Annotated in this window: 53 protein-coding genes and 3 tRNA genes (2 of these 56 only partly in view); 29 read left to right on the top strand and 27 right to left on the bottom strand. The window is 72.0% G+C overall.

The window, feature by feature from the left end; all coding sequences use genetic code 11:
- The 7 genes from ACIRB7_RS28845 to ACIRB7_RS28815 all read left to right on the top strand — a co-directional run.
- Window positions 1-1,116: the 3' portion of an acyl-CoA dehydrogenase family protein gene (locus ACIRB7_RS28845; RefSeq protein ID WP_403604100.1), read on the top strand. 51 nt of this gene lie to the left of the window's left edge; the window shows 1,116 of its 1,167 coding nt (coding positions 52-1,167); the start codon falls outside the window, past its left edge; it ends in the stop codon at window positions 1,114-1,116.
- The gene (locus ACIRB7_RS28840; protein WP_403604097.1) at window positions 1,113-2,126 is read left to right on the top strand and encodes a bifunctional MaoC family dehydratase N-terminal/OB-fold nucleic acid binding domain-containing protein; all 1,014 of its coding nucleotides are present in this window, start codon (window positions 1,113-1,115) and stop codon (window positions 2,124-2,126) included. Before ACIRB7_RS28845 ends, ACIRB7_RS28840 begins: the two co-directional genes overlap by 4 nt.
- Before the next feature lies 1 nt (window position 2,127).
- Window positions 2,128-3,171, top strand: a complete 1,044-nt coding sequence (locus ACIRB7_RS28835; RefSeq protein WP_403604094.1) for an acyl-CoA dehydrogenase family protein — start codon at window positions 2,128-2,130, stop codon at window positions 3,169-3,171.
- A gap of 34 nt (window positions 3,172-3,205) precedes the next feature.
- On the top strand, window positions 3,206-3,589 hold the full coding sequence (locus ACIRB7_RS28830; RefSeq protein ID WP_403604091.1) for a MaoC family dehydratase: 384 nt from the start codon (window positions 3,206-3,208) through the stop codon (window positions 3,587-3,589).
- Window positions 3,586-4,752, top strand: coding sequence for a lipid-transfer protein (locus ACIRB7_RS28825; protein WP_403604088.1), 1,167 nt, complete (start codon window positions 3,586-3,588; stop codon window positions 4,750-4,752). The genes ACIRB7_RS28830 and ACIRB7_RS28825 overlap by 4 nt, the downstream gene beginning before the upstream one ends.
- Window positions 4,753-4,944: 192 nt before the next feature.
- Entirely contained in the window at window positions 4,945-5,490 is a 546-nt protein-coding gene (locus ACIRB7_RS28820) for a SigE family RNA polymerase sigma factor (protein WP_403604085.1), read from the top strand.
- A 136-nt stretch (window positions 5,491-5,626) separates the two neighbouring features.
- Entirely contained in the window at window positions 5,627-7,279 is a 1,653-nt protein-coding gene (locus ACIRB7_RS28815) for a long-chain fatty acid--CoA ligase (RefSeq protein WP_403604082.1), read from the top strand.
- A 55-nt stretch (window positions 7,280-7,334) separates the two neighbouring features.
- Here ACIRB7_RS28815 and ACIRB7_RS28810 read toward each other — a convergent pair whose 3' ends face one another.
- Window positions 7,335-11,192, bottom strand: coding sequence for a PAS domain-containing protein (locus ACIRB7_RS28810; RefSeq protein ID WP_403604079.1), 3,858 nt, complete (start codon window positions 11,190-11,192; stop codon window positions 7,335-7,337).
- A gap of 196 nt (window positions 11,193-11,388) precedes the next feature.
- A complete protein-coding gene (locus ACIRB7_RS28805; protein ID WP_403604382.1) occupies window positions 11,389-11,817 on the bottom strand; it encodes an SSI family serine proteinase inhibitor in 429 nt (142 codons plus the stop codon).
- 398 nt (window positions 11,818-12,215) lie between these two features.
- On the opposite strand from ACIRB7_RS28805, the gene ACIRB7_RS28800 reads away from it, so the two are divergent.
- From ACIRB7_RS28800 to ACIRB7_RS28790, 3 genes are all read left to right on the top strand, one after another.
- Window positions 12,216-12,306: transfer RNA gene (locus tag ACIRB7_RS28800), tRNA-Ser, on the top strand.
- Between the two features lie 211 nt (window positions 12,307-12,517).
- Window positions 12,518-12,590 (top strand) — tRNA-Arg (locus tag ACIRB7_RS28795).
- Between the two features lie 98 nt (window positions 12,591-12,688).
- The gene (locus ACIRB7_RS28790) at window positions 12,689-13,333 is read left to right on the top strand and encodes a signal protein (protein WP_403604076.1); all 645 of its coding nucleotides are present in this window, start codon (window positions 12,689-12,691) and stop codon (window positions 13,331-13,333) included.
- Between the two features lie 49 nt (window positions 13,334-13,382).
- Here ACIRB7_RS28790 and ACIRB7_RS28785 read toward each other — a convergent pair whose 3' ends face one another.
- Both ACIRB7_RS28785 and ACIRB7_RS28780 read right to left on the bottom strand, forming a co-directional pair.
- Window positions 13,383-14,615: an NAD(P)/FAD-dependent oxidoreductase gene (locus ACIRB7_RS28785; protein ID WP_403604073.1), complete on the bottom strand. Its 1,233-nt coding sequence runs from the start codon at window positions 14,613-14,615 to the stop codon at window positions 13,383-13,385.
- 94 nt (window positions 14,616-14,709) lie between these two features.
- Window positions 14,710-15,654, bottom strand: a complete 945-nt coding sequence (locus ACIRB7_RS28780; protein WP_403604070.1) for an RNA polymerase sigma-70 factor — start codon at window positions 15,652-15,654, stop codon at window positions 14,710-14,712.
- Between the two features lie 106 nt (window positions 15,655-15,760).
- Between ACIRB7_RS28780 and ACIRB7_RS28775 the strand changes: the two genes are divergently transcribed.
- A complete protein-coding gene (locus tag ACIRB7_RS28775) occupies window positions 15,761-16,126 on the top strand; it encodes a PH domain-containing protein (RefSeq protein ID WP_030549674.1) in 366 nt (121 codons plus the stop codon).
- A 135-nt stretch (window positions 16,127-16,261) separates the two neighbouring features.
- Entirely contained in the window at window positions 16,262-17,095 is an 834-nt protein-coding gene (locus tag ACIRB7_RS28770; protein WP_403604066.1) for a BRO family protein, read from the top strand.
- Here ACIRB7_RS28770 and ACIRB7_RS28765 read toward each other — a convergent pair.
- Window positions 17,080-17,502 (bottom strand): hypothetical protein, encoded by a 423-nt coding sequence (locus ACIRB7_RS28765; protein WP_403604379.1) that lies wholly within the window; start codon window positions 17,500-17,502, stop codon window positions 17,080-17,082. The genes ACIRB7_RS28770 and ACIRB7_RS28765 overlap by 16 nt on opposite strands.
- Window positions 17,503-17,642: 140 nt before the next feature.
- Between ACIRB7_RS28765 and ACIRB7_RS28760 the strand changes: the two genes are divergently transcribed.
- The 9 genes from ACIRB7_RS28760 to ACIRB7_RS28720 all read left to right on the top strand — a co-directional run bounded on the left by ACIRB7_RS28760 (window position 17,643) and on the right by ACIRB7_RS28720 (window position 28,279).
- Window positions 17,643-18,530, top strand: a complete 888-nt coding sequence (locus ACIRB7_RS28760; RefSeq protein ID WP_403604063.1) for a DUF2797 domain-containing protein — start codon at window positions 17,643-17,645, stop codon at window positions 18,528-18,530.
- Between the two features lie 148 nt (window positions 18,531-18,678).
- A complete protein-coding gene (locus ACIRB7_RS28755) occupies window positions 18,679-19,014 on the top strand; it encodes an antibiotic biosynthesis monooxygenase family protein (protein ID WP_403604060.1) in 336 nt (111 codons plus the stop codon).
- Entirely contained in the window at window positions 19,001-19,924 is a 924-nt protein-coding gene (locus tag ACIRB7_RS28750) for an amidohydrolase family protein (RefSeq protein WP_403604057.1), read from the top strand. The genes ACIRB7_RS28755 and ACIRB7_RS28750 overlap by 14 nt, the downstream gene beginning before the upstream one ends.
- Window positions 19,925-20,021: 97 nt before the next feature.
- Complete coding sequence (locus ACIRB7_RS28745) at window positions 20,022-20,765, top strand: response regulator transcription factor (protein ID WP_403604054.1); 744 nt, start codon at window positions 20,022-20,024, stop codon at window positions 20,763-20,765.
- Between the two features lie 6 nt (window positions 20,766-20,771).
- On the top strand, window positions 20,772-22,394 hold the full coding sequence (locus ACIRB7_RS28740; RefSeq protein WP_403604051.1) for a sensor histidine kinase: 1,623 nt from the start codon (window positions 20,772-20,774) through the stop codon (window positions 22,392-22,394).
- A 26-nt stretch (window positions 22,395-22,420) separates the two neighbouring features.
- On the top strand, window positions 22,421-23,710 hold the full coding sequence (locus ACIRB7_RS28735) for a glycosyltransferase (protein WP_403604048.1): 1,290 nt from the start codon (window positions 22,421-22,423) through the stop codon (window positions 23,708-23,710).
- Window positions 23,707-25,833 carry an ArnT family glycosyltransferase gene (locus ACIRB7_RS28730; protein WP_403604045.1) on the top strand — a complete coding sequence of 709 codons (2,127 nt, stop codon included), beginning with the start codon at window positions 23,707-23,709 and terminating at the stop codon, window positions 25,831-25,833. The genes ACIRB7_RS28735 and ACIRB7_RS28730 overlap by 4 nt, the downstream gene beginning before the upstream one ends.
- 86 nt (window positions 25,834-25,919) lie before the next feature.
- Complete coding sequence (locus tag ACIRB7_RS28725; RefSeq protein WP_403604042.1) at window positions 25,920-27,455, top strand: MFS transporter; 1,536 nt, start codon at window positions 25,920-25,922, stop codon at window positions 27,453-27,455.
- 44 nt (window positions 27,456-27,499) lie between these two features.
- Entirely contained in the window at window positions 27,500-28,279 is a 780-nt protein-coding gene (locus tag ACIRB7_RS28720) for a TetR/AcrR family transcriptional regulator (RefSeq protein WP_403604039.1), read from the top strand.
- Between the two features lie 117 nt (window positions 28,280-28,396).
- On the opposite strand, the gene ACIRB7_RS28715 is transcribed toward ACIRB7_RS28720, so the two are convergent.
- Both ACIRB7_RS28715 and ACIRB7_RS28710 read right to left on the bottom strand, forming a co-directional pair.
- Complete coding sequence (locus tag ACIRB7_RS28715) at window positions 28,397-29,998, bottom strand: DHA2 family efflux MFS transporter permease subunit (protein WP_403604036.1); 1,602 nt, start codon at window positions 29,996-29,998, stop codon at window positions 28,397-28,399.
- A 15-nt stretch (window positions 29,999-30,013) separates the two neighbouring features.
- On the bottom strand, window positions 30,014-30,457 hold the full coding sequence (locus tag ACIRB7_RS28710) for a MarR family winged helix-turn-helix transcriptional regulator (protein ID WP_403604033.1): 444 nt from the start codon (window positions 30,455-30,457) through the stop codon (window positions 30,014-30,016).
- A gap of 206 nt (window positions 30,458-30,663) precedes the next feature.
- Between ACIRB7_RS28710 and ACIRB7_RS28705 the strand changes: the two genes are divergently transcribed.
- Complete coding sequence (locus ACIRB7_RS28705) at window positions 30,664-30,897, top strand: hypothetical protein (protein ID WP_403604030.1); 234 nt, start codon at window positions 30,664-30,666, stop codon at window positions 30,895-30,897.
- Between the two features lie 224 nt (window positions 30,898-31,121).
- Here the strand turns inward: ACIRB7_RS28705 and ACIRB7_RS28700 are convergent, their stop codons facing one another.
- A complete protein-coding gene (locus tag ACIRB7_RS28700; protein WP_403604028.1) occupies window positions 31,122-31,364 on the bottom strand; it encodes a hypothetical protein in 243 nt (80 codons plus the stop codon).
- Between the two features lie 49 nt (window positions 31,365-31,413).
- On the opposite strand from ACIRB7_RS28700, the gene ACIRB7_RS28695 reads away from it, so the two are divergent.
- On the top strand, window positions 31,414-31,674 hold the full coding sequence (locus ACIRB7_RS28695) for a hypothetical protein (protein ID WP_403604026.1): 261 nt from the start codon (window positions 31,414-31,416) through the stop codon (window positions 31,672-31,674).
- A gap of 376 nt (window positions 31,675-32,050) precedes the next feature.
- Here ACIRB7_RS28695 and ACIRB7_RS28690 read toward each other — a convergent pair whose 3' ends face one another.
- The 8 genes from ACIRB7_RS28690 to ACIRB7_RS28655 form a co-directional block, all read right to left on the bottom strand.
- The gene (locus tag ACIRB7_RS28690) at window positions 32,051-32,974 is read right to left on the bottom strand and encodes an RNA polymerase sigma factor SigF (RefSeq protein ID WP_403604023.1); all 924 of its coding nucleotides are present in this window, start codon (window positions 32,972-32,974) and stop codon (window positions 32,051-32,053) included.
- A gap of 235 nt (window positions 32,975-33,209) precedes the next feature.
- Window positions 33,210-34,055 carry an RNA polymerase sigma factor SigF gene (locus ACIRB7_RS28685; protein ID WP_403604020.1) on the bottom strand — a complete coding sequence of 282 codons (846 nt, stop codon included), beginning with the start codon at window positions 34,053-34,055 and terminating at the stop codon, window positions 33,210-33,212.
- A gap of 219 nt (window positions 34,056-34,274) precedes the next feature.
- Entirely contained in the window at window positions 34,275-34,568 is a 294-nt protein-coding gene (locus ACIRB7_RS28680; RefSeq protein WP_403604018.1) for a Dabb family protein, read from the bottom strand.
- 9 nt (window positions 34,569-34,577) lie between these two features.
- Entirely contained in the window at window positions 34,578-34,742 is a 165-nt protein-coding gene (locus ACIRB7_RS28675; RefSeq protein WP_198942227.1) for a hypothetical protein, read from the bottom strand.
- A 419-nt stretch (window positions 34,743-35,161) separates the two neighbouring features.
- Window positions 35,162-35,246: transfer RNA gene (locus ACIRB7_RS28670), tRNA-Ser, on the bottom strand.
- Between the two features lie 114 nt (window positions 35,247-35,360).
- A complete protein-coding gene (gene tadA / locus ACIRB7_RS28665) occupies window positions 35,361-35,789 on the bottom strand; it encodes a tRNA adenosine(34) deaminase TadA (RefSeq protein ID WP_403604015.1) in 429 nt (142 codons plus the stop codon).
- Window positions 35,790-35,836: 47 nt separating this feature from the next.
- Window positions 35,837-36,376, bottom strand: coding sequence for a hypothetical protein (locus ACIRB7_RS28660; protein ID WP_403604012.1), 540 nt, complete (start codon window positions 36,374-36,376; stop codon window positions 35,837-35,839).
- A 385-nt stretch (window positions 36,377-36,761) separates the two neighbouring features.
- Window positions 36,762-36,971 (bottom strand): hypothetical protein, encoded by a 210-nt coding sequence (locus ACIRB7_RS28655; protein WP_351211212.1) that lies wholly within the window; start codon window positions 36,969-36,971, stop codon window positions 36,762-36,764.
- Between the two features lie 103 nt (window positions 36,972-37,074).
- Here ACIRB7_RS28655 and upp point away from each other — a divergent pair, with 103 nt between their 5' ends.
- Window positions 37,075-37,710, top strand: a complete 636-nt coding sequence (gene upp / locus ACIRB7_RS28650) for a uracil phosphoribosyltransferase (protein WP_403604008.1) — start codon at window positions 37,075-37,077, stop codon at window positions 37,708-37,710.
- A 10-nt stretch (window positions 37,711-37,720) separates the two neighbouring features.
- Here upp and ACIRB7_RS28645 read toward each other — a convergent pair whose 3' ends face one another.
- Both ACIRB7_RS28645 and ACIRB7_RS28640 read right to left on the bottom strand, forming a co-directional pair.
- Window positions 37,721-38,350: a LytR C-terminal domain-containing protein gene (locus ACIRB7_RS28645; RefSeq protein WP_403604005.1), complete on the bottom strand. Its 630-nt coding sequence runs from the start codon at window positions 38,348-38,350 to the stop codon at window positions 37,721-37,723.
- 117 nt (window positions 38,351-38,467) lie between these two features.
- The gene (locus tag ACIRB7_RS28640; RefSeq protein WP_015034993.1) at window positions 38,468-38,764 is read right to left on the bottom strand and encodes a type II toxin-antitoxin system VapB family antitoxin; all 297 of its coding nucleotides are present in this window, start codon (window positions 38,762-38,764) and stop codon (window positions 38,468-38,470) included.
- Between the two features lie 96 nt (window positions 38,765-38,860).
- Here ACIRB7_RS28640 and ACIRB7_RS28635 point away from each other — a divergent pair, with 96 nt between their 5' ends.
- The gene (locus ACIRB7_RS28635; protein WP_403604002.1) at window positions 38,861-40,477 is read left to right on the top strand and encodes a helicase HerA-like domain-containing protein; all 1,617 of its coding nucleotides are present in this window, start codon (window positions 38,861-38,863) and stop codon (window positions 40,475-40,477) included.
- A gap of 27 nt (window positions 40,478-40,504) precedes the next feature.
- Here the strand turns inward: ACIRB7_RS28635 and ACIRB7_RS28630 are convergent, their stop codons facing one another.
- The 5 genes from ACIRB7_RS28630 to ACIRB7_RS28610 all read right to left on the bottom strand — a co-directional run bounded on the left by ACIRB7_RS28630 (window position 40,505) and on the right by ACIRB7_RS28610 (window position 46,811).
- Window positions 40,505-41,998, bottom strand: coding sequence for a M28 family metallopeptidase (locus tag ACIRB7_RS28630; RefSeq protein WP_403604376.1), 1,494 nt, complete (start codon window positions 41,996-41,998; stop codon window positions 40,505-40,507).
- Window positions 41,999-42,173: 175 nt separating this feature from the next.
- Complete coding sequence (locus tag ACIRB7_RS28625) at window positions 42,174-42,785, bottom strand: HhH-GPD-type base excision DNA repair protein (RefSeq protein WP_403603999.1); 612 nt, start codon at window positions 42,783-42,785, stop codon at window positions 42,174-42,176.
- 42 nt (window positions 42,786-42,827) lie between these two features.
- Entirely contained in the window at window positions 42,828-43,871 is a 1,044-nt protein-coding gene (locus ACIRB7_RS28620) for an alpha/beta fold hydrolase (RefSeq protein WP_403603996.1), read from the bottom strand.
- 45 nt (window positions 43,872-43,916) lie between these two features.
- Window positions 43,917-44,477 carry an RBBP9/YdeN family alpha/beta hydrolase gene (locus tag ACIRB7_RS28615; RefSeq protein WP_403603994.1) on the bottom strand — a complete coding sequence of 187 codons (561 nt, stop codon included), beginning with the start codon at window positions 44,475-44,477 and terminating at the stop codon, window positions 43,917-43,919.
- A 54-nt stretch (window positions 44,478-44,531) separates the two neighbouring features.
- A complete protein-coding gene (locus ACIRB7_RS28610; protein WP_403603991.1) occupies window positions 44,532-46,811 on the bottom strand; it encodes an ATP-binding cassette domain-containing protein in 2,280 nt (759 codons plus the stop codon).
- Between the two features lie 124 nt (window positions 46,812-46,935).
- Between ACIRB7_RS28610 and ACIRB7_RS28605 the strand changes: the two genes are divergently transcribed.
- A complete protein-coding gene (locus ACIRB7_RS28605) occupies window positions 46,936-47,721 on the top strand; it encodes a TetR/AcrR family transcriptional regulator C-terminal domain-containing protein (RefSeq protein ID WP_403604373.1) in 786 nt (261 codons plus the stop codon).
- A 122-nt stretch (window positions 47,722-47,843) separates the two neighbouring features.
- Here ACIRB7_RS28605 and ACIRB7_RS28600 read toward each other — a convergent pair whose 3' ends face one another.
- On the bottom strand, window positions 47,844-48,479 hold the full coding sequence (locus ACIRB7_RS28600) for a TetR/AcrR family transcriptional regulator (protein ID WP_403603988.1): 636 nt from the start codon (window positions 48,477-48,479) through the stop codon (window positions 47,844-47,846).
- 178 nt (window positions 48,480-48,657) lie between these two features.
- Here ACIRB7_RS28600 and wrbA point away from each other — a divergent pair, with 178 nt between their 5' ends.
- A complete protein-coding gene (wrbA, locus tag ACIRB7_RS28595; RefSeq protein WP_403603985.1) occupies window positions 48,658-49,266 on the top strand; it encodes an NAD(P)H:quinone oxidoreductase in 609 nt (202 codons plus the stop codon).
- Between the two features lie 124 nt (window positions 49,267-49,390).
- On the opposite strand, the gene ACIRB7_RS28590 is transcribed toward wrbA, so the two are convergent.
- The gene (locus tag ACIRB7_RS28590; RefSeq protein ID WP_403603982.1) at window positions 49,391-49,678 is read right to left on the bottom strand and encodes a metal-sensitive transcriptional regulator; all 288 of its coding nucleotides are present in this window, start codon (window positions 49,676-49,678) and stop codon (window positions 49,391-49,393) included.
- An 83-nt stretch (window positions 49,679-49,761) separates the two neighbouring features.
- Between ACIRB7_RS28590 and ACIRB7_RS28585 the strand changes: the two genes are divergently transcribed.
- Window positions 49,762-50,364 (top strand): rhodanese-like domain-containing protein, encoded by a 603-nt coding sequence (locus tag ACIRB7_RS28585; protein ID WP_403603980.1) that lies wholly within the window; start codon window positions 49,762-49,764, stop codon window positions 50,362-50,364.
- Here ACIRB7_RS28585 and ACIRB7_RS28580 read toward each other — a convergent pair.
- Window positions 50,346-51,071: a TetR/AcrR family transcriptional regulator gene (locus ACIRB7_RS28580; protein WP_403603977.1), complete on the bottom strand. Its 726-nt coding sequence runs from the start codon at window positions 51,069-51,071 to the stop codon at window positions 50,346-50,348. The two genes, ACIRB7_RS28585 and ACIRB7_RS28580, sit on opposite strands and share 19 nt — an antisense overlap.
- A 65-nt stretch (window positions 51,072-51,136) precedes the next feature.
- Here ACIRB7_RS28580 and ACIRB7_RS28575 point away from each other — a divergent pair, with 65 nt between their 5' ends.
- Complete coding sequence (locus ACIRB7_RS28575; protein ID WP_403603974.1) at window positions 51,137-52,633, top strand: DHA2 family efflux MFS transporter permease subunit; 1,497 nt, start codon at window positions 51,137-51,139, stop codon at window positions 52,631-52,633.
- Window position 52,634: 1 nt separating this feature from the next.
- On the opposite strand, the gene ACIRB7_RS28570 is transcribed toward ACIRB7_RS28575, so the two are convergent.
- A protein-coding gene (locus ACIRB7_RS28570; RefSeq protein WP_403603971.1) for a TerD family protein crosses the window boundary here: on the bottom strand, window positions 52,635-54,653 show its 3' portion. It continues 159 nt past the right edge of the window; the window shows 2,019 of its 2,178 coding nt (coding positions 160-2,178); its start codon lies off the right edge, out of view; it ends in the stop codon at window positions 52,635-52,637.

Here is a 54,653-nt window from a genome sequence, read left to right as displayed (position 1 = left end):
GCGTACTTCCGGGACCTGATGCCCGACGGCCCGCCGCCCGCCGCCGACACCGCCGCCCAGCGCCTGCTGCTCCGCCGGATCGGTGCCGACGGGTTTCTCGGCCTCGGGTGGCCCGAGGAGTACGGCGGGCAGGGCCGGGGCCCCGACGAGCAGTTCGTCTTCTTCGACGAGGCGTACCGCGCGGGCGCCCCCGTCTCGATGGTCACCCTCAACACCGTCGGCCCCACCCTCATGACCTACGGGACCGAGGAGCAGAAGGCCTTCTTCCTCCCCCGGATCCTGCGTGGCGAGACCGTCTTCGCCATCGGGTACAGCGAACCCGAGGCCGGCACGGACCTCGCCTCCCTCCGGACGCGGGCCGTCCGCGACGGGGACTCCTGGCTGATCGACGGCCAGAAGATCTTCACCTCCAACGCCCAGAACGCCGACTGGATCTGGCTCGCCTGCCGCACCGATCCCGACGCGCCCCCGCACCGGGGCATCTCGATCGTCCTCGTCCCCACCGACGCCCCGGGCTTCTCCTGGACCCCGATCGCGACCGTGGGCGGCCTGACGACCACGGCCACCTACTACGACGGGATACGGGTGCCCGCCGGCAACCTGGTCGGGCCCGAGCACGGCGGCTGGGGGCTCATCACCAACCAGCTCAACCACGAACGGGTCGCGCTCGCCGCGATCGGCATGCAGGCCGAGGACTTCTTCGCAGCGGTGCTCGACCGGGCCCGCATCCCCGATCCGGTGACGGGCAGGCGCCGGGTTGACGAGCCGTGGATTCGGATCCGGGCCGCCGAAGCACATGCCCGACTGGCGGCGACACGCCTGCTCAACTGGCGTTTGGTGGGTGATGTGGGGGCGGGCCGGCTGGCCCCGGGGGACGCGAGCGGCGTGAAGTTCATGGGAACCGAATCGGCGGTGGAGGTGTATCGAATATGTCAGGAGATCGCGGGCGGGGCGGGGACGGTGCGAGCGGGATCGCCGGGGGAGTTCGACGGCGGTGAGCTGGAGCGCATGAACCGGGCCGCGCAGATCAACACCTTCGGGGGAGGGGTGAGCGAGGTGCAGCGCGAGATCGTCGCGAGGATGCGGCTCGGTATGAGGGGGAGGGGTCGGCGATGACCCTGGTGGAGGGACAGAGCGGGGCCGATGCGGCTGGGGCGTCGGAGGTGCCGGAGGTGTCCGACGGGTCGTACGAGCGGCTTCGGGGGTTCGTGGGGCGGGCCGCCGCCACGGCCGGGCTGGGCAAGGATCCGGTGAACCTGCCCATGATCCGGCACTGGTGCGAGGCCATGGGGGACGCCCACCCCGCCTACCGGGGGCCGGAGGCCGTCGCACCGCCGACGATGCTCCAGGCCTGGACGATGGGCGGCCTCTCGGGGCACAGCGGCCGCTCCTCCGCCCACGAGGAACTGTTCGCCCTCCTCGACGGGGCCGGGTACACCGCCGTGGTCGCGACCGACTGCGAGCAGGAGTACCTGCGGCCACTGCGGCCCGGCGACGAGATCACCTTCGACACGGTCATCGAGTCCGTGTCGGCCCGCAAGACCACCAAGCTCGGATCGGGGCACTTCGTCACCACCCGGACGGACGTCCGCGCCTGTGGCGAGCTCGCCGGCACCCACCGCTTCCGCATCCTCAAGTACGCGCCCGCAGCCCGGCCCCCGAAGACGGAACCCGGGCCGGAGCCGGCGCCCAGGGCCGCGTCCGGGGCCGTGCCCAGGTCCGCGTCCAGGCGGCCCCGGCCCGTGGTCAACCGGGACAACGCCGGGTTCTGGGAGGGCGTGGCCGCGCACCGGCTGCTCATCCAGCGCTGCGGCGACTGCGCCGCCCTCCGCTTCCCCTGGCTGCCGGGGTGCGCCGACTGCGGCTCGCGCGAGTGGGACACGGTCGAGGCGAGCGGAGCCGGGACGGTCTTCTCGTACGTGGTGATGCACCACCCGCCCTTCCCGGCCTTCGACCCGCCGTACGCGGTCGGGCTGGTCGAACTCGCCGAGGGCGTGCGGATGGTCAGCAACGTGGTGGGGGTGCCGTACGACAAGGTGCGGATCGGGATGCCGGTGCGGCTGGAGTTCCTGCGGGTCGACGAGGAGCTGGAGCTTCCCGTCTTCCGTGCGGGAGGGGAGGACTGACATGGACTTCACCCCCACCGAGGAGCAGGGGGCCGCTCGGGAGCTGGCCGGCCGGATCTTCGCGGATCTCGCCACCCACGAGCGGCTCAGGGCGGCCGGCACCGGCACCGACGCCGAGCTCTGGAAGGCGCTCTGCGCCGCCGGTCTCCCCGGCGCCGTCGAGGAGACCGGCCTGCTCGGCCTGGTGCTCCTCCTGGAGGAACAGGGGCGTGTGACGGCCCAGGTGCCCTTCGTCGCGAGCGTGGTGTACGGGCTCCTCGGCGTCACCCGGCACGGTACGGACGAGCAGCGGGCCCGGCTCCTGCCGGGCCTCCGCGACGGTACGGCGGTGGTGACAGGAGCGTTCCCGGCGCCCGGCACCGTCACCGCGCGCGACGACGGCGGCGGCACCCGGCGGCTCGTCGGGGCCGTGGACTGGGTGCCGTGGCTGCGGGACGCCACGCATGTCCTCGTGCCGGACGCGGACCGTGCCCTGTGGCTGGTCCGCGTCGAGGACGCGGCCCGCGTCGAGCCGGTCGAGCTCACCGCACCCTGGTCCGCCGCCCGGCTCCTCCTGGACGGGGCGCCGGCGGAGCGACTCGGGGGGTTCGATGCCTACGAGGACGTGCTCGCCGCGGCTCGGATCGCGTTCGCCGGACTTCAGGCGGGGGTCTGCGCGGGTTCGCTGGCCAGAGCCGTGGAGTACACCTCCGTACGGGAGCAGTTCGGCCGCCCGCTCTGCACCCACCAGGCCGTCCAACTCCGGGCCGCCAACGCCCATATGGACACCGAGGCCATCCGGGTCACCGCGTACGAGGCCGCCTGGCGTTTCGACGCGGGCCTGGACGCCGCCGGGGCCGCTCTGACGGCTGCCTGGTGGGCCTCGGAGGCGGGGAAGCGGGTCGTGCACGCCGGGCAGCATCTGCACGGGGGCATGGGGGCGGACCTCGACCACCCCGTCCACCGGCACTTCCTCTGGGGCCGGCAGCTCGACGCCTACCTCGGCTCCGGCACCGAACTCCTCGCCGAACTCGGCGGACTGCTGGCGGAAGGGGACCTGTCATGAGTCTCGGCGGACCGATCGCGGAAGGGGGCCTGTCATGAAGGTCGGGGACGAGTTGCCGCCGCTGACCATCCCGATCACCCGCACCCTGATCGTCGCCGGGGCCGTCGCCTCCCGCGACTACCAGGACGTGCACCACGACGCCGAGCTGGCGCGGGAGAAGGGCTCCCCGGACATCTTCATGAACATCCTCACCACCAACGGCCTCGTCGGCCGGTACATCACCGACCACTTCGGCCCCCGCTCCGTCCTCCGCAAGGTCGCCATCCGGCTCGGCGCCCCCAACCACCCCGGCGACACCATGGTCCTGACCGGCACGGTGACCGAGGTGGACGGAGACACGGCACACGTCCGGGTCGTCGGTGCCAACGGGCTCGGGCACCACGTCACCGGGACGGTCACCGTGGAGGTCCCACGATGAGCCTCCGCACGCGGGACGGACTGGGCGGCCGGGCGGCCGTCGTGGGCATCGGGGCGACCGAGTTCTCCAAGGACTCGGGCCGCAGCGAGCTCTCCCTCGCCGTCGAGGCGGTGCGGGCGGCCCTCGACGACGCCGGCCTCGCCCCCGCCGACGTCGACGGCCTGGTCACCTTCACCATGGACACCAACCCGGAGATCACCGTCGCCCAGGCCTCCGGCATGGGCGAGCTGTCCTTCTTCTCCCGCGTGCACTACGGAGGCGGGGCGGCCTGCGCGACCGTGCAGCAGGCCGCGCTCGCCGTCGCCGCCGGGGTCGCCGAGGTCGTCGTCTGCTACCGGGCGTTCAACGAGCGCTCAGGCCGCCGCTTCGGCTCCGGTGTCCAGCAGCGCGAGCCCTCCGCCGAGGGAGCCGCGCTCGGCTGGCAGCTGCCCTTCGGACTGCTCACCCCGGCCTCCTGGGTCGCGATGGCCGCCCAACGGTACCTGCACACCTACGGCCTGACCCCGGACGCCTTCGGGCACGTCGCCGTCACCGACCGGCGCCACGCCGCCCGTAACCCCGCCGCGTACTTCCACGGGAAGCCGATCACCCTCGCCGACCACGCGGCCTCGCGCTGGATCGTCGAACCGCTCCGGCTCCTCGACTGCTGCCAGGAGACCGACGGCGGCCAGGCGATCGTCGTCACCTCCGTCGAGCGCGCCCGCGACCTGCCGAACCCGCCCGCGGTGATCCTGGCGGCGGCTCAGGGCGCCGGACGGAAACAGGAGGCGATGACCAGCTTCTACCGGGACGGCCTGACCGGGCTCCCGGAGATGGGCGTGGTGGCCCGGCAGCTCTGGCGGACCGCCGGGCTCACCCCGTCCGACATCGACGTGGGCATCCTCTACGACCACTTCACCCCGTTCGTACTCATGCAGCTGGAGGAGTTCGGCTTCTGCGGACCGGGGGAGGCGGCCGACTTCGTCGCGGCCGACGCGCTCCCGCTGAACACGCACGGCGGGCAGCTCGGCGAGGCCTACCTGCACGGCATGAACGGCATAGCGGAGGCGGTACGGCAGGTCCGCGGCACCTCCGTGAACCAGATACCCGGCGCGGAGCGGACCCTGGTCACGGCGGGCACGGGGGTTCCCACGTCCGGGCTGATCCTGGGCACGGACGGCTGAGGCGACGGCCGACCGAGCGGCCCTGGCGGCGGCCGGACCGTCGCCCTCTCCCCAGCCCCGACCCTGAGGTGCCCCCGGGGGGTCTCCACCCAGAGGAGGTGGAGCGGTCCCCACCCCTACAACCTGAGGCGGACTGCGGGTCGGGACCTGGGGCCGATTTCCCGGGTGCCCCTCCCCTCCTAGCGTGGAGTCATGACTCCGCCACCCTCTGGCCCCGTCTGCGCCGGTGCCTCGCAGTTCGCGTCGTACCCGACCTTCTCCTCGTACGTACGGGCGCGGGGGCCCGTGCTCCTGCGCACCGCGCGTTCCCTGACCGCCAACCCCTGCGACGCCGAGGACCTGCTGCAGACCGCGCTGGCCAAGACCTTCGTCGCCTGGGAGCGCATCGAGGACCACCGTGCCCTGGACGGTTACGTCCGCCGCGCGCTGCTGAACACCCGTACGTCCCAGTGGCGCAAGCGCAAGGTCGACGAGTTCGCCTGCGAGGAGCTGCCCGAGCCCGCGGGCCTGCCGGAGCCGGACCCGGCCGAGCGGCAGGTGCTGCACGACGCGATGTGGCGCGCGGTGATGAAGCTTCCGGAGCGGCAGCGCCAGATGGTCGTCCTCAGGTACTACGAGGACCTCAGCGAGGCCCAGACCGCCGAGGTGCTCGGGGTGTCGGTCGGCACGGTGAAGAGCGCGGTGTCCAGGGCGCTCGGCAAACTCCGCGAGGACCCGGAACTGACCCCCGTACGGTAGCGATCGGCGGCCTCCGGCGGCTCCCGCCAGCAATCACTGGCAATTTTGGTACTCCCGGGTAGTGACATACCGCGTGGTATGTGCGCAGAATCTCCACACCCTTTCTGCCACGTAGCGCCCACCGGGAGGACGCCCCGTGTACAGCACCATGCAGGACGTACAGCTGACCGTGAGCCGCATCCTCAAGCACGGGATGACGATTCACGGGAAGTCCACCATCACCACCTGGACGGGCGAGCCCGAGCCGCAGCGCCGCACGTTCGCGGAAGCCGGGGCGCGCGCGCACCAGCTGGCCAACGCCCTGCGCGACGAACTCGGGGTCACCGGCGACCAGCGGATCGCCACCCTGATGTGGAACAACTCGGAGCATGTCGAGGCATACTTCGCGATTCCCTCCATGGGTGCGGTCCTGCACACCCTGAACCTCCGTCTGCCCCCCGAGCAGCTGGTGTGGATCGTCAACCACGCCGCCGACCGGGTCGTGCTCGTCAACGGCTCCCTGCTCCCGCTCCTCGCCCCGCTGCTGCCGCACCTGCCGACGATCGAGCACATCGTGGTCGCGGGCCCCGGGGACCGTTCCGTCCTGGACGGCGCGGCCCCGCGCGTCCACGACTACGAGGAGCTGATCGCCGGCCGTCCGACCACGTACGACTGGCCCGAGCTCGACGAGCGTTCGGCCGCCGCCATGTGCTACACCTCCGGCACCACCGGTGACCCGAAGGGCGTCGTCTACTCCCACCGCTCGATCTACCTGCACTCGATGCAGGTGAACATGGCCGAGTCGATGGGCCTGACCGGCAAGGACACGACCCTCGTCGTCGTGCCGCAGTTCCACGTCAACGCCTGGGGCCTGCCGCACGCCACCTTCATGACCGGCGTCAACATGCTCATGCCGGACCGTTTCCTCCAGCCCGCCCCGCTCGCCGACATGATCGAGCGCGAGAAGCCGAGCCACGCGGCCGCCGTCCCCACCATCTGGCAGGGCCTGCTCGCCGAGGTCACCGCCAACCCCCGCGACCTCTCCTCCATGAAGCAGGTCACCATCGGCGGCGCGGCCTGTCCGCCCTCGCTCATGGAGGCGTACGACCGGCTCGGCGTCCGCCTCTGCCACGCCTGGGGCATGACCGAGACCTCCCCGCTGGGCACGATGGCCCACCCGCCGCACGGCCTGACCGCGGAGGAGGAGTGGCCGTACCGGGTCACGCAGGGCCGCTTCCCGGCCGGCGTCGAGGCGCGTCTGGTCGGCCCCGGCGGCGACCACCTGCCCTGGGACGGCGAGTCGGCAGGTGAGCTGGAGGTGCGTGGCACCTGGATCGCGGGCTCGTACTTCGGCGGCATCGACGCGGAGGCCATCCGGCCGGCCGACAAGTTCAGCGAGGACGGCTGGCTCAAGACCGGCGACGTCGGCGTGATCAGCCCCGACGGCTTCCTCACCCTCACCGACCGCGCCAAGGACGTCATCAAGTCGGGCGGCGAGTGGATCTCCAGCGTCGAGCTGGAGAACGCGCTCATGGCGCACCCGGAGGTCGCCGAGGCCGCCGTCGTCGCCGTGCCGGACGAGAAGTGGGGCGAGCGGCCGCTGGCGACCGTCGTCCTCAAGGAGGGGGCGACGGCGGACTACGAGACGCTGAAGGCCTTCCTCGGCGACGAGGGCGGCATCGCCAGGTGGCAGCTGCCGGAGCGCTGGGCGATCGTGCCGGCGGTGCCGAAGACGAGCGTGGGCAAGTTCGACAAGAAGGTCATCCGCAGGCAGTACGCGGAGGGCGAGCTGGACGTGACCGAGCTGTAGCAGCGCCCGGTGAACGGGTATGGGGAGGGCGAAAGCCCTCCCCATACCCGTTCTTCTAGTTGGTGCCGATCTTCGCGAGCAGGTCGACGATCCGGGCCTGGACCTCGGCGCTGTTCGAACGCTCGGCGAGGAAGAGGACCGTCTCGCCGGAGGACAGCTCCGGCAGCTCCTCGTCGGCGAGGTCGACCGAGGTGTAGACGACGAGCGGGGTGCGGTTGAGCTGGCCGTTCGCCCGCAGCCAGTCGATGATCCCGGCGCGGCGGCGGCGCACCTGCATCAGGTCCATCACCACCAGGTTCGGCCGTGTCTGCGTGGCCAGGGCGACCGCTTCCGTGTCCGTGGCGGCCCGCGCGACCTGCATCCCGCGCCGCTCCAGGGTGGCCGCGAGCGCCTCGGCGATGTCGTCGTGTTCCTCGATCAGCAGGACGCGGGACGGGTGTTGCTCGCTGTCGCGCGGTGCGAGCGCCTTGAGGAGTACGGCCGGATCGGCGCCGTACGCGGCCTCCCGGGTCGCCTGACCGAGACCGGCCGCGAGCAGCACCGGAACCTCGGCGGCGACGGCGGCCTGGCGCAGCGACTGGAGTGCGGTACGGGTGATGGGGCCGGTCAGCGGGTCGACGAAGAGCGCGGCGGGGAAGGCGGCGATCTGGGCGTCGACCTCCTCACGGGAGTGCACGATCACCGGCCGGTAGCCGCGGTCGCTCAGCGCCTGCTGCGTGGAGACGTCGGGCGCGGGCCAGACGAGCAGCCTGCGCGGGTTGTCGAGGGGCTCGGGCGGCAGCTCGTCGTCGACCGGACGCGGGGCGGGCCGGTTGGCGACCTCGACGGCTCCACCGGGGCCGTCGAGCGGTTCGGGGCCCTCGGCGGAACCCTCGGCGGGCGCTCCTATGGCGTACGCGCGGCCTTCGGGGGCGGCGGGGGCGAGCCCGAGCGCGGACTCGGACTGCGGGGACGGTTCCGCCTGCTGCGGGTGCGGCCTGGCCTCGCCCGTGGCGGGTGCGGGGAGCGCGGCGGCCGGGCCGGGCGGGTCGACCTCCGGCGGGGTGGCGAGCTTACGCCGCCGCCCGGAGCCGTTGGAGGGCGCGCCAGGGGCCGCGGGGGCCGCCGGGGTTGAAGGGGCTGTCGTGACCGGAGGCACGACGGGTACGGCGGGTGCTGCCGGTGCCGGGGGAGCGGGAGGTGCTGCCGCGGCGGCCGGAGGGACGAAGGGGACACCCTGCCCGAGGGTGCGGACGCTGAACGCCCGCCCCTGGGTGGAGTCCTTGGGCATGGGCAGTTCGGGCGGCAGCGGAACGGAACCGGTACCGGAACCCGTGCTGTTACGGGGCGTGGCCGGCGGCTGCGGCTGCGGCTGCGGCTGCGGATGGGGCTCCGGCTCCGGCCGCGGAGGCGCGACGGCCCGACGACGCCCGGTCGGTTCGGCCGGGGGCATGGCCGGGGGAACAGCCCCCTGCGGCTGTGCGTGCGGATGCGCATGGGGATGAGGCTGCGGAGGCGTGTGATCAGTGCCCGGGAGACCTCGTACGGCCTCGTGCTGCCCCTCGTCGGAAAGCGGCAGCGGTCCGGCGACCGGCCCGGCCACCGGCTCGGGGCGGTCGGCGTCGGCGGGCGGGAGCGCGAACGGCGTCCGGGGCCCGGCCTCGGCCGCCGCAGCACGCTCCTGAGCGGCGGCCAGCGCACGCCGACGGCGCCCGCTCGGCTGCCCCTCCGCCGCACCCTCACCCGAACCGGAACCCGAACCGGAACCGGAAGCGACAGCCGGCAGGGCACGGGCGGCCAGGGCGGGCGCCCCCGAGGGCTCGACGGGTACGCCCTGCGGCGGCACGGCGGCACCGAGCGCGGCCCGCCCCTGCGCACCTTCGGCGGCGGTCACCACGGACCCCTCGGCGGGCCGACCCCGCCGACGCCCGGTCGGCTCGACGCCGGACCCGGCGGAAGCGCCAGAAGAAGCAGCGGAAACAGAAGAAGCAGGAGGTACAGAAGAAGCAGGAGGCAGAGAGGAAGCCTGAGGTACAGAAGAAGCGGGGACGGAATCGGCGGCCGCGTTCTGCTGGGCCGGGATCAGCTCAGCGGGTCCGGCGGCGGCCTCTCCCGTACGGGCACGGCGGCGCCCGCTGGGTTCCGTACCGCGCTCGGGGACGACCGCGCTCTCCAGGAAGGCGTCGGTGGAGCCGCGCCGGGCCCGTCGCCGCCCTCCACCGGAGGTCTCCATGGAGGAGTCGGCGGCCGGGGGCGTGTAGGGAGCGCCGGCCTGGACGGGCAGCGCGAGGGCCTCACGGCCACCACCGGCCGGGGCCGCGGCCCGCGTCTCGGCCGCGGGGACGGTGCCCCGCCCGGCACCGAGCGGGACTTCGAGGACGTACGCGCCGCCGCTCGTCCCCGGCACCTCGTGGGTCTGCACGACACCGCGGTGCGCCGCCACGATTCCGCGTACGACGGGCCCGTGGACGGGGTCGCCGCCCGCGTACGGGCCGCGGACCTCGATCCGTACGACGTCACCGCGCTGTGCGGCGGCGACGACGACCGTGGAGTCGGCGGATGCGGAGCCCTGGGCGGCGGCACGGTCCTTGCCGGTCGCGTCGACGCCCGCGACGTCCGCGACGAGGTGTGCGAGCGCCGTCGCGAGCCGGGCCGCGTCGATCTCGGCCTCGATGGGCGGGGCGTGCACGGCGAACTGGGCGCGGCCGGGGCCGATCAGCTCGACGGCCCGGTCGATGCCGGTCGCCACGACCCCGTCGAGGAGCGTCACGCGCTTGTCGAGCTGCTCCGCGCCGGAGTCCAGGCGCTGGTAGCCGAGGACGTTGTCGACGAGCGCCGTCATCCGGGCGTACCCGGCGGCCAGGTGGTGCAGGACCTGGTTGGCCTCGGGCCACAGCTGCCCCGCGTCGTCGGCGGCGAGGGCACTCAGCTGGGTGCGCAGCTCCTCCAGGGGACCGCGCAGCGAGTCGGCGAGGACGGCCGTGAGCTGCTCGTGCCGGGCGGCGAGCGCGGCGTACCGCTCCTGCTGCGCCTCCCGTTCCGCCGCGTTCCGCTCGGCGCGGTCGGCGAGTTCGGCGGCGTGCCGTTCGGTGATCTCGGTGAGCTCGGCGGCGTGCTGCTCTTCGAGCTGCTCGTACGGCCTGCGGTCGGTGAAGGTCATGACGGCGCCGACGAGCTGGTCGCCGTCCCGCACCGGTGCGGTCGTCAGGTCGACGGGCACCCGCTCGCCCTTCTTCGACCACAGGGCCTGCCCGCGCACGCGGTGCTTGCGACCCGACTTGAGGGTGTCGGCGAGCGGCGACTCCTCGTACGGGAAGGGCTCGCCGTCGGCGCGCTTGGCGAGGATCAGCGGGTGCAGCTCCTGGCCGCCGAGTTCGCCGGCGCGGTAGCCGAGGATCTGCGCGGCGGCGGGGTTGACCAGGACGACCCGGCCGTCGGTGTCCGTGCCGACGACACCCTCGGCCGCGGCGCGCAGGATCATCTCGGTCTGCCGCTGCGAGCGGGCGAGTTCGGCCTCGGTGTCGAGGGTGCCGGTGAGGTCCCGTACGACCAGCATGAGCAGCTCGTCGCCGGTGTAGCCGCTGTACGAGTCGTAGGCCTCGCGCCCGTCCTCCAGGCTGGCGCTGGTCACCTCGACGGGGAACTCGCCGCCGTCCGTACGGCGGGCGATCATCCGGGTCGGCTTGGTACGGCCCCGCTCGTCGATGCCCTCGGGACGGCGCATGGACCCGGGGATGAGTCGCGAGTCGAAGTCGGGCAGGAGGTCGAGCAGGCCGCGGCCGACGAGTGCGGTGCCGGACGTCTCGAACATGCCGAGGGCGATGGTGTTGGCGTTGACGACCGTGCCGTTGCAGTTGACGAGCACGAGGCCGTCGGGGAGGGCGTCGAGTATGGCTGCGAGGCGAGCAGCGCCTCGGGATGGCCTGCTGCTCACGACGACGCTTCCTCCCTGACGCACTGCACGTGCTTGCCCAACGGCCCTACCGGCCCTGTCGGCCGGCCGGCCCCATCTTGCCCCGCGGGCCGCAGCCTGTCACGGAAGGGAGTCTAAGGGAGCCTCCGGGGGTGCCCCCTGCCTCATCCCCTCCGTATCACCCCACATCCCCCCTCATCGGCTCCTCATCCCCTCCTCATCCCCTGACGAGGGGAAGGACCGGCTCCAGGTTCTCCCAGCGGTCGATCTCGCAGCCGTTCGCCCGGGAGAAGCGGGCGTCGATCGTGCGCCCCTGCCAGGTGCCGGTGATGTGCGCGACGGCGGGCCCGCCGTACATCTGCGTGCAGAGCTGGTCCTTGGGCACCGGCAGGAACGGGTTCCCGCCCGCCTTCGCGAGCTGGTCGAGCCGCTCGCAGGCGTTCTCACGGGCCGGGTGGTTCCCCGCGGCCCGGTCGTCGCACGTCAGCTCGAAGGTGCCGTCGGCGTCCCGGTGGCCGCTCTCGGAGACCGTCACGGTCAGCGTGTCGGTGGACGGCGAGAGCAGGGGCAGTGGCGGCAGCGGGGCGAATCCGGCGGCGCCGGCGGCGGTGGTGGCGAGGGTCGCGAGGGCGAGGCGGCGCAGCATACGGATCTCCAGGAAGCGAGGGTGTACGGCGGGCACGGGCGCGCGCACATGCGTGCCCCGCCCCGTCTAACGCTCCGGGCGCCGGGGCGTTGCGCAACCGGGGTGCGCCGGGTGGGGGGCGCGGGGGGCGTGGACGGGCGCGGGGGTCTCCGTGGGATACGCCCCTCGACCCCCGGAGTGCCTCCGTAGAGGTACGCCCCTACCCCTCCGAGGTGTCTCCGTGGGGTGCGCCCCTCGCCTCCCGGGGGTCGCCGCGGGGGCGTGCTCGCCTCCCCCGGAGATCGCCGTGGGGCTTTGCCCTCGACCCCGGAGGGCTAGTACGGTGAGAATCGATTGGTGACAGCCGGTTCGCCTGTGTCATCATCTGCACGCACCACTCGCGTATGCGCGGGGTGCATGGAGGCGTCGCCTAGTCCGGTCTATGGCGCCGCACTGCTAATGCGGTTTGGGTCTTAAAGCCCATCGAGGGTTCAAATCCCTCCGCCTCCGCCCCTACCGAAGCCCCGGCCCCAGGCCGGGGCTTCGGCCGTTCCCGGCCCAGGGCCCCGACCCGGCCCGGAGCCCTGGGCGGAGCGTTTTCGCAGGTCACAAGGGGTGTGGCCAATGGATTTCACATGGCGGCGGCAGTCATGTAATGTTCTTCCTGTCGCCGCGAGCGGGTCGAAAGACCGGGGAGCGAAGACAAGAAAACAAAAAACAAGCACTCGTAGCTTAACGGATAGAGCATCTGACTACGGATCAGAAGGTTGCAGGTTCGAATCCTGCCGAGTGCACACAGACAAGAGGCCCGGACGAGAGTCCGGGCCTCTTGCGTTGCGTCGTACGGCAGCGAAACCCGACCGGGCGGAGCGTCCGGTCGGGGAGGGGCGACATGAGGTTCGGAGTGGGAAGAGCGGGGCTGGCAGCGGTGGTGCTGGCGGCCGTGGCGGGGTGTGGGGCAGGGGTGGCCCCCGGCCCCGAGGGCGCGGCAGGGCCGGTGACGGCGAGCACCGCACCGGCAGCGGTGAGGGTGGGTCTGCCTTCCGCGGAGCTGCAAGGCCGTTGGTGGTCGTGGGCGGCCTCGGAGCCGTCCGCGACCAACCCCGTCGCCGACGAGGACGGGAGCGCGTGCGGGCGCAATCAACCGCAGGACGTGTGGTTCCTGGCCGGCACCTTCGGCGGTCAGGTCGCGCGCGCGTGCGAGGTCCCCAGCGGGCGGCCCCTCCTTGCGCCCGTCGTCAACTCCTTCGGGGACCCCGAGGACTGTGCGGCTTTCATGACGAGCGCGAAGGGCACCGTGCTCCTCGACGGCAAGGCGGTCGAGCCGGAGTCCTACCCGGGCGATTCGATCGTGGTGCAAGCCCTCGAAGGCAACCCGGTCACCGGAGAGGCGGGGCGCTTCGCGGCCACCGGGTGCGGCCTGTGGGTGCAGTTGCCGCCCCTGGCTCCAGGAGCGCATTCACTGAAGATCCGCGGAAGCGCGGGCGACTTCTCGACCGGTGTGGACTACGCGTTGACTGTCGTCGCCGGGAGGTAGACGGGCCCCCGCGCTTTCGCAGGCGGGCCCGTCGGGCTCTTCGAGCGCGTCACGCCGGTACCTGGATGGTCGGGGTCGGCTGGGGCTGCTGGGGCAGGATGTGGCGGCGGCGGGTCGGGAGGCCGAGGGTCGGCTTGGTGAGACCCCAGGCCGCGCCCTTGCAGACCAGTTCCTTGTAGGTGGCGGCGAGTCGGCCCGTCAGGGCCGTGCTGACGGCGCGGTCGTCGGCGGTGACGTACTGGATGAGGCCGTCGCGGCGGCCGAGCGAGATGCACTGGTTGAAGTAGCGGGGCGAGATCGTCGGGATCTTTCCGCCGGTCAGGCGGGCCGCGATGGCGTCGGCGGCCTGCCAGGCCATGGGGCCGCCCGTGGCGCACGACATCCGCAGCGGCTTCTCGCCCGGGCCCAGCGCCATGGCGGAGTCGCCGACGGCGTACACGTCGGGGTGCGAGACCGAGCGCATCGTCCGGTCGACCACGATCTGGCCGGCGTCCGTGAGCTCCAGGGTGGTGGCCCGCGCGAGGGAGTGCGCCGCGAAGCCGGTGGTCCAGACGGTGACCGCGGCCGGGAGGGACGTGCCGTCGGCGGTCGTGACGTGGTCGGCCGCCACGGCGGTGACGGCGGTCTGCTCGTACACGGTGATGCCGAGCCCGTCGACGACCTTCCGCAGATGCCCGCGGCCCTTCGGCGAGAGCCAGTCGCCGAGGCCGCCGCGGACGACGAGGGCGACGTCGAGGTCCGGCCGGGCCTCCGCGATCTCGGTCACGGCCTCCAGGCCGGTCAGGCCGCCGCCGACCACGACGACGGGCTGTCCGGCGTCCAGCCGGGCCAGGCGCTCGCGCAGCCGCAGCGCGCCGGGGCGGCCGGCGATGTCGTGGGCGTGCTCGGCGGTGCCGGGGACGCCCTGGCTGTTCCAGCCGCTGCCGAGGGCGTACACGAGGGTGTCGTAGGGGAGTTCCTCCGTCCGGCCGGCTCCGGCGGCTTCTCCGGTGCCGTTCGCGTCCACGGCCGCCGTGACGGTGACCGTCTTGCGGTCGGCGTCCACGGCGGTGACCTTCGCGAGCTTCAGTTCGACACCCGTGCCCGCGAACAGCTCGCTGATCGGCCGGGGCCTCAGGTCCTGGCCCACCGCCAGCTGGTGCATCCGGACGCGCTCGACGAAGTCGGGCTCGGCGTTGACGAGGGTGAGGGCGATGTCCTCGCGGTGCAGCCGCTTGGCGATGCGCCCGGCAGCGGTGACTCCGGCGTATCCGGCTCCGAGGACGATGATGCGGTGCTGCATGTCCGTGCTCCTGTCTTCCGCGGGTTTCGCCCCTTGAACCGGGCAGCCCGACGATTCCTGACAGGGGTGCGGTGTGAAGCAGGTCACATCGGGGTCAGGAGAGCGTGAACAGGGGTTCCCCGTGGTCGGCGGCGGCCCACCGCCGGGTCGCACGCCGGAGCTTGTCCGGGTTGACCTGGTTGCGGAACGCGGCGATGCCCTCGGCGTCGATCTGCAGGCACATCACGCCCACCACGAGACCGTCGACGACCGCCACGAGGGCGGGGGCGCCGTTGGCCGCCGTGATGTGGATCTCGGCCGCGCCGCCGACGAGGGCCCGCTTCGCCGGACTGGGCTTGAACAGGCCCCGCATGAACTTCGCGACCGCGACAGCGCCCTCGAACGCCTTGGCGCGCGCCGGGACCTTCCCGCCGCCGTCGCCGATCGAGACGGCGTCCTTGGTGAGCATCCGTACGAGCTGATCGGTCTGCCCGCTGGTGGCGGCCGCGAGGAACTCCTCGACGATCCGCCGGGCGGTGGCCTCGTCGACCTCGGTGCGGGACCTGCCGTCCGCGATGTGCTTCTTGGCGCGGTGGAAGATCTGCTGGCTGGCGGCCTCGGTGACGTCGAGGATCTCGGCGATCTCCCGGTGCGAGTAGTCGAAGGCCTCCCGCAGCACGTACACCGCCCGCTCGTTGGGGGTGAGGCGCTCGAGGAGGGTGAGGACCGCGTACGAGAGCGATTCGCGCTGTTCGGCCGTGTCGGCGGGGCCGAGCATCGGGTCCCCGGCGAGCAGCGGCTCGGGGAGCCACTGGCCCACATACGTCTCGCGTCGCGCGCGGGCCGAGGTGAGCTGGTTGAGGCAGAGGTTGGTGAGGACCTTCGTCAGCCAGGCCTCGGGGACCTCGATGCGGTCCACGTCGGCGGCCTGCCAGCGCAGGAACGTGTCCTGGACGGCGTCCTCGGCCTCGCTCGCGGAGCCCAGGAGGCGGTAGGCGATGGCCTCCAGGCGTGGCGTGGAGGCGGTGAACCGATCCATGTCGTTCACGGTCAGGGCCATGGTCGCGATCCTAGCTTCCGCCGCCGACACGGCGATCGGGAACCTTGCCTTCGGGGGACGCGGGGTCGGATGATCGTTCTTTCACTTCGAATGTGGGGGCTGGGACATGGCACTCTTCGGGAACGCGCACGCGATCGATCCGGCGCAGGCGCAGCAGGACTACGCGCGGCTGCTCGGGCAGGGGGAGCAGGTGCACGCCGCGTACCTGCTGATCCGCGACACGATCTTCTTCACCGACCGTCGGCTCGTGCTGGTCGACAAGCAGGGCATCACCGGCAAGAAGGTCGAGTACCACTCGATCCCGTACCGGAGCATCACGCACTTCGCCGTCGAGACCGCCGGCACCTTCGACCTGGACGCCGAGCTGAAGATCTGGATCTCGGGCAGCCAGCTGCCCGTGCAGAAGACCTTCACCAAGGGCGTCGACATCTACGAGGTGCAGGCGATCCTCACGCAGTTCGTCGCCAAGTAGACGCCGAGGGGGGAGGAAGGCCCCCGGGATTCCCAAGGAAACCCGGGGGGCCTTCCCCTTTTGGGTGAACCTGTCTGATTTGCATGTCAGTTGAATATGCCTTCGGCCTAACTTGCGTGGCGGAGGTGATGTTCGATGGACGCGATCGACATCGATGACTTGGTGTACGCCGCCACCGGCGCGCCCCTGCGGCGCCTGACCGCGCCCGACGGGGCCCACTGGTTCCCGGTGGTGGACGTCGCGAAACGCCTGGGATACGCCGGGTCGCGGGAGGCGCTGCGGACCGTGGCGTTGCCCGAGGCGTGCCTGGCGCCCGCGCGGGAGCTCACCGGGAAGGACGGGTTCCCCGGCCTCCCCGGCCGGTACGGGATCAGGGCGTCTACGCGGATGGTGAGCCTCCAGGGGCTCGTCCAGCTCGTCGGGGCGTGTCGAAGACCGGAGGCCGGGCCCTTCCGGGCCTGGGTGGGCGAGGTCGTGGCGGCGGTCCAGCGGTACGGCGGCTACGGGCTCGAACCCTCCCCGGTGCACACCGGGTTCGTGCTGCCGCCGGAGCTGGTCGACGTTCTCGTACGGCTCGAGGGGCGGTTCGACGAGCAGGCCCCCGCGTATGCCGAGCACGCCGAGTACGCGGAGCTGCTCCGCGAGACCCGGCGGAGCCTCTCAAGGGTCGCCGACTCCCTTGAGAGGCTCTCCGTGCCCCGTCAGCGCTCCGGAGCCGCCGTAGCGCTCACCCCGCAGCAGCTCGTCGAGTCCTGGTCCGTCGCCGGGGACCTGCGGACGGTCGCCGTCTGCCTCGCCCCCGCCCTGGTCCGGGGCGGTGTCCGCTACCGGACCCAGGACATCACCCGGCGCACCGGTCTCTCCCGCGAGCGCGTCCGGGACTGCGTACGCACCCTCGTCGAACGCGGCTGCATACGGGAGGTCGGCGGATCCGACGGGGGCGGGGCGCGGATCTACGTCCTGCCCTGAGGCACCCGCCCGGGCTGCGGCGCCACCGCCACCACCTGGTACGCGTCCGCGTAGACGATCCTGCCCGGCCGCGCCGACTCCAGGCGTACGCAGGGCACGCCGTGGTCGCGCAGGATGCGCAGGTACGGGGTCACCCGGGCCAGCGCCTCGGTCGCCGTCGGGCGGAACCAGGCGGCGGCCCCCGGGTTCAGATGCGGGTCGTAGACCGTGGGGTCGGTCGCCGTGGGGTTCGGGAAGTGGGCGTCGTACCAGTCGTTCGACGCGCGCCAGACGGCGTACTCCTCGGGGGAGAGCCTGCCCTCCCGCGCCAGCGCGTTGGCCAGACCGAAGACGCCGGGGTGATGTCCCTTGGGGCTCCTGGTCGGGGACTGGAAGCGGGTGTGGCGGAGACTGGGGGGCCGGCGCAGGGACGGTGGCTGTGGCTGTGGCTGGGGCTGTGGCACGGGCAGGGGCAGGGGCAGCGGTTGTGGCAGGGGTGCTCGCACAGAGGCAGCTTGCACCAGGAGCGTCGGGTCGTGCCGTGGTGTGCGTGTGGAGGAGGAGCGGCGTGGAGTGGCGTTGTCGGGGGATCACCTGGACCGGCGGGGCGCCCGGGCTGAGGTGGCAGGGCGGGAAGGTCAGCCCCCTCTCGTACGGGCAACCGCTCGCCTTCCGGGCCGTGGGGGAGCGGCGCTGCCCCGGTGCCCGGGGGAACCCCTGCCCCCTGGACGCCGTCGTGCCCGGCCGTGCGACCGGTGGGCGCTGCCCGGAGTGCGCGCGGCTCGACCGCGCCCATTCCGTCGCCGCCGACACCTTCCTGGACGATCCGCGGCCGTACCGCGTGTACCTGGCCTGGTTCGGGCCCGGCATGACCAAGGTGGGGATCACCGCCGAGGCCCGGGGCGAGGCACGGCTCCTCGAACAGGGCGCCATCACCTTCAGCTGGCTCGGGCGGGGGCCGCTGATGGCCGCCCGGCGGACCGAGGAGGTACTCCGGCAGGCGCTGGGAGTCCCCGACCGGGTGGCGTACGAGCGGAAGCGCGCCGCCCGGCACGCCCTGCCGTCCGCGCCCGACCGGGCCGGGGAGGTCGAGGCGCTGCACCGGCGTGCGGCAGCGGTCGGCGGCTGGACGGAGACCCTGGAACCGCTGGAGTTCGCCCCGCGCGACCACGTCGAAGCCTTCGGTCTCGACGGGTTGCCGCCGCTCGCCGGCACGGTCTCCGAACTGGTCGACGGTGGGGTCGTCAGCGGACGGCTGCTCGCCGCCGCCGGGCCCGATGTGCACCTCCTCGACCCCGCCGGGCGCTGTCTCGCCCTCGACACCCGGCTGATGGGCGGGTGGGTGCTCCAGAGTGCCGGGAAGGGTGGGGAAGGGGAGGAGGGGGGCGAGTTCTCGGTGCCGGTTGCACCGGTGATCGCCGCCGATCCGGAGAGCGCTCAGGGCGAGCTTTTCTGACGCTCAGGGGGAGCTTTTCCGACGCTCAACGGCGAGCTTCTCTGACGCTCCGGCCGGGACGGCTCCGGGAAAGCCGCTTCGTAAAGTCTTGGATCCCTTTGCCCCGCAGCCGTGGACAGGCCCGTCCGGCCCCGGCGAGGGTGATCACATGACCCAGAAGCTGGTGGCGGGCATCGAACCGCCGTATTACACCGCCCTGTTCACCTCCGTCCGGCCCGAGGCTCCCGAGGGATACGCCGAGACCAACACCCGCATGCAGGAGATCGTCAAGGAGATCCCCGGCTTCCTCGGCTACGAGGCCGCCCGCAGCCCCGGGGGCATCGGCATCACCGTCGCCTACTTCCGCGACCTGGAGTCCCTCGACGCCTGGCGCCTCGACACCGAGCACCAGGCCGCCAAGGCGTACGGCCGCGAGCACTGGTACGAGAGCTACAGCGTCCACATCGGCAAGGTCGAGCGGAGCTACAGCTATGAGCGGGAGTGACGGCCCGGCGGACACGGCTGGCGAGGTCGGCGCGGTCGGTACTGCCGACATCCCCGCGCTGCTCGCGCGCCTCGGGATTCCCGGGCTCGTCGACGTGCACACGCACTTCATGCCGAAGAACGTCCTCGACAAGGTCTGGGCCTACTTCGACGCCGTCGGCCCCCTGACCGGCCTGGACTGGCCCATCACCTACCGCGAGGAGGAGGACCGCCGGCTCGCCCTCCTGCGCGGGTTCGGGGCCGTCGCCTTCACCGCGATGCTCTACCCGCACAAGCCCGGCATGGGCGCCTGGCTGAACTCCTGGGCCGCGGACTTCGCCGCCCGTACCCCCGACTGTCTGCACACCGCGACCTTCTTCCCCGAGCCGGGCGTCGAGCGGTACGTCCACCAGGCGCTCGACGCCGGAGCCCGCGTCTTCAAGGTGCATCTCCAGGTCGGCGGCTTCGACCCGAGCGGCAGCGAGCTGGACTCCGTGTGGGGGAACCTCGCGGACAGCGGCACTCCCGTCGTCGTCCACTGCGGCTCCGGGCCCACGCCGGGGAACTTCACCGGTCCCGGGCCCATGGGGAGGCTGCTGGCCCGACACCCCCGGCTGCGGGTGATCGTCGCCCACATGGGGATGCCCGAGTACAGCGACTTCCTCGACCTCACCCAGCGGTACGACGGCGTCCACCTCGACACCACCATGGCCTTCACCGACTTCAGTGAGCGGCTCGCGCCCTTCCCCGCGGCGGAGCTGAAGCGGCTCGTCGACCTCGGCGACCGGATCCTCCTCGGCTCCGACTTCCCGAACATCCCGTATCCGTACGCGCATCAGCTCCACGCGCTCGAACGCCTCGGGCTCGGGGACGACTGGCTCCGGCGGGTCCTGTACGAGAACGGGGCCGCGTTGTTTCACGTGAAACCGTGAAACCGTGACACGGAGCCAGAGGTTCTGAGGTCCTTTCTCAGCGAATTCACAGGAAAGGGAAAGAGGGCTCTCAGCGGCGGCCGACAGCGTGGGCCCCATGACCGTCACCACACGCCGCCCCGGCACCCGCGCCGACATGCTCCGTGCCGACGGCACCGCCGTCCGCGTCCTCGTCGTCGACGACGAGGCCTCGCTCGCCGAACTCCTCTCCATGGCCCTGCGCTACGAGGGCTGGCAGGTGCGGAGCGCCGGGGACGGCGCCGCCGCCCTGCGCGCCGTACGCGAGTTCCGGCCCGACGCCGTTCTCCTCGACATGATGCTCCCCGACGCCGACGGGCTCAGCCTTCTCGGCTCGATCCGGCGCGAGCTGCCGGACGTGCCGGTGCTGTTCCTGACGGCGAAGGACGCCGTCGAGGACCGGATCGCCGGACTCACCGCCGGTGGCGACGACTACGTCACCAAGCCGTTCAGCCTGGAGGAGGTCGTCGCCCGGCTGCGCGGTCTCATCCGCAGGTCCGGGGTGGCGGAGGCGCGCAGCGAGTCACTGCTCACGGTCGGGGACCTCACTCTCGACGAGGACAGCCACGAGGTCACCCGGGGCGGGGAGTCGATCCACCTCACCGCCACCGAGTTCGAGCTGCTGCGCTACCTCATGCGCAATCCGCGCCGGGTGCTCAGCAAGGCGCAGATCCTCGACCGGGTCTGGTCGTACGACTTCGGCGGCCAGGCCAACGTCGTCGAGCTCTACATCTCCTATCTGCGCCGGAAGATCGACGTGGGCCGCGCCCCGATGATCCACACCCGGCGGGGAGCCGGTTACCTCATCAAGCCGGGGGAGTAGCGTCCCGTGCGCGTACGACGCCGGCGGCCGTGGTCGCTGCGCACCCGGCTCGTCGTCTCTGCGGTCGCTCTGATCGCGGTCGTCGCGGCCGTCATCGGCGCGGTCACGACGATCGCTTTCCGCTCGTATCTGTACGACCAGGCCGACGAGCAGCTCCACAACGTCTCGAGACGCGCGTCGGGCCCGCCGGCCGCCATGGCCCCCGGGCCCGGTCTGCCCGACCCGGGCCGGGTGAAGGACCCGCTCTCGTTCGTGCAGGGCCCCGGCGCTCCGATCGGCACGCTCGGCGCGGTCCTGGTCGACGGCGAACTGACCTCGGCCGGCTACTCGGACGAGGAAGAGGACGAGGTCCAGAGCGAGGGCGAGGGCGTGGGCTCGGGCGAGGCCGACAACGGGGCCGCGTTCGAGGCCGAGGCCGGGGACGGCGGGAGGTACGGGCGGAACGTCCGGACCACGGAGCTCGACGCGCCCCAGCGGGCCGCGCTGGCCGCCGTTCCCCGCGACGGCGAGCCGCACACCGTCGAGCTGCCCGGCGGCCTCGGCTCGTACCGGGCCGAGTACGCCGTCGGGGTCCAGGGCGCGTTCCTCACCGGCATCCCGCTCGCCGGGGTCGAGAAGGCGCTGTCCACCCTCGTCCTCGTCGAGCTGAGCGTCACGGGCGCCGGGCTCGTCGCGGCCTCGCTCGCCGGGACCGTGCTCGTCGGGGTGGCCCTGCGGCCGCTGCGGCGGGTCGTCGCCACCGCGGGCCAGGTCGCCCAGCTGCCGCTGCACAGCGGCGAGGTGGCGCTCCATCAGCGGGTCCCGGAGACGGAGGCCGATCCTCGGACCGAGGTCGGGCAGGTCGGCGCCGCCCTCAACCGGATGCTCGACCACGTCCGCTCGGCCCTCGAAGCCCGCCAGGAGAGCGAGACCCGGGTCCGGCAGTTCGTCGCGGACGCCAGCCACGAACTGCGCACCCCGCTGGCCTCGATCCGGGGGTACGCGGAGCTGACCCGGCGCGGCCGGGAGCAGTGCGGGCCCGACACCCGGCACGCGCTCGGCCGCATCGAGTCCGAGGCGACCCGGATGACGGGCCTGGTGGAGGACCTGCTGCTGCTCGCCCGGCTCGACGCCGGGCGCCCCCTCTCGTACGAGACCACCGACCTCGTGCCCCTCGTGGTGGACGCGGTCAGCGACGCCCGGGCTGCCGGGCCCGAGCACCACTGGCGCCTCGACCTCCCCTCGGACCAGGTGGTCGTACGGGCCGACGGCGCCCGCCTTCAGCAGGTGCTCGTCAACCTCCTCGCCAACGCCCGTACCCACACCCCGCCCGGCACGAAGGTCACCGCCCGCGTCCGTACGGAGCACGGCGCGGCGCTCGTCGACATCGCGGACGACGGGCCCGGCATCCCGTCCGAGCTGCTGCCCTCCGTCTTCGAGCGGTTCGCGCGCGGCGACGCCTCCCGCTCCCGGCAGGCCGGATCCACCGGCCTCGGGCTCGCCATCGTGCGCGCGGTCGTCCTTGCCCACGGCGGCGAGGTGAGCGTCGAAACCGCCCCCGGCCGGACCGTGTTCACCGTCCTGCTGCCCGCGGACCAGGACGTCCGTCCGGACTCACAGGCGGGGCACAGGCTCATCACACGGCCGTGACAGCGGCCCCGGCGAGTGTCGGTGCCATGCGAACCCCAATGATCGCGGGGCCCACGTCCACGGCCTCCGGAAGGACCGACGCCCTCCCCGCGCGGGAACACCTGCCGGTGAACATCGCGGGGCGGCCCGTCCTGGACGTGGTCATCCCCGTCTACAACGAGGAGAAGGACCTGGAGCCGTGCGTCCGCCGGCTCCACGAGCACCTCCTCCGGACCTTCCCGTACGGCTTCCGCATCACCGTCGCCGACAACGCCTCCACCGACACCACCCCCGCCGTCGCCGCCGGCCTCGCCGCCGAGGTCCCCGAGGTGCGCTCCGTACGGCTCGAACAGAAGGGGCGCGGCCGGGCGCTGCGGACGGTCTGGTCGGGCTCGGACGCGCCCGTCCTCGCCTACATGGACGTCGACCTCTCCACCGATCTGAACGCCCTGCTGCCGCTGGTCGCGCCGCTCATCTCCGGCCACTCCGACCTGGCGATCGGCTCTCGGCTCGCCCGCTCCTCGCGGGTGGTGCGCGGGCCGAAGCGGGAGTTCATCTCCCGGGCCTACAACCTGATCCTGCGCGGCTCGCTCGCCGCCCGGTTCTCCGACGCGCAGTGCGGATTCAAGGCGATACGGCGGGATGTCGCCGAGCGGCTGCTTCCGATGGTCGAGGACACCGGCTGGTTCTTCGACACCGAGCTGCTCGTCCTCGCCGAGCGGGCCGGGCTGCGCATCCACGAGGTGCCGGTCGACTGGGTCGACGACCCCGACTCGACCGTGCACATCGTCAGGACGGCGACCGACGACCTGAAGGGCGTCTGGCGGGTGGGGAGGGCCCTCGCGACGGGTTCGCTGCCCCTCGACCGGCTGGCCAGGCCCTTCGGGGACGACCCCCGGGACCGGGAGCTCAGCGGGGTGCCCGGCGGACTCGCCCGGCAGCTGGTGGGGTTCTGCGTGGTGGGGGTCCTGTCCACGCTCTTCTACCTCGCCCTGTACTCGGCCTTCCGGCTCGGTGTGGGCCCGCAGTTCGCCAACGCCGCCGCCCTCCTCGTCTCCGCTGTCGCCAACACGGCGGCCAACCGGCGGCTCACCTTCGGGGTACGCGGCCGGGGCGGGGCCGTCCGCCACCAGGCGCAGGGCCTGGTGGTCTTCGCCATCGGCCTGGCCCTGACCAGCGGTTCGCTCGCCGCCCTCGGCGCGGCGACCGGCGATCCGGCGCACTCCACCGAGCTCGCCGTCCTGGTCGTCGCCAACCTCGCCGCGACCGTCCTGCGCTTTCTTCTCTTCCGGCTCTGGGTCTTCCCGGACCGCGTCTCCTCAAGGAACGAACGATGACCACCCCGTCCACCGCCGTCCATGCCGCGCCCCGCGCCGGCCGGCTCACCCGGCTGTGGCGCGGACGCGCCGAGGACGCCCCCTGGGTCCGGCCCGCCTTCCTCGGCCTGCTCGCCGTGACCACCGCGCTCTACCTCTGGAACCTGAGCGCCTCCGGCTACGCCAACTCCTTCTACTCCGCGGCCGTCCAGGCGGGCTCCGAGAGCTGGAAGGCCTTCCTCTTCGGCTCGCTCGACGCGGCCAACGCCATCACCGTCGACAAGCCGCCGGCCGCCCTCTGGCCGATGGCCCTCTCCGTCCGTCTCTTCGGACTCGGCTCCTGGCAGATCCTCGTGCCCGAGGTGCTCATGGGCGTGGCCACCGTCGCCGTGCTCTACGCGGCCGTACGACGCCGGTTCGGCGCGGGCGCGGGCCTGATCGCGGGCGGGGTGCTCGCGCTGACGCCCGTCGCCGCGCTGATGTTCCGCTTCAACAACCCGGACGCGCTGCTCGCGCTGCTCATGACGGTGGCCGTGTACTGCGTGCTGCGCGCCCTGGAGCAGGACGGGGGAGCGGCGCGGTGGCTCGTGTGGGCCGGGGTGGCCTTCGGGTTCGCGTTCCTCGCGAAGACCCTCCAGGCCTTCCTGATCCTGCCGCCGCTCGCCCTCGTCTACGGGGTGTGCGCTCCGGGCGCGATCGGGCGCCGGATCGGCCGCCTCGCCCTCGCCGGGCTCGCGATGCTCGCGTCGGCGGGCTGGTGGGTGGCCCTGGTCGAGCTGTGGCCGGCGTCCTCCCGCCCGTACGTCGGAGGCTCGCAGAACAACAGCTTCCTCGAACTGACCTTCGGCTACAACGGCCTCGGCCGCATCAACGGCAACGAGACCGGCAGCGTCGGCGGCGGGGGCCGTGGCGGCGGGCAGGGCGGCGGCTGGGGCGAGACCGGCATCGGCCGCATGTTCAACGACTCGGTCGGCGGCCAGATCTCCTGGCTGCTGCCGGCCGCGCTCGTCCTGCTCGTCGCGGGGCTCGTCGTCACCTGGCGGGCGCCCAGGACGGACACGGCCCGGTCCGCGTTCCTGGTGTGGGGCGGCTCGCTGCTGATCACCCTGGCCGTGTTCAGCTTCATGGCCGGCATCTTCCACGAGTACTACACGGTGGCCCTGGCACCGTACGTCGCGGCGCTCGTCGGTATGGGCGCGGCCGTGCTGTGGGAGGAACGCACCCGGTGGGTCGAGTCGGCGGCCCTCGCGGTGACGGTGTCGGTGACGGCCTGGTGGGCGTGGACGCTGCTCGGCCGTACGCCGGAGTGGCTGCCGTGGCTGCGCTGGGCGGTCCTGGTGGCGGGCGCGGTGGCCGCGCTCGGCCTGCTGTTCGCGGGCCGGCTGGACCGGCGGCTCGGGCTCGGGTTCGCGGGCCTCGGCCTGGCGGCGGGGCTCGCGGGGCCGTTCGCGTACACCCTGGCGACGGTGGACTCCGCCCACCAGGGCTCGATCGTGACGGCGGGCCCGGCGGGCCCGGCGGGCGCGGGCTTCGGCGGGATGCGCGGCGGGCCCGGCGGCGGCCGGGACGGCGGCATGCGGATGGCGTACGGCTTCCCGGGCGGCGGCGGTCAAGGCCCCGGCGGTCAAGGCCAGCCTCCCGGCGCCCAGGGACAAGGCCGGATGCAGCCCCCGGGCCAGGGCCAGGGCCAGCTGCCCGCCAACGGCAACGCCACCGGCAACACCAACACCCCCGGCCCCGAGCGCGGCGGTACGGGCGGCGGCATGGGCGGTCTGCTCAACGGCGCGAGCGTCGGTACGGAGGCGAAGGCGGCCCTGCTCAAGGACGCCGACGACTACCCCTGGGCCGCGGCCGCGGTCGGCGCCCAGAACGCGGCCAGCTACCAGCTCGCCACCGAGAAGCCGGTCATGGCGATCGGCGGCTTCAACGGCAGCGACCCGTCCCCGACGCTCGACGAGTTCAAGCGGTACGTCGCCAAGGGCAAGATCCACTACTTCATCGGTTCCGGTGGTGGAGGCGGCGGGGGCGGGGGCGGCATGGGCGGCAACGGCACCAGCGCCCAGATCACCGCATGGGTCCAGGCCACCTTCGAGCAGGTCACGGTAGGCAGTTCCACGCTCTACGACCTCACGTCCGCCACGTAACCGTGAAGTAATCGCTATACAGCGTACGAGAGCCCTTGTACGGTGTACGAGACCCAGTCCCGTACACCGTACAAGGAGCCCTGTCCATGACGGCGACGACCGCCGCGAACGAACCGCCCGCCGCCCCGGCCGCAGGCGGTCACCCCCAGCGCTGGCTGATCCTCGGCGTCATCTGCCTGGCCCAGCTCACCGTGCTGCTCGACAACACCGTCCTCGGCGTCGCCATCCCCTCGCTGACCACGGAGCTCCACGCCTCCACCAGCGACATCCAGTGGATGATCAACGCCTACTCGCTCGTCCAGTCCGGCCTGCTCCTGACCGCGGGCAACGCCGCCGACCGCTACGGCCGCAAGAAGCTGCTCGTCGCCGGTCTCGCGCTCTTCGGCCTCGGCTCGCTCGCCGCCGGCCTCGCCGACTCCACGGCCCAGCTCATCGCCGCCCGCGCGGGCATGGGTGTCGGCGGCGCGCTCCTCATGACCACGACCCTCGCCGTCGTCATGCAGATCTTCGACGACTCCGAGCGGGTCAAGGCGATCGCGCTCTGGGCCACCGTCAGCTCGCTCGGCTTCGCCGCCGGGCCGCTCATCGGCGGTGTCGTCATCGAGCACTTCTGGTGGGGAATGATCTTCCTCATCAACATCCCGGTGGCCCTCGTCGGCCTGATCGCCGTCATCAAGCTCGTACCGGAGTCGAAGAACCCCCAGGGCGACCGCCCCGACCTGCTCGGCGCGCTGCTCTCCACCATCGGCATGACCGCCGCCGTGTACGCGATCATCACGGGCCCCGAGCACGGCTGGACCTCGGCCGAGGTGCTCGTCCCGGCCGCGATCGGGGTCGTCGTCCTCGCCGCCTTCGCGCTGTGGGAGCTGCGGATCCCGTACCCGATGCTCGACATGCACTTCTTCCGCAACCAGAAGTTCGTGGGGGCCGTCGCCGGCGCGATCCTGGTCATGTTCGGCATGGGCGGCTCGCTCTTCCTCCTCACCCAGCACCTGCAGTTCGTCCTCGGCTACGAGCCGCTGGAAGCAGGTCTGCGGATGGCGCCGCTCGCGCTGACCGTCGTCGTGCTCAACCTCAGCGGCGTCGGCCCGCGGATCGTGATGAAGCTCGGCACCCCGCCCACCGTAGCCGTCGGCATGACCCTCGTCGCGGCCGGACTCGGCTCGATCGCCCTGATCGGCGGCGGCACGGACGGCACCTACTGGGGCATGCTCCTCGGCCTGGTCCTGATGGGCATCGGCCTCGCCGTCTCCAACCCGGCCATGGCCAACGCGATCATGAGCGCGATCCCGCCGGAGAAGGCCGGTGTGGGCGCGGGCATCAACGGCACCCTCGCCGAGTTCGGCAACGGCCTCGGCGTCGCCGTCCTCGGCGCCGTGCTCAACGCCCGCTTCGCCGCCCTCGTCGCCGTCACCGCGACCTCGTTGCCCGCTGCCCTCGCGGCGGCCGGGAGCGACGCCGAACGGGCGGAGATCTCCGGCGCCTTCGCCTCGGGCCTCCAGACCAGCCAGCTCGTGGGCGCCGTCGCCGTCTTCGCCGGCGGTCTCCTGGCGGCGGCCCTGCTGAAGCGGGCCGAGCGCACGGAGAACTCCCTTGCCTCCGGGCAGCCGGTCGATGCCTAGCATGGTCACCCTGGTCACGGACCACTGACAGACGGAGGAACGCGATGGTCAAGGCAGCCGATCGGGCCAAGAACCCGGCGCGTTCCAGCGTGTGGCTGGAGAACCGGGCCGCCCGCAGCGGCGGCGGCCCGGCCGGGCTCGACCGCGACCGGATCGTCGCCGCCGCGATCCGGATGCTCGACGAGGAGGGCCTGGCCGGACTGTCGATGCGCAAGCTCGCGGCCGAGCTGAACGTCACCGCGATGTCCCTCTACTGGTACGTGGACACCAAGGACGACATCATCGAGTTCGCCATGGACAGCGTGTACGGCGAGTTCGACCTGGCGGCGATCGACGCCGCCGACGGCTGGCGGGACATGATCCGGGTGCTCGCCCTCGAATACCGCCGGATGCTGGTCCGCCACCCGTGGATGTCGCCGAGCGCCGGGCAGTACCTGAACATCGGCCCGCACGCGATCGCCGTCGGCGGCAAGATCCAGGAGGCGATCGGCGGCACCGGCCTGCCGATCGACCGTCAGCCCAGCGCGACCTCGGCGGTCTTCCAGTTCGTGTACGGCTACGGGACGATCGAGTCCCAGTTCGGGCGGCGTGCGGCGGAGGCCGGGATGTCGCAGGACGACTTCTACGTGGAGTCCGTCAAGGCCTTCCGCGAGAATCCGGGCTTCGCGGATGCCATCGAACCCATGGCGGAGATCCTCGACGAGCGGGCCTCGCACGGCAGCGTCACCGAGATCTGGGACCGGGACTTCGCCTACGCCCTGGACGTCCTGGTCGCCGGCATCGAGGCGATGGTTTCACGTGAAACCGAGGCCCGTGACGCCTAGGCCCGTGCAACCGAGGCCCGTGCAACCGGAACATGACGGAGCGGCGGGCCGTCCCCTGCCCGCCGCTCCGTACGTGACCCGGCCGCGCCTCCGCTCGAAGCGCCGCCGGGAGTCTCGTCACCCCTTGTCGGCCGTCTCCGAGCCGCTCTTCAGCGCGACCTCCTTGATGAACAACGTCACCACGAAGGCGAGCAGCGCGAAGGGCGCCGAGTAGAGGAAGACATCGGCGACACCGTGTCCGTACGCGTCCTCCATGACCGTCCGGATCGGGGCCGGCAGCTTGTCCATGTCGGGGATGCCGCCGCCCGAGCCGCCCTGGCCCATGGCGCCCGCGGCCTTCGGACCGAGTTCGGTCAGGCCTTCCTTGACGTAGTTCGCGACCCGGTGGGCCATGACCGCGCCGAGCGCCGAGACACCGATCGCACCGCCCAGGGAGCGGAAGAAGGTGACGACGGAGGAGGCGGCGCCGAGGTCGGCGGGGTCCACCTGGTTCTGGGTGCAGAGGACCAGGTTCTGCATCATCATGCCGAGGCCGAGGCCGAGGAGGGCCATGAAGAGCGCGATGTGCCAGTACGCCGTGTCGTAGCGGATCGTGCCGAGCAGACCGAGACCGCCGGCGGCGAAGGCGCCACCGCTGACCAGCCACGCCTTCCACCTGCCGGTCTTGGTGATGACCAGACCGGAGACGGTGGAGGAGACGAACAGGCCCGCGATCATCGGGATGGTGAGGACGCCGGACATCGTCGGCGACTCGTTCCGCGCCAGCTGGAAGTACTGGCTGAAGAAGACCGTGCCCGCGAACATCGCGACACCCACGAAGAGCGAGGCGAGCGAGGCGAGGGTGATCGTGCGGTTCCGGAAGAGACGGAGCGGGATGATCGGCTCGCTCGCCCTCGACTCGACGAGGACGAAGATCCCGCCGAGGGCGATCGCGCCGAGCACCATGACGGCCGTCTGCCAGGACATCCAGTCGTACTTGTCGCCGGCGAAGGTGACCCAGACGAGCAGCAGGGAGACAGCGGCGCTGATGAAGAGGGCACCGGCCCAGTCGACCTTCACCTGACGCTTCACGACCGGCAGCTTGAGGGTCTTCTGCAGGACGACGAGCGCGATGAACGCGAACGGCACGCCCACGTAGAAGCACCAGCGCCAGCCGAGCCAGTCGGTGTCGGTGATGACACCGCCGAGCAGCGGGCCGCCGACGGTGGCGACGGCGAAGGTCGCGCCCAGGTAGCCGCTGTACCGGCCGCGCTCACGCGGGGCGATCATCGCGGCCAGGATGATCTGGGAGAGGGCGGTCAGACCGCCGACGCCGATGCCCTGGACGACACGGCAGGCGATGAGCATGCCGGTGCTCTGCGAGAGACCGGCGACGATCGAGCCCGCGACGTAGATGATCAGGGCTATCTGGACGAGCAGCTTCTTGGAGAAGAGGTCCGCGAGCTTGCCCCAGAGCGGGGTGGTCGCGGTCATCGAGAGCAGCGCGGCCGTGACCACCCAGGTGTAGGCGGACTGCCCGCCGCCCAGATCGGTGATGATCTGGGGCAGGGCGTTGGAGACGATCGTCGACGACAGGATCGCGACGAACATGCCGAGCAGCAGCCCGGACAGCGCCTCCATGATCTGCTTGTGCGTCATCGGGGCGCCGCCGGAGGCGAGGTCCCCCTCCTTGGCGCTCCCGCCGCGCACACCGGTCTCTGGTGTGGTCGTCGTAGCCATCAACTTCCTTCGTTCTCAAGCGTGGTGGGCCCGGCAGTCCCCGAAGGAATCGCGGAGGCGGGCGAGCAGACGGGTGAGCAGCTCGACGTCGTCGTCGGACCACTCCACGAGGGTGCGGGCGAGCATGTCGGTCAGCCGTCGGTCGAGGACGGCGAGCATGTCCTCGCCCGCGTGGGTCAGGTGCAGGATGCGGGAGCGCCGGTCGGCGGGGTCGGGCAGTCGCTCGACCCAGCCGCGGTCCACGGTGTGGGCCACGTGGCGGCTGCTGACGGACATGTCGACGGCCATCAGCTCGGACACGCGGCCCATCCGCATGTCGCCGTGGTGGTGGAGCAGGGCGAGGACGATCGCGGAGCCGCTGGGGCACTCGGCCGGCAGGGTCCGCGCGAGTCCGCGCTTCACCGCCCCGATGGCGCTCACCTGGCGGGCGAGCTTCTCGTACCGATTGGCTGTGTCCATCGGGCACTCCATGGTCCGGGCACTCCAGGCATCTTGTTGCTTAGGGCAACCATAGAGATGGATGGTTGCTCCAGGCAAACTAAAGCGGTCAAACGGCGCTAAAGAATAGGCAAAGGCAAGCCGGGGGCCGGTCGCGGCGAGATCGGGGGCGGGATGTGGGCGGTGGGCTTGGGCCCTTCACCCCGACTTCGCTAGGGTCCTGGCCCATGGCACACAACCCCCAAGCACCGTACGGCCAGGGCCAGCCTCAGGGTCAGAACCCCGAGGGTTACGACCCCGCCGGCAACACGCAGATGTTCCGCGCCTTCGTCGACGAGGCCCCGCAGCAGCGGCAGCCGCAGGTCGTGGCCTCCTCGGGCGGCCCGCGGGTCGGCATGATCGTCGGCGTGGTCGCGGTGATCGTCGTCCTGGCGGCGGTCGCCTGGCTGGCGCTGACCTGACCGCTCCCCACGCTCCACACGCCCAGGGTGGGCCGGATCCGCGTCGTGCGGCCCCGGCCCACCCTTCTTTACGGAGTCACGGAGTCACGGAGGCACGGAGTCGGGAGCGCGGTGCACTGCCGCAGCTGTACGCGGCGACCGATTAGGGCATGACGGGCGCCGGGTTCATCGGCCCCGACGGCCTGGGGGAGCTGTCGGACGGCTGGCCGACGTGCGCTTCCCTGTCACCGCCAGCTGACGGTGACCTGCTCGGTGTCGATCCGCATGCCGAGCGGGACCCGCCAGGAGTCCACGCAGACGGTGTACGTCTCCGTCCGCGCCGCCCCGGCGGCGATCGGCGCGGGCAGCGGCTGGGTGGAGGTGAGTGTCGCCCAGTCGACGCCCAGGGCGCCGATGACGTGCGTGGCGAAGGTGACCGTGCCCGACTGGGCGGCCCTGCCGCCGCTGTTCCGGAAGGTGACGGTCACCCGCTCGCACCACCGTCGGTCCCCGTCCGCGAGAAGGGGCGCGGAGACGGTGAGCACGGCGGGCCCGGGCGTCGGGACGGGAGTGGTGGGGGCCGGTGCGGGTGTGCCGGTGCCGGGCGCGGGCCGGGAGGGCGAGGCGGAGGGGGTACGCGGAGGAGTGCTGCCGCCGGGGCGCGGTGCCGGGCCGCCGGTGGAGCCGGAGCCGCCCGTACCGCCGGGCGCGGTCGTCGGAGCCGTACTCGACCCCGTACTCGACCCCGAACCCGAACCTGTACCCGTACTGACATCCGTACCGGAGGTACCGGAGTGACCGGACCCACCAGCGGCGCCTGACGTACTGGCCGGAGAGTCCGCCGGCGACGTACCCGGGCCCGGTTCCTGACCACGGCCCCGCTCCGGAACCCCCTCCGGTGTCGGCGACGACGTGCTGGAGGTCGTACCGCTGGCCTTCGGGTCGTCCAGGGGGACCAGGGCGACCGCGCCCGAGGGGGTGGCCGCGCCTTTCGGTGAGGGGCCGGCGCCCACCGCCGCGTACCCCTCGCCGTCTCCTCCGCCGCCACAGGCGGTCAGCGCCCCGCCGAGGCAGAGCGCCACCGCTACGAGTCCCGGCTTCCTTCGCCTCATGGCGTCAGTGTGACTGACGGTCCGTCAGGAAGGGAGCCTTTCCACGGAACTGGCTGTCGGTCCTACTCCCCGATGAGGCCCTCGCGCAGCTGGGCGAGGGTGCGGGTGAGGAGCCGCGAGACGTGCATCTGGGAGATGCCGACCTCCTCGCCGATCTGCGACTGGGTCATGTTGGCGAAGAAGCGCAGCATGATGATCTGCCGCTCCCTGGGCGGCAGTTTGGCGAGCAGCGGCTTGAGCGACTCGCGGTACTCGACTCCCTCCAGCGCCGTGTCCTCGTAGCCGAGCCGGTCCGCGAGCGAGCCCTCGCCGCCGTCGTCCTCCGGGGAGGGGGAGTCGAGCGAGGAGGCGGTGTACGCGTTGCCGACGGCGAGGCCGTCGACGACGTCCTCCTCCGACACCCCGAGTACGGCCGCGAGTTCGGGCACGGTGGGCGAGCGGTCGAGCTTCTGCGCGAGCTCGTCGCTGGCCTTGGTGAGGGCGAGGCGCAGCTCCTGGAGCCGGCGCGGGACCCGCACCGACCAGGAGGTGTCGCGGAAGAAGCGCTTGATCTCACCGACGACCGTCGGCATCGCGAACGTCGGGAACTCCACGCCCCGTTCGCAGTCGAAGCGGTCGATCGCCTTGATCAGTCCGATGGTGCCGACCTGGACGATGTCCTCCATCGGCTCGTTCCGCGAACGGAAGCGGGCCGCCGCGTACCGCACGAGGGGGAGGTTGAGCTCGATGAGGGTGTCGCGGACGTAGGTCCGCTCCGGGCTGTCGGTGGCGGCGCCTTCGGTGTCGAGGGCGCGCAGCCGCAGGAAGAGGGAGCGGGAGAGGGTGCGGGTGTCGAGGGCTCCGGTCGTGACGACCATCGGCGGAGGCGCGGTCTCCGCGCTCAGCACGGTCTCCACGGTGTCGGCCGCGGTCGGCGCCGTCGTCTGCGTGGGCACGGGAACGGGCGTGAGCGTGAGCACCTTCGAGCTGCCCAGTTCTGTGGACATGCCACCCCCTTGAGGTCGCGGACGGTCGCGGTGGCCGCGACCATCTGAGGAACGCAGCTTCCACCTGAATACCGGCGGCGGGGCTGCGGCAAACTCGGTTCCAGCAGAATGTCACATGTCGGCAACACGCTGTAGTGACTTGTCGACAAGCCGAGGGTGCATTTCCGCAGGAAACAAGGGGTGTACGGCATTTGGGGTGCCGGAGAACTGCTCCGAACCGGTCTACCCGTTCTGATTACGCCTCGATCCTGTTTGCGGACCTCAATCGAGCGAAACTGCGGGCGAGGAGCCTTGACACATGCATCTGGGAGACGCCGAGCTCCTGGCTGATCTGGGACTGCGTCAAATTGCTGTAGTAGCGCAGCATCAGGATCCGCTGCTCCCGCTCGGGCAGTTGTACGAGGAGATGCCGGACGAGGTCGCGGTGCTCGACACCGGCGAGGGCGGGGTCCTCGTAACCGAGCCGGTCGAGCAGTCCGGGCAGCCCGTCGCCCTCCTGCGCGGCCTCCAGGGAGGTGGCGTGGTACGAGCGTCCCGCCTCGATGCAGGCGAGCACCTCGTCCTCGCCGATCCGCAGCCGCTCGGCGATCTCGGCGGTGGTGGGGGAGCGGCCGTGAGCGGTCGTCAGGTCCTCGGTGGCGCCGTTCACCTGGACCCAGAGCTCGTGCAGTCGGCGCGGGACGTGCACGGTGCGGACGTTGTCGCGGAAGTACCGCTTGATCTCCCCGACGACCGTCGGCATGGCGAAGGTGGGGAACTGCACGCCCCGGTCGGGGTCGAAGCGGTCGATGGCGTTGATCAGGCCGATCGTGCCGACCTGGACGACGTCCTCCATCGGCTCGTTCCGTGAGCGGAAGCGGGCCGCCGCGTACCGCACGAGCGGCAGGTTGGCCTCGATGAGGGCCCCGCGGACCCGGTCGTGCTCCGGAGTGCCCGGTTCCAGGTTCTTGAGCTGCCCGAAGAGCACCTGGGTGAGGGCGCGGGTGTCGGCGCCGCGGGTGCTCTGGGGGCGGGTGCGCGGGGTCTCCGCGCCGCCTGCCTCGTGCTGGGGCGGGACTTGAGGTGCTGTACTGGCCGGCACGTTCACGCCACCCCTTTGGCTGGTCTTGCTGGTCGACTGGGTCAACTACGGTCAACTCATCCGTCAAAAGCGGTCATAGCATCACAAGACATGTCCACTGTGTGCAAGCACCGCATAATGACGTGTTGAGTGCATGATGGTGGAAAAGGGGAGGTCACGCACCGAAAAAGCCCCCCGCCTCGACGACAGGGGGCCTCCGTACGAAGGGGGTAGGGGGGACTAGAAGGCGTAGTCCGCGATCACCCAGGTCGCGAACTCGCGCCACTGGGCGACACCGGCCTGGTGCGCCGGGTGCTCCAGGTACCGCTGGAGCGCGTCCGTGTCCTCGACGGCCGAGTTGATGGCGAAGTCGTACGCGATCGGCCGGTCCGTGATGTTCCAGTCGCACTCCCAGAACCTCAGCTCAGGGATCTGCCCGCCGAGCGCGCGGAACGCCTCGACCCCGGCGACGACACGCGGCTCGTCACGGGCGACGCCCTCGTCGAGCTTGAAGAGGACCAGATGGCGGATCACGCGAGGCTCCTAATTGATGAGTTCGGTCATGAACTGGCCGACTCCCTGGGCGGCGCTGGCAATGCCCTCGAACCCTACCTGCACGAGATCGGCGGCCCTCTCCGGAGAGGTGACGATCGTGTACAGCACAAAGACGGCGACCGCGTACAGCACGACCTTCTTCGCTTGCACCACTGCCCAGCCCTCCCCTGTTCCCCTGTTCCCCCGCCGTACGACCGCGCCACTCTAACCGAGCGCTTATGGACCAAGGGCCCGGAGATCGAGGTCTTTTGCCACCCCCCGGAAGGGTGACGGGCGAGCAGGATGGATGTCGAGCCCGGAGGATCTGGCAGGAATCCGAAGGGCTCGAGGAACCGGCCCGCACTGCGGGGTCCGCGCCGCGAGCTTCCCCCCGGCCGCGGCGCAGGACTTGTAGGACCGGTTCTCATCGGGGGGAGCGGCTTGTCCCCCCGATGCCGCTCCCCCCGTCCTACGGAAGAAGGCCCCGTCCGCGCCACGCGCGCGTACGGGGCCTTTGCCGTACGGGGGTTCCCCCCGGGTCCCGGGATACGCCGAAGGGCCCGGTGCTGATGCACCAGGCCCTTCGATCGAAGCGGTAGCGGAGGGATTTGAACCCTCGGTGACTTGCGCCACACTCGCTTTCGAGGCGAGCTCCTTCGGCCGCTCGGACACGCTACCGAGAGAGATCTTAGCCGAAACTTCCGCTGTGATGAAATCCGATTCCCGGCGCAGGTCGGAGCGGGGCAGCAGCCGGGGAAGGGGCCGGTCGGCGGGCGCGGTCGGCGGGTGTGGTCAGCGGGTGCGGAAGAAGGCCGTGAGCTGATCCGCGCACTCCTCGCCGAGCACACCGTGGACGACCTCGGGGCGGTGGTTGAGCCGCCGGTCCCGTACGAGGTCCCAGAGCGAGCCGGCCGCGCCCGCCTTCTCGTCCAGGGCGCCGAACACCACCCGCTCGACCCGCGACTGGACGAGCGCGCCCGCGCACATCACGCACGGCTCCAGGGTCACGACCAGCGTGCAGCCCGTCAGGCGCCACTCGCCGGTCGCCGCGGCGGCCCGGCGCAGCGCGAGCACCTCGGCGTGCGCCGTGGGGTCGCCGGCCGCCTCCCGCTCGTTGTGCGCGCGGGCGATCACCGAGCCGTCGGGCGCGAGCACGACCGCGCCGACCGGTACGTCACCGGCCGGCAGGGCCGCGTCGGCCTCGGCGAGAGCGAGCCGCATGGCGTCCCGCCAGGGATCCCGGACGGGATCGGGTACCGCGTGTGCCACTAGCGGACGGCCTCCAGGACCTCGGCCGCGCCCAGGGCGTCCGAGATCTCCGCGAGCGCGTCGCTCTCCAGCGCGAGCAGGTCGGCCGGCGCCATGCCGAGGTCGGCGAGGATCAGCCGGTCACCGACCGGGGCGGCCGGCACGGCCTCCGCGGCGACGCCGGTGTCCTCCTCCTCGTCGTCGTCCGTGGCGCCGTCGAGCGGCTCCCCGTCCTCCGTACCGTCCAGGTCCAGCGACTCGAGCTCGTCGACGATGTCGTCCAGGTCGTCACCGAGGATCTCCCGCGTGAGGATCTCCCCGTACGAGGAACGGGCGGCGGCGGCGCCGTCGGAGACGTAGATACGAGGGTCTTCCTCACCCTCGACGCGTACGAGCCCGAACCACGCGTCCTCCTGCTCGATGAAGACGATCACCGTGTCGTCGTCCGAGGCCTCACGGGCCAGCTCGGTCAGATCCGACAGGGTCTCCACGTCGTCGAGCTCCGTGTCGCTCGCTTCCCACCCGTCTTCGGTGCGCGCGAGCAGTGCGGCGAAGTACACCTGACTCTCTCCCACTGATCAGAGGTGTGACGATCCGGCGGCGCCCTGGTGATGCCCCGCCCAATCGGCATCGTGACAGAAACGACGCCCACAGGAGAGGTCTTCGGCTCTTGCGTCGTGCATCAGTCTGAACGACCCCGCGATCGGGCGGGCGTGCGACCCCGGCGCACGCAGGGGGCGCACAGCGGGACACGCCGGAGACACGCGGGGGGCTTCGCCGGGACTCGCCGGGGACGCGCCTGAAGCGCCCGGCCGGGGCCCAGCAGCGCGCCGGACGGGGCCCAGCAGCGCGCCGGACCGGGCCCGGCGGCGCCGCCGGGCGGGTCCGGCGGCGCGCAGAGCGGGTCCCGGGCGGGGTCTCGGCCGCGCGCCCGACCGGGGGGCCTCACCAGCGGAACGTGCGCATCCGCATGGCCTGGCGCATCCGGGCGGCCCGCGCCCGTCTCGGCTGGACGCGCTCGCGCAGCGCCTTGGCCTCATTCAGCTCGCGAAGGAACTGGGCGCGGCGCCTGCGGCGCTCCGCGTCCGTCTCCTGTGCCGGCTTGCGGGCCGCCCGCTCGGCGGCGCCCTTGGCCGGTTCTTCCAGGTCGGGCATCGGCACTCCACCCCATCGCTGGGTCCCCGTGACTCCCCCCGTGTCCCCACCTTCCCCCCACGGCATGGGTCGATGCCAGTGCGGGGCGGGCTACTGTTGAGTCATGCGTCTCCACGTCGTCGATCACCCGCTGGTCGCCCACAAGCTCACCACGCTGCGCGACAAGCGCACGGACTCCGCGACCTTCCGTCGGCTCTCCGACGAGCTGGTCACCCTGCTCGCCTACGAGGCCACCAGGGACGTCCGGACCGAGCAGGTCGACATCGAGACCCCCGTCACGCCCACGACCGGCGTCAAGCTGTCGTACCCGCGTCCGCTGGTGGTCCCGATCCTGCGCGCCGGGCTCGGCATGCTCGACGGCATGGTGCGGCTGCTCCCGACCGCCGAGGTCGGTTTCCTCGGCATGATCCGCAACGAGGAGACGCTGGAGGCGTCGACCTACGCCACGCGGATGCCGGAGGACCTCTCGGGCCGCCAGGTGTACGTCCTGGACCCGATGCTGGCGACCGGCGGCACGCTGGTCGCGGCGATCCAGGAGCTCATCAAGCGCGGCGCGGACGACGTGACCGCGGTCGTGCTCCTCGCCGCCCCGGAGGGCGTCGAGGTCATGGAGCGCGAGCTCGCGGGCACGCCGGTCACCGTCGTGACGGCCTCGATCGACGAGCGCCTCAACGAGAACGGCTACATCGTCCCGGGCCTGGGCGACGCGGGCGACCGCATGTACGGGTCCGCCGAGTAGCTCCTCAGCACTAGCACTTTCCGGTCGGTACGGGCGCGGGCTTGGTCAGGGCGACCAGGGCCGCGTCCGCCGTCGCTTTCGGGGACAGGGTCTTGAAGGCGGTTCCGATGATCAGGTCCACGTCCGCCGTGCCCCGGGTGTCCGTCTTGGTCGTGGCGCCCTTGAGCTGGGTGCCGAGGACCGGGAAGGCGCCCTTGGTGGCGGTCGTGGCGCCGAGCAGCAGGCCGGCGCCGGGGACCTTCTTGTCGTAGGCGGTGGGCGCGTTCCCCACCTTGCCGATCTTGAAGCCACGCTTCTTGAGTTCGTCCGCGGTCGACTTGGCGAGACCGCTGCGCGGGGTCGCGTTGTAGACGTTGACCGTGATCTGGGCGGGCTTGGGGAGGGCGACGGCGGGCGGGGCGGTCGCCTTGGGCGCGGGTTTGCAGTCGGCCTGTTTCCCGGCGGTCGTCTTCCTGCCCTCGTCGCCGGAGAAGACGTCGACGAGCTGGAGCGTGCCCCAGCCGGCCGCGCCGAGCACGACCACTGCGGCGGCGGACGCGAGGACGATCCTGCGCCGGCGGTGGGGGCGGCGCATGCGCGGGTAGACGTCCCCCGTGATGCGGTACTTTCCGCCCATTCCGGGGGGAGTGAGCATGCTCATGAACGCAGCGTAATGCCGCCCGTCGGCGATGCCTACTTGATGATCATGTGATCGCGTCCGGATGGGGGCGAACTGACTCCGAAAGGGTCAGTGGGAGCGGGGCCGGTCGGCGCCGTCTCAGTCCATTTCCAGGACGCGGGCGTGCAGCACCTGGCGCTGCTGGAGCGCCGCGCGGACGGCGCGGTGCAGTCCGTCCTCGAGGTAGAGATCGCCCTGCCACTTCACGACGTGCGCGAAGAGGTCGCCGTAGAACGTGGAGTCCTCGGCGAGCAGCGTCTCCAGGTCCAGCTGGCCCTTGGTGGTGACCAGCTGATCGAGGCGGACCGGGCGCGGGGCGACGTCCGCCCACTGCCGGGTGCTTTCCCGGCCGTGGTCGGGATACGGCTTTCCGTTTCCGATGCGCTTGAAGATCACGCGGAAAGCCTACCGGGCCAGCGGCTCCCGGCGCAGCCATGCGCGGGCAGTGGGATGCTGGTGCGAACCGTGACAAACCGGATGTGGGGTGTCGTGATGAGCGAGAGCGAGCAGCCACCCGTCGCCGGGACCACCGCCGGGATCGCCGCTGATATCGCCGCCGGGTACGCCTTCGAGGGCGCCGCACTCGATCTGGGGGCCCTGCTCTGGGACGGCGACTGTCACCCGGACGCGCCGATCCGCATCCCGCTGCCCGTCCTCAACCGCCACGGCCTGGTGGCCGGAGCCACCGGCACCGGCAAGACGAAGACACTCCAGCTGATCGCCGAGCAACTGTCCTCGCACGGGGTGCCCGTCTTCCTCGCCGACATCAAGGGTGACGTCTCCGGGATCTCGGCCCCCGGCGAGGACGGCGAGAAGATCCGCGAGCGGGCCGCCCAGGTCGGGCAGAGCTGGGCGGGCAAGGGCTTCCCCTGCGAGTTCTACGGGCTCGGGGGCACCGGCCCCGGCATCCCCGTCCGCGCCACCGTGACCAGCTTCGGGCCGGTGCTCCTCTCGAAGGTGCTCCAGCTCAACCGGACGCAGGAGCAGTCGCTCGGCCTGATCTTCCACTACGCCGACGCCAAGGGCCTGGAGCTCGTCGACCTCAAGGACCTGCGGGCGGTGGTCGCGTTCCTGGTCTCGGACACCGGGAAGGCCGAGCTGAAGGGGATCGGCGGGCTCTCGACGGTGACGGCCGGGGTGATCCTGCGGGCGCTCACGGCTTTCGAGCAGGAGGGCGCGGGCGGGTTCTTCGGGGAGCCGGAGTTCGACACGGCCGAGCTCCTGCGGACGGCGGCGGACGGACGCGGGATCGTCTCGGTGCTGGAGCTGCCGTCCGTACAGGACAAGCCGCAGCTCTTCTCGACCTTCCTGATGTGGATGCTCGCGGACCTCTTCCACGACCTTCCGGAGGTCGGCGACCTGGAGAAGCCGAAGCTGGTCGTCTTCTTCGACGAGGCGCATCTGCTCTTCAAGGACGCGTCGAAGGCGTTCCTGGAGTCGATCACCCAGACCGTGCGGCTGATCCGCTCGAAGGGGGTCGGCGTCTTCTTCGTGACGCAGACCCCGAAGGACGTGCCTTCGGACGTGCTCGCCCAGCTCGGCAACCGGGTGCAGCACGCGCTGCGCGCCTTCACCCCGGACGACGCGAAGGCGCTCAAGGCGACCGTACGGACCTTCCCGAACTCGCCGTACGACCTGGAGGAGGTCCTCACGGGCCTCGGCACGGGCGAGGCGGTGGTCACCGTACTGAGCGAGAAGGGCGCCCCGACGCCGGTGGCGGCGACCCGGCTGCGGGCGCCGGAGTCGCTGATGGGCCCGATCGACGCGGCGGCTCTGGACGCGGCCGTGAAGGGCTCGCCGCTGTACGGGCGGTACGCGGAGGCGGTGGACCGGGAGTCGGCGTACGAGAAGCTGACGGCCGAGCAGACCTCCGTACAAGAAGAGGCTTCCAGCCGAGCCGGAGAGGCCAGAGAGGCTGGAGAGGCCGGAGAAGCCGGACAAGCCGGACAACGGGAAACGAGGGCTCCTCGCTCGCGGAAGGAGGAGCCCTCGCTCGCCGAACAGGTCGTCGGCAGTGGGATCTTCAGATCCCTGGCGCGGTCGATCGGTACCCAGGTGGGCCGGGAGATCTCCCGGTCGATCTTCGGTACCGCGCGCCGCCGGAGGTGACGACCGGAGGCGACTGCCCGGTGGTGACTACTCGGTGACCTCGTGGTGGTCGTCGTGCAGGCCGCCGCCGCTGCCCGCGTCGCCCTCGGTCGGGACCGAGACGACCGGCTTGCGCAGGGAGGAGATGTCGTGGGCGTAGGTGCCCACGGCGTTGGCGATGACGTCGGTGTTCACGTCGAAGGCCGTCATGTTGACGTTGTTGATGTCGTCGCCCTTGGCGTGGTAGTTCACGTCGTACGCGACACCCGCCGTGCCGCCGAACTTGGCGGCCTGGCCTGCGGTCTTGATGCCCTCGGCGCCGGTGAACGTGCCGCCGGAGGGGATGCCGACCTCGATGAACGGGCCGTAGTCGGAGCGGCCGGTGAAGTCGGTGCCCTCGTGCGGGACTCCGCGCTTGTCCATGAAGTCGGTGATGTCCCGCTCCAGCTGGGCGGAGCCCTCGGGTCCTGCGCCCTCGCCGACGTTGTCCGAGTTGTCGCCGTCGTACACGAACAGGCCGTAGTTCGGCGAGGCGATCATGTCGAAGTTGAGGTAGAGCTTGATCTCGCTCTTGTCGAGCGCGGTGAGGTTCTTGACGTAGTGCTCGGAGCCGAGGAGGCCGTTCTCCTCGGCCGACCACCAGGCGAAGCGGACCTTGTTGCGGACCTTGTCCTTCGACTCGGCGAGCTCCAGAGCGGTCTGGAGGAGCCCGGCGGAGCCGGAGCCGTTGTCGTTGATGCCGGGGCCGGCGGTGACGGAGTCGAGGTGCGAGCCGAGCATCACGGTGTTGGCGGCGTTGCCGCCCTTGGTCTCCGCGATGACGTTGTTGGTGGAGCGCATCTCCTGGAGCTGGCGGATCTCCAGGGAGAGCGTGACCGGGCCCTTGGCGAGGTCGGCGGCGAGCGCCCCGCCCTCGGCCAGGGTGATGCCGCCCGTGGGGATCTTCCCGGAGGCCGCGTCGCCCAGGGTGCCGGAGAGGACGCCCTCGGCGTTGTTGTAGATGACGGCGGCGGCGGCACCGGCCGCGGCGGCGTTCTGCTGCTTGATCGCGAAGGCGCAGCCGCCGCGCTTGATCAGCGCGATCTTGCCGGTGAAGGTGTTGGAGGCGAAGTCGCCCGGCTCGCAGCCGGTGGTGCCGTCGGCGTCGACGGGCACGGCCGCGAGCGCCGCCGTGATGCCGCCGACCGGGGTGGACTTGGTGTACGTCATCGCCTTGATGTCGAGCGCGCGGGGCGCGGGGGCGACGACGGAGGCCTTCTCGGCGAGCGTCTGCGTGTACTCGAAGTCGAACCGCTGGTACGAGACGTTGTAGCCGGCCTTCTTGAGCTGCGTGTACACGTAGGCGGCGGAGGCGTCGTGCCCGAGCGAACCGGCGGCGCGGTGGCCGCCGGCCGAGTCGGCTATCGCCTGGAACTTCTGCAGGTGCTTGAAGGCGTCCTGCGCGGAGGTTTCGCGGACCAGCTTCTTCGCCAGCTTGGCGGCATCGCGGGCGGGTGCGGCCGTGGGGTCCTGCCCCGCGGTGGCGGGGGAGGCGAGGACCATGGGGGTGGCGAGGGCGGCGGCGGCCAGAATGGCTGCGGCGCGGCGCTGGGTAGCGTTCACAGAAGTCCTTCCCGTTACGGACGAGGTTGAGGGGAAGTTAGCGATCTGCGGTGCCTTCTGTGAACACCTTCTCCACAATTCCTGTCACGTTAAGCAGGATTGCAATGTGGAGTTGTCAATTCCCGGAGGTTTTGGGTTCTTTAGCGGCTTTCGCCGCTTTCGCAGCCGCCTTCATCTCCTGCTTGTGGGCCCGCACCTTCGCGAGTGACTCAGGCCCGGTGATGTCGGCGGCCGAGCGGTACGAGCCCTCCTCGCCGTACGACCCCGCCGCCTCCTGCCAGCCGCTGGGCCGCACCCCGTACCGCTTGCCGAGCAGCGCCAGGAAGATCTGCGCCTTCTGCTTGCCGAAGCCGGGCAGCGCCTGGAGCCGCGCGAGGAGCTCCTTGCCGGTCGCCGCGTCCGCCCAGACGGCCTCGGCGTCACCGCCGTACTCCTCGACGAGGAACCGGCAGAGCTGCTGCACGCGCTGGGCCATCGAGCCCGGGTAGCGGTGCACGGCCGGCTTCTCCGAGAGCAGCGCGGCGAACTCCTCCGGGTCCCGGGCGGCGATGTCGTGCGCGTCGAGATCGTCCGCGCCGAGCCGGGTGGCGATGGTGTACGGGCCGGAGAAGGCCCACTCCATCGGGACCTGCTGGTCGAGGAGCATGCCGACGAGCGCGGCGAGCGGGGACCGGCCGAGCAGCGCGTCGGCCTCCGGTTGCTGGGCGAGGTGGATCTCGGGACTCATGCCCCGATCATCCTGCCGTGGCCGACCGCCCGCCCGGTGGGTTCACCCCTTCGCGAAGCCGTCGAGGGCGTCGAGGAGATGGCGACGGGTCTCCTCGCCGCCCAGGTGACCCGCGCCCTCGACCACCCGCAGCTCGGCGTCCGGCCAGGCCTTGGCCAGCTCCCAGGCGGTGCCGAGGGGGCCCGCGAGGTCGCCGCGGCCGTGGACGAGGACGCCGGGGATGCCGGTGAGCCGGTGGGCGTCCCGGAGGAGCGCCCCCTCCTCGAGCCAGGCGCCGTGCGCGAAGTAGTGGCTGCAGATCCGGACGAAGCCGAGGCGGGTGTCGTCGACGCGGTCGGTGTACGGGGTGCCCATGCCCTCCAGGGAGAGCACGGCGTCCTCCCAGGCGCACCAGTCGGCGGCGGCCTTGCGCCGTACGGCGGGGTCGGGGTGGTTCATGAGGGCGGCGTAGGCGGCGACGAGGCCGTCGGCACAGTCGGCCCCGTCAGCCCTGTTAGCCGCGCCGGCCCCGTCGGCCGCGCCGGCCCCGTCGGCCCCGTCAGCCCCGTCGGCCACGCCAGCCCCGTCGGCCACGCCAGCCGCGCCGGCCCCCGCCCGGAAGCGCTCGTGGGCCTCCGGGAAGAAGCGGGCGACCCCCTCGTACAGCCAGCGGATCTCGGAGCGGCGGGTGGTGGTCACACCGTTCAGGACGATCGCGGAGACCCGCTCGGGGTGCGCCTGCGCGTACGCCAGGATCAGCGTGGAGCCCCAGGAGCCGCCGTACAGCAGCCACCGGTCGATCCCGAGGTGCTCGCGCAGCCGCTCCATGTCGGCGACCAGGTGCGCGGTGGTGTTCACGGCCAGGTCGGCGGCCGGGTCGCTCGCGTGCGGGGCGGATCGGCCGCAGCCGCGCTGGTCGAAGAGGACGAGCCGGTACGCCTCGGGGTCGAAGTACCGCCGACTGTGCGGGGACGACCCGGAGCCGGGCCCGCCGTGCACGACGAGCGCGGGCCGTCCCGCCGGGGAGCCGGAGACCTCCCAGTGAACTCGATTGCCGTCGCCCACGTCGAGCAGGCCCTGGTCGTACGGTGCGGGTTCCGGGTACATCCGGCCGAGCCTAGGGCCTGTCCGCCCATGTCCGCCGGGACCGGCCTACCGCCCCCTGACCCGTACCGTCGGGTCCTCGCACCACTCCAGGATCGACGCCCACTCCCCGTACCCCGCGTCGAGGTCGAGGTGCGCGCCGCTCGGCACGTGGTCCATGTCGAGGCCGAGCGGGACGCCGTAGTGCTTGCCGGCGCCCTCGGGGCAGTAGGGGTCGTCGTCCGCGTAAACGAGCCGGGCCCCGAGCCCCGTCTCCGCCAGGTCGAGCCCGTCCGCGAAGGCGGCGATGTCGGGGAACGACGCGGTCACGCCCGGCGAGGGCGGGGCGACGAGCAGCACGCGATCGGCGTCCGGCCTGCGCGCACCCGCCCGCAGCCACAGCAGCACGGACAGACTGTGCGCGAGCACCACGAACTCGCCCTCGTCCGGCCGCTTCCCGTGCTCCCCGAGAGCCGCGAGCCACTCGTCGAGAACGGGCGCGTCGGGCGCGGGCAACTGCGGATACCGCACCTCGTGCCCCCGCGCCCGCAACTCCCCGGCGAGCCAGCGCTGCCAGTGGCCGGGCGGACGGTGGTTCTGGTAGCCGTGGAGGATCAGATACGTGGTCATGGCACGATCCTGCGGTCGGCGCCCGGCCCCGGTCCACCACCGTCCGAGGGGCGGTCAGCCGCCCACGTACTCGCGCAGGTGACGTGCCGTCAAGGTGTCGCCCTTCTCGATGAGTTGGGCGGGTGTGCCCTCGAAGACGATGTGGCCGCCGTCGTGGCCCGCGCCGGGGCCGAGGTCGATCAGCCAGTCGGCGTGGGTCATGACGGCCTGGTGGTGCTCGATGACGACGACCGTGTTGCCGGCCTCAACGAGGCGGTCGAGGAGGGCGAGGAGCTTGTCGACGTCGGCGAGGTGGAGGCCGGTGGTCGGCTCGTCGAGGACGTAGACGGCGGCCTTCTCGGCCATGTGGATGGCGAGCTTGAGGCGCTGGCGCTCGCCGCCGGAGAGCGTGTTGAGGGGCTGGCCGAGGCGGAGGTAGCCGAGGCCGACGTCCTGGAGGCGGCCGAGGATCGTGCGGGCCTGGCTCTTCGCCGCGAGGGCCGTGAAGAAGTCGTACGCCTCCTCGATCGACAGGGACAGGACCTCGTGGATGTTCTTGCCGTTCAGCCGGTACGTGAGCACCTCGGGCGTGAACCGCTTGCCCTCGCACTCCTCGCAGACCGAGGCGACGCCCGCCGCGATGGCCAGGTCGGTGTAGACGAGCCCGAGGCCGCTGCAGCGCGGGCAGGCGCCTTCCGAGTTGGCGCTGAAGAGGGCGGGCTTGACGCCGTTGGCCTTGGCGAAGGCCGTACGGATCGGGCCGAGGAGCCCGGTGTACGTCGCCGGGTTCGAGCGGCGCGAGCCGCGGATGGGGGACTGGTCGGCGACGACGACCCCCTCGCGGCCGGGCAGGTTGCCGTGGATGAGGGAGGACTTGCCGGAGCCGGCCACGCCCGTGACCACGGTGAGGACGCCGGTCGGGATCTCGACGCTGACGTCCTTCAGGTTGTGCTGGGTGGCGCCGGTGATGGTGAGGGCGCCGGTCGCGGTCCGTACCTCGTCGCGGAGCTTCGCCCGGTGCGCGAGGTGGTTTCCGGTGAGGGTGCCCGAGGTGCGCAGGCCCGGCACGTTGCCGCTGTAGCAGATCTCGCCGCCCGCGGCCCCGGCCCGCGGCCCGAGGTCCACGACGTGGTCGGCGATCTCGATGACCTCGGGCTTGTGCTCGACGACGAGGACGGTGTTGCCCTTGTCCCGCAGGCGCAGCAGCAGGTCGTTCATGCGCCGGACGTCGTGCGGGTGCAGTCCGGTGGTCGGCTCGTCGAAGACGTACGTGACGTCGGTGAGCGGGGAGCCGAGGTGGCGGACCATCTTCACGCGCTGGGCCTCGCCGCCGGAGAGCGTGCCGGAGGAACGGTCGAGGGAGAGGTAGCCCAGGCCGATCTCGACGAGCGAGTCGAGCAGTTCGCGCAGCCCGGCGAGGAGCGGGGCCACGGAGGGGTCCTCTATCCGGCGGACGAACGCGGCGAGGTCGCTGATCTGCATCGCCGAGCACTCGGCGATGTTCACCCCGTCGATACGGGAGGACAGCGCGGCCCGGGTGAGCCGGGCGCCCTCGCACTCGGGGCAGGTGCGGAAGCCGACCGCCCGTTCGACGAAGGCCTTGATGTGGGCCTGGAGCGACTCCCGGTCCTTGGCGAGGAAGAGCCGCTGGACCTTCGGCACGAGGCCTTCGTAGGTGAAGGAGTTGCTGCCGACCTTCACCTTGCAGGACGGCTTGTGGAGGAAGTCCTCCCACTCCTGCTCGGTGAAGTCCGCGAGCTTCTTGTCGGCGTCGTAGAAGCCGGACTCGGCCATGATCCGCCAGTACCAGGAGTCCACGGCGAAGTTGGGGACGGTGATCGCGCCCTCGTTGAGGGACTTGGACCGGTCGACGAGCTCGTCGACGTCGATGTCCGAGATCTCGCCGGCGCCCTCGCAGCGCGGGCACATGCCCTCGGGCAGGTTGAAGCTGAAGGCGCCGGAGGTGCCGACGCGCGGGGTGCCGAGGCGGCTGAAGACGATCCGCAGCATCGTGTACGCGTCGGTGGCGGTGCCCACGGTGGAGCGGGAGTTGGCGCCCATCCGCTCCTGGTCGACGACGATCGCCGCGCTCAGGTTGTGCAGTCCGTCCACGTCGGGGCGGGCGAGGGACGGCATGAAGTTCTGGAGGAAGGCGCTGTAGGTCTCGTTGATGAGGCGCTGCGACTCGGCGGCGATGGTGCCGAAGACGAGGGAGGACTTGCCCGAGCCGGAGACGCCGGTGAAGACGGTGAGGCGGCGCTTGGGAAGGTCGACGTCGACGTTCCTGAGGTTGTTCTCCCGGGCCCCGCGGACCTGGATGACGTGGTGGCTGTCCGCTGCGACGGGGTGGTTCATCGTGCGCCCTCCGATGGTCGGCCTGCTTGCCGGGGAAGGGTACTCTATACACCGTACGAAATATGCTCCACCGGCTCTGAGCTGCGGAGATATGGCCTCTCAGGTGGGAACGGACGGACACGGCATGGCGGCGGCGAAGGGGAAGAACAGCAGCGGCGCGGGCGACCCGGCGCGCACCCTGGAACTCCTCTGGCGCGACGGATCGGCCGCCCCGGCGGGCCGGCGCGGCCCCCGGCAGGGCCTCACCGTCGACGCCGTCGTCGACGCGGCCGTCGCCCTCGCCGACGCCGGCGGGCTCGACGCGCTGACCATGCGCGCGGTGGCCAAGGACCTCGGCGTGACCCCGATGACGCTCTACACCTACGTCCCCGGCAAGGCCGAGCTCCTCGACCTCATGCTGGACGCCGTCTTCCTGCGTATGGACCGGCCGCCGTTCCACCCCGACGAACCCTGGCGGACCCGGGTCGCGGCCGTCGCCGACGCGAACCGGGCGCTGCACCTGCGCCACCCCTGGCTGGTCGAACTGCGGATCGTACGGGCTCCGTTGGGGCCGGGGGTGATGGACAAGTACGAGTACGAGCTCGGGGCCTTCGAAGGGCTCGGGCTCGACGACGTGGCCCGCGACTCGGCGCTCACGTACGTCCTCGGCTTCGTGCAGTCCGGCGCGCGGGCGGAACTGGACGCGCGGGCCGTGGCCCGCGAGAGCGCGATGTCCGACGGGGAGTGGTGGGACGCCCACGAACCCCTCCTCGCCCGGGTCCTTGACGAGACCCGGTTCCCGCTGGCGGCGCGGGTGGGGGAGGCGGCGGCGATCGCGTACGACGGGCTGTACGACGCGGAACACGCGTACCGCTTCGGTCTTGGGAGGGTGCTGGACGGGCTCGCGGCGCTGGGGGAGCGGGCGCGGTAGGGGTTCGGCCCTCAGGCGCGCAGGCGGAGGCTCCCGTAACCCTGACCCTCAGGCGCTCGGCCGGACGCTCCCGTAACCCTGTCCCTCGGGCGCGCGGCCGGACGCTCCCGTAACCCTGTCCCTCAGGCGCGCAGCCGGAGCAGCTCCCGTACGCCCGCCTTCAGACGGTCCGCCGACAGCTCCTGGTCGACCGTCAGGTGGTGCACGACGTCCGGGGAGAACGGCGCGAGCACCAGATGGGCGAGGAGCGCGCTGTCGGACCCGGGCAGCAGTCGCCCGACCAGCAGGGCCACATGCGTGTGCATCACCCGGTACGCGCCGCCGTGATAGCGGGCGCGGGGCGCGGCCGAGTGCGCGGCGAGCAGGATCTCGCGCTGCTCGCCGACCCGGTCGACGAGCGCGTCGAGGAAGGCGTCGAGCCGTTCGGCGGCCGGGGCGCCGGGGCCCAGCGGCGGCGGACCGCTCATGTACGCCTCCTGGAACTGGCGCTCGCGGTCGTCGAGGAGCGCCCACAGGAGCTGGGAGACGTCGCCGAAGCGGCGGTAGACGGTGCCGACGCCGATGCCGCTGGCGTGGGCGACCTGGTTCATGGTGACGGCCTCGGGGCCGTCCTCGGCGACGATCCGGGCGGCGGCGTCGAGGATCTTGCGCCGGTTGCGGGCCGCGTCGGCGCGCTCGGGGACGGGGGCGCCGACGGTGGGGAGCAGGCCGAGCAGCGGCGCCGTCGCGCCGGTGGCCTGCGGGTTCTCCGTGCTCATCTGTCGGCTCCTCTGCCCTTCGGGCGGGCGGTCGTCCCGTCTCCCCCGATCGGGTCGTTCCGGTACTCCCGGGTCGCTCCCTGAAGTGAGCATACCGGTTCCCCTTGCGAACCGGATAGCGATCCGTTTAACTTCATGGCATCGAAGCGGAAAGTAATCCGGTTGAGGAGAGTTCGCCATGTCCGTCAAGGTCGCCGTCATCTACTACTCGGCCACGGGTGCCGTCCACCAGCTCGCCCAGGCCGTCGCCGAGGGTGCGGAGAAGGCCGGAGCCGAGGTGCGCCTGCGTCGGGTGCCCGAACTCGCCCCCGACTCCGCCATCGACGCGAACCCGGCCTGGCGCGCGCATGTGGACGCCACCGGTGACGTGGAGGTCGCCGCCCTGGAGGACCTGGAGTGGGCGGACGCGTACGCACTCGGCTCCCCGACGCGCTTCGGCAACGTGGCCGCCCAGCTGAAGCAGTACGTCGACACCACGGGCGGGCTCTGGCAGCGCGGCGTCATGGCGGACAAGCCCGCGACCGCCTTCACCAGCGCGCACAACCCGCACGGCGGCAACGAGTCGACGCTGCTCGCGCTCTACAACACCTTCCACCACTGGGGCTCGGTCATCGTCTCGCCCGGCTTCACCGACCCGTCGGTGTACGCGGCCGGCGGCAACCCCTACGGGACCGCGCACCCGGGTGCGAACGGCGCCCCCGACGAGAACGTCCTCCAGGCCGCCCGCTACCAGGGCACGCGCCTCACGAGGATCGCGAAGCGCCTGAAGGGGCTCGCGGAGGACTGATCCGGTCGGGCCGTGGCGCGGACGGGGATGGGGACGCGGACGCGCGTAACCCCCGGGGGAGGCCCCTCGGGGGTTACGTGCGTTCAGGCGCGGGCGAGTGACACGTGCGAGTGGCGTGCGCGAGCTACGCCAGCGACAGGAACAGCTTCTCCAGCCTGGCCCGCGTCGCATCGCGGTCCTCGCCGTTCGCGCGGCCGTCCTCGGCCTCGGCCAGGCACTGCTGGAGACCGGTCGCGATGATCGCGAAACCGGCCCGGTCGAGGGCCCGGGAGGCGGCGGCCAGCTGGGTCACGACCTCCTCGCAGTCCCGGCCCTCCTCGATCATCCGGATCACACCGGCGATCTGGCCCTGGGCCCGGCGGAGCCGGTTCAGGACCGCCTTGAGCTCCGCACCCGCGAGATCCAGTTCCACAGTCAGCCACTCCTCACAGATACCCCAGGGGGTAATTTAATCCCCGCACGGGGTTCCGTCGAAGACCAAGGATGACACCTGACATGAACGCCCCCCTCCCGCTCGACCCGGACCAGGCCCGCGCCCGGCTGGCCGACCTCACCGTCGTCGACGTGCGCACACCCGGCGAGTACGCCTCCGGGCACGTGCCCGGCGCGTTCAACGTCCCGCTCGACCGGCTCGACCTGGCCCTGCCCGCGCTCCGGGAGGCGGCGGGCAGGGGCGGCGGACTGCTGGTCGTCTGCCAGTCCGGCGGCCGCTCGTCCACAGCCTGCGCCCGGCTCGCGGCCGCCGGCGTCATCGCGTACGACCTCGACGGCGGTACGAGCGGCTGGGCGGCGCGCGGTCACGGCCTGGAGCGTCCGGCGGGCGTCCGGGCGAAGCCGGTGTGGGCGATGGACCGTCAGGTCCGGCTGGTCGCGGGGGCACTCGTCCTGCTGGGGCTCGCCCTCGGGCTCCTGGTCCACCCCGCGTTCCAGCTGCTCTCGGCGGGCATCGCGGGCGGGCTCGTCTTCTCGGCGCTCACCGACACCTGCGGCATGGCCCTGCTGCTCGGGAGGCTCCCGTACAACCGGGGGAGGGGGAGTGCGGGCGCGGGGGGCCTGGACGCGACCCTGGCCCGGCTGCGTCAGGGCGCGGGGGCGTAACGGCGGAGGAACGTCTCCACCCCGTCGACTACCAGCCGCTCGCTCAGGTCCTCGGTGAGCTCCGTCCCGTACTGCTCGAACACCATGTGCGGGAAGACGAGCAGCGAGTAGAGCTGGAGGACGGCGACCTCCAGGTCGGGGATGTCGAGGCGGCCCCGGTCGGCGAGGGTGCGCAGGGCGTCCGCGACATCGGGGTGGTGGCCGGCGGGGCCGTGCGCGCGCCAGGCGCGGCCCAGCTCGGGGAAGCGGTGGAGTTCGGTGGCGACGAGGGTGCGCAGGGCGCGGCCCTCGGCGTCGGTGCGTACGGCCAGGCCCCAGGCGCGGCCGGCCTCGGTCAGGGCGGCCTTGAGCGTGTCGGGCCCTTCGGCGTCGACGAGCCGCGCGAGGTCGGGCCGGCGGGTCGCGCCGCTGCCCGCTGTTCCGCCGCTGTCGGCCGTACCGCTGTCGGTCGTCCTGCTGTCGGCCGTCCCGCCGTCGGCAAGGGGCTCGTCGAGGGCGCCGGCGACGACGGCGGTGAAGAGGGCTTCCTTGCTGCCGAAGTGGTTGTAGACGGTCACCTTGGAGACGCCGGCCTCGGCGGCGATGGCGTCCATGCCCACACCGAAGCCCTCGCGGAGGAAGAGCGCGCGGGCGGCCCGCACGATGGCCTGCCGCTTCCGGGCGGCGCGGGCGCCGGTGGGGGCGGGCTTGGCGGGTTGGTCGTCCATGCCGGTCACCCTACCCAATGAACTGTACTCTTGAGTTCAACTGTACTGTGCCGTACAGTTCAGTTATGCCCACTCCAGAGCCGCCCACCGCACCCTCCCCTGCCCACCCGCACCCGCACGCGCCCTCCAACCCCGACCCCCACCCCGACGCTCTCCACCCCGATGCCCCGCCCCCCGACCCGCGCCGCTGGACCGCCCTCGCACTGATCTGCGCGGCCCAGTTCATGCTGGTCCTGGACGTGACGGTCGTGAACGTCGCCCTGCCCGCCCTCGCGAACGACCTCGGCCTCGAGCGCACGGCCCTGACCTGGGTCGTCACCGCGTACACCCTCTGCTTCGGCGGGCTCATGCTCCTCGGTGGCCGGCTCGCCGACGCCCTCGGCGCACGCCGTGTCCTCCTCACGGGCCTTGCGCTGTTCACCGCCGCGTCCCTGGCCTGCGGCCTCGCGCCGAACGCCACCGTCCTGCTCGGCGGCCGCGTCGCGCAGGGCGTCGGCGCCGCGCTCCTCTCGCCGGCGGCGCTCGCCCTGGTCACCACCCTGTTCCACGGCCGTGAGAGGCCGAAGGCCCTGGGCGCGTGGGCGGCCATCGGCGGCACGGGCTCAGCGGTCGGCGTCCTCCTGGGCGGCGCCCTGACGGCGGGCCCGGGCTGGCCGTGGATCTTCTACGTGAACGTGCCCGTCGGCGTGGCCCTGCTGCTCGCGCTGCCGAAGGTCGTACGGGCCACCGCACCACGGCGGGGCGAAGGCGGCGGCCTGGACATCCCGGGCGCCCTCCTCGTGACGGCCGCGACCGGCGCTCTCGTCTACGGCCTCGTCCGGGCGGGCGACTCCGGCTGGACGTCCGCCGCGACGCTCCTGCCCCTGCTCGGAGCCTTCGCCCTGTACGGAGCCTTCGCGGCGGCCGAGCGGAGGAGCCGTACCCCGCTGATGGACCTCCGGATGCTCACCCGGCGCCCGGTCGTCGCGGGCTCGTTCCTCATGCTGGTCGCGACGGCGCTCCTGATCTCGTTCTTCTTCCTGGGCTCGATGCGGCTCCAGCACGTCCACGGCCTCGACGCCCTCCGCACGGGCCTCCTCTTCCTCCCGGTCGCGCTCACCACGGCCATCGGCGCCCACCTGGGCTCCCGTCTGGTGGCGACGGCCGGCCCGCGCGCCTGCGCGACGGGAGGCATGACGGTCGCGGCACTCGGCTGCCTGCCGCTGGCCCTCCTGAGCCCCGACTCCGGCCCCTGGACCACGCTCCTGCCGGCCCTCGCGACGGCGGCGCTGGGCCTCGGCGCGGTCTTCGTCACGGCGACGACGACGGCCCTGGGCCTGATCACCCCGCACGAGGCGGGCCTCGCGTCCGGCATCGTGAACACGTTCCACGAGCTGGGCGGCTCCATCGGCGTGGCCGTCGTCTCCACCGTCGCCCTGGGCGCCACGACCCCCACCCCGGACGGCCTCACGACCGCGTTCACCCTCTGCACCCTGGCAGCGGCGACCACGGCCCTCGCGTCCCCGTTCCTCATCCCCCGAGGCCGCCCCCACCTGACGGGCGGCCCGCACGGAATGCACTGACTCAGCCGGCGACGGCCGAGCCGGCGACCGGCCGTCCCCGCACGGGCCGTCGCTGCTCGAACTGACTCACCTGCGCCACGACGGAGCCGTAGAAGCGGTCGACGGCCTCGTCGATGCTGCGAATGAACCCCGACTCCGTACTGCCCCGACTGCTGCCCATGCCCTTGAACAGGGACAGCCGGAAACCGGTGATGTCCATTCCGTCCTTGGGCAGCAGGTCCCCCGGCTCGGGGCGGAGCCGCTCCAAGGTGCCCCGGGGTCCACTCCTGCCCTCCAGCAGGGTCTCCACGTGCAGGTCGGCGGGCGCGTCGTCCAGTACCCGCAGGAGCCGCTTCGCGACCGACAGGGGATAGCCGCCGTCCGGGGCGGGAACGTCGATGGAGGTACGGATCTTCCCGGTCCTGAGATCCGCGGTGATGGACAGGATGCTCTGTGCGCCGTCGACACGCAGCTCGGCGGAGAGCTTCCCTTCCTCGCAGAGCCGGTCGGCCAGTTCGGTGCGACGGGACTTCGGATCGGAGCCGCGCCTGGCCCGCTGCACCGGCAGGGCCTTCTGCCCGAGCTCGCCGCCCAGGCGCAGACAGACCTGGCGGATCAGCCGCTCCCAGCTCTCCACGACCTCCACCGCGCGAGGGTCCCCCTCGCACAGGGTCTCGCTGTCGATCCCGTTGCGTACGGGGACCCAGGACGGCCCCATGTTCTGGAAGCCGTGACAGCCGGAGTTCTCGTGCTGGAGGTAGTGGAGCAGCTCCTGCAGGAGCCAGGCGTGCGCGGCATTGCCCACGCCCTCGTGGCGGATCAGCATCTGGGCCTGATGGGCCACCTCCGCCCACGAGAGGTGCCAGAGCGAGACCTTGTGCTTGCGCCTGCCGTCGGTCTTGACCTCGACGAGCGGAGTGCCCTCCAGGGCCACGTCGTTGGAGAGCGTGATGACGGCCTCGTACCCGCGCCTCGCGGCGATGTCCATGTAGTTCTGGACCTGCTCGGACTTCAGGGGATTGCCGTTGGTCTTGGTCTCGACGAGCGCGGTCCAGAGCTTGCCCGCCCGTTCCGTCCTGATGACCCCGTCCGGGCGCTTCGGACTGTCACCGTGCGGGAGCGACACCTCGGTGAACGTCTGCATCCGGCCGGCCGGAGCCCCGAATCCCGCGGTGAGCCGGCGGCCGAACTCCGGTACCTCGGCCATGACGGAGAGGAGGACCGAGGTCGCGCGTACCTCGCGCTCGCGGTCGCTCTTGTAGGACGGGACGGGGAAGAGCCGGGCGGGCTTCCAGGAGTCGTTCTCCGCCAGGGACTTCTTCGGTGCTTTGGGGAGCGTGACCTTCTTCTTGGCCGTGCGCGTCCCGCGGCTGCGTGTCGGCCGGGGCGTCTCGCCGGCGGGGGACGGGGCGGGGCCCGCCGCCCGCGTCGTGGAGTCGGTGGGCTGCGTGGGGATGGGGATGAGGGTACGGACAGCGGCATCGTCAGCGGCGTCGGCGTCGGCGTCGGCGTCGGCGTCGGCGTCGGTGTCGGCGGAGGCCGGTGGGCGGGGGCGCGCCTCGTCGGCGTCCTCACCTGGGCCGGCCGCGGTCGCGGAGAGGGGGACCGCGCCGGAGAGGCCCGGGACCTCGTCCTCGCCCTCACCTTCGTCCTCGCCCTCGTCAACGGTGATACCGAAGTCGGTGGCGAGACCGGAGAGACCGGTTTCGTACCCCTGGCCCACGGCACGGAACTTCCACTCCTGGTTCCGCCGGTACAGCTCGCCGAAGATGAAGGCCGTCTCGATCGTGGCGTCCGGGATGGAGAAACCGAGCAGGGCCTCGCCCGAGCGGTCGGTGACGGTCATGCGCAGGTCGTTCAGATCGCCGAAGCAGCCACCGCCGTACTGGCTGGCCGCCACGACGACGGTGGCGACGTCCTCTGGGATGGCCGTGAGGTCCAGGCTGATCCGGTCCTCGCTACCGTTCTCGGTGGGGACCTTTCCCAGCAACTGCACGCTGCCGTCCTCAGCGGCGGGATGGTTGTAGAAGTAGAAGTCCGC

This window comes from Streptomyces sp. NPDC093795 (assembly GCF_044764665.1).
GTDB lineage: Bacteria > Actinomycetota > Actinomycetes > Streptomycetales > Streptomycetaceae > Streptomyces.
This window is presented reverse-complemented; position numbering and strand designations above follow the sequence as displayed.

What these genes read in the sequence shown, in the direction of transcription:
- ACIRB7_RS28840 (WP_403604097.1), top strand. Translation starts at nt 1,113, where the DNA reads ATGACCCTGGTGGAGGGACAGAGCGGGGCCGATGCGGCTGGGGCGTCG.
- ACIRB7_RS28835 (WP_403604094.1), top strand. Translation starts at nt 2,128, where the DNA reads ATGGACTTCACCCCCACCGAGGAGCAGGGGGCCGCTCGGGAGCTGGCC.
- ACIRB7_RS28830 (WP_403604091.1), top strand. Translation starts at nt 3,206, where the DNA reads ATGAAGGTCGGGGACGAGTTGCCGCCGCTGACCATCCCGATCACCCGC.
- ACIRB7_RS28825 (WP_403604088.1), top strand. Translation starts at nt 3,586, where the DNA reads ATGAGCCTCCGCACGCGGGACGGACTGGGCGGCCGGGCGGCCGTCGTG.
- ACIRB7_RS28820 (WP_403604085.1), top strand. Translation starts at nt 4,945, where the DNA reads ATGACTCCGCCACCCTCTGGCCCCGTCTGCGCCGGTGCCTCGCAGTTC.
- ACIRB7_RS28805 (WP_403604382.1), bottom strand. Translation starts at nt 11,817, where the DNA reads ATGCTGCGCCGCCTCGCCCTCGCGACCCTCGCCACCACCGCCGCCGGC.
- ACIRB7_RS28790 (WP_403604076.1), top strand. Translation starts at nt 12,689, where the DNA reads ATGAGGTTCGGAGTGGGAAGAGCGGGGCTGGCAGCGGTGGTGCTGGCG.
- ACIRB7_RS28785 (WP_403604073.1), bottom strand. Translation starts at nt 14,615, where the DNA reads ATGCAGCACCGCATCATCGTCCTCGGAGCCGGATACGCCGGAGTCACC.
- ACIRB7_RS28780 (WP_403604070.1), bottom strand. Translation starts at nt 15,654, where the DNA reads ATGGCCCTGACCGTGAACGACATGGATCGGTTCACCGCCTCCACGCCA.
- ACIRB7_RS28775 (WP_030549674.1), top strand. Translation starts at nt 15,761, where the DNA reads ATGGCACTCTTCGGGAACGCGCACGCGATCGATCCGGCGCAGGCGCAG.
- ACIRB7_RS28770 (WP_403604066.1), top strand. Translation starts at nt 16,262, where the DNA reads ATGGACGCGATCGACATCGATGACTTGGTGTACGCCGCCACCGGCGCG.
- ACIRB7_RS28755 (WP_403604060.1), top strand. Translation starts at nt 18,679, where the DNA reads ATGACCCAGAAGCTGGTGGCGGGCATCGAACCGCCGTATTACACCGCC.
- ACIRB7_RS28750 (WP_403604057.1), top strand. Translation starts at nt 19,001, where the DNA reads ATGAGCGGGAGTGACGGCCCGGCGGACACGGCTGGCGAGGTCGGCGCG.
- ACIRB7_RS28745 (WP_403604054.1), top strand. Translation starts at nt 20,022, where the DNA reads ATGACCGTCACCACACGCCGCCCCGGCACCCGCGCCGACATGCTCCGT.
- ACIRB7_RS28735 (WP_403604048.1), top strand. Translation starts at nt 22,421, where the DNA reads ATGCGAACCCCAATGATCGCGGGGCCCACGTCCACGGCCTCCGGAAGG.
- ACIRB7_RS28730 (WP_403604045.1), top strand. Translation starts at nt 23,707, where the DNA reads ATGACCACCCCGTCCACCGCCGTCCATGCCGCGCCCCGCGCCGGCCGG.
- ACIRB7_RS28725 (WP_403604042.1), top strand. Translation starts at nt 25,920, where the DNA reads ATGACGGCGACGACCGCCGCGAACGAACCGCCCGCCGCCCCGGCCGCA.
- ACIRB7_RS28720 (WP_403604039.1), top strand. Translation starts at nt 27,500, where the DNA reads ATGGTCAAGGCAGCCGATCGGGCCAAGAACCCGGCGCGTTCCAGCGTG.
- ACIRB7_RS28715 (WP_403604036.1), bottom strand. Translation starts at nt 29,998, where the DNA reads ATGGCTACGACGACCACACCAGAGACCGGTGTGCGCGGCGGGAGCGCC.
- ACIRB7_RS28710 (WP_403604033.1), bottom strand. Translation starts at nt 30,457, where the DNA reads ATGGACACAGCCAATCGGTACGAGAAGCTCGCCCGCCAGGTGAGCGCC.
- ACIRB7_RS28705 (WP_403604030.1), top strand. Translation starts at nt 30,664, where the DNA reads ATGGCACACAACCCCCAAGCACCGTACGGCCAGGGCCAGCCTCAGGGT.
- ACIRB7_RS28690 (WP_403604023.1), bottom strand. Translation starts at nt 32,974, where the DNA reads ATGTCCACAGAACTGGGCAGCTCGAAGGTGCTCACGCTCACGCCCGTT.
- tadA (WP_403604015.1), bottom strand. Translation starts at nt 35,789, where the DNA reads ATGCGGCTCGCTCTCGCCGAGGCCGACGCGGCCCTGCCGGCCGGTGAC.
- ACIRB7_RS28655 (WP_351211212.1), bottom strand. Translation starts at nt 36,971, where the DNA reads ATGCCCGACCTGGAAGAACCGGCCAAGGGCGCCGCCGAGCGGGCGGCC.
- upp (WP_403604008.1), top strand. Translation starts at nt 37,075, where the DNA reads ATGCGTCTCCACGTCGTCGATCACCCGCTGGTCGCCCACAAGCTCACC.
- ACIRB7_RS28645 (WP_403604005.1), bottom strand. Translation starts at nt 38,350, where the DNA reads ATGAGCATGCTCACTCCCCCCGGAATGGGCGGAAAGTACCGCATCACG.
- ACIRB7_RS28635 (WP_403604002.1), top strand. Translation starts at nt 38,861, where the DNA reads ATGAGCGAGAGCGAGCAGCCACCCGTCGCCGGGACCACCGCCGGGATC.
- ACIRB7_RS28630 (WP_403604376.1), bottom strand. Translation starts at nt 41,998, where the DNA reads ATGGTCCTCGCCTCCCCCGCCACCGCGGGGCAGGACCCCACGGCCGCA.
- ACIRB7_RS28625 (WP_403603999.1), bottom strand. Translation starts at nt 42,785, where the DNA reads ATGAGTCCCGAGATCCACCTCGCCCAGCAACCGGAGGCCGACGCGCTG.
- ACIRB7_RS28620 (WP_403603996.1), bottom strand. Translation starts at nt 43,871, where the DNA reads ATGTACCCGGAACCCGCACCGTACGACCAGGGCCTGCTCGACGTGGGC.
- ACIRB7_RS28615 (WP_403603994.1), bottom strand. Translation starts at nt 44,477, where the DNA reads ATGACCACGTATCTGATCCTCCACGGCTACCAGAACCACCGTCCGCCC.
- ACIRB7_RS28610 (WP_403603991.1), bottom strand. Translation starts at nt 46,811, where the DNA reads ATGAACCACCCCGTCGCAGCGGACAGCCACCACGTCATCCAGGTCCGC.
- ACIRB7_RS28605 (WP_403604373.1), top strand. Translation starts at nt 46,936, where the DNA reads ATGGCGGCGGCGAAGGGGAAGAACAGCAGCGGCGCGGGCGACCCGGCG.
- ACIRB7_RS28600 (WP_403603988.1), bottom strand. Translation starts at nt 48,479, where the DNA reads ATGAGCACGGAGAACCCGCAGGCCACCGGCGCGACGGCGCCGCTGCTC.
- wrbA (WP_403603985.1), top strand. Translation starts at nt 48,658, where the DNA reads ATGTCCGTCAAGGTCGCCGTCATCTACTACTCGGCCACGGGTGCCGTC.
- ACIRB7_RS28585 (WP_403603980.1), top strand. Translation starts at nt 49,762, where the DNA reads ATGAACGCCCCCCTCCCGCTCGACCCGGACCAGGCCCGCGCCCGGCTG.
- ACIRB7_RS28580 (WP_403603977.1), bottom strand. Translation starts at nt 51,071, where the DNA reads ATGGACGACCAACCCGCCAAGCCCGCCCCCACCGGCGCCCGCGCCGCC.
- ACIRB7_RS28575 (WP_403603974.1), top strand. Translation starts at nt 51,137, where the DNA reads ATGCCCACTCCAGAGCCGCCCACCGCACCCTCCCCTGCCCACCCGCAC.